This is a genomic window from uncultured Arthrobacter sp. (assembly GCF_964021775.1).
In the GTDB taxonomy this organism is placed as follows: Bacteria; Actinomycetota; Actinomycetes; order Actinomycetales; family Micrococcaceae; genus Arthrobacter.
The window spans coordinates 113,118-168,932 of the sequence record NZ_CAXHZI010000006.1 but is presented as its reverse complement, the minus strand read 5'-3'; the positions used below and the strand labels follow the sequence as shown (position 1 = coordinate 168,932).

The following is a 55,815-nucleotide window of genomic DNA, read 5'->3' as shown; positions in this document are numbered from 1 at the left end:
GTCCTCGGCGCCCCACATCAGGCCCACCACATTGGGCTCCGCGGCGATGGCGGCGGCGTTGACGATGCCGGCGGCCGTCTCGCACAGGGCGATCACGCTGTAGCCCTCAAGCTCCCTGAGCTGGGCGGCGCTCTCTGCCTTGGCGAGCATCACGTGCCGGTACGGGGTGTGCTTCAGGCAGTGCAGGTCCTTTTCGAACTCTTCCGTGCCGGCCGGGTTGATCCGGATGATCGTGCGGCTGGGGTCCAGTTCAGGGACGTCCCCGGCGGAGCCCAGCTGGGCGAGGATCGCGCCGCGGGCGCGCTGCTTGTCCGCCGGGGCGACGGCGTCTTCGAGGTCCACAATCACAGCGTCGGAACGCTCGGCGGCCTTTTGGTAGCGCTCGGGACGGTCGGCAGGGCAAAAAAGCAGGGCGGGGCCCATCAGGAAACTCATGTGTCTATTCTGCCCTTTTGTGGGCGTTCTGGGTCTCGGCATGCGCCTCCCGCATCCACATCAGGCAACTGCGGGTCGCCATCGCCACCACGGTGCCGTCCTGGTTCCGACCGGTGTGCTGCATGGTCACGATGCCCTGGCCCGGCCGGGAGGAGGAGGGCCGTTTACCGGTCACCACGGTCTCCGTGTAGAGCGTGTCCCCGTGGTACAGCGGGTGCGGGAAGGACACGTCCGTCAGCCCCAGCTGCGCGATGATGGTGCCCTGGGTCAGCTGCGCGACGGACTGGCCCACCAAGGTGGCGAGGGTGAACATGGAGTTCATCAGCCGCTGGCCGAACGGCTGCCCGGCACTCCACGCCGCGTCCAGGTGCAGCGCCTGGGTGTTCATGGTCATGGTGGTGAACAGCACGTTATCCGTCTCCGTCACGGTCCGGCCGGGACGGTGCGCGTAAACGACGTCCTCTTCGAGTTCGTCGAAGTAGAGGCCGCGCTGTTCGATGACCCGGCGGCCGGCTCCGGGCCCGGGCGTGGCGTTAGTGGTCATACGGTGAGTTCCTGGTCTTCCTCGAAGAGTTCGGCGCCGGTGGCCGCGGCCACGTCCTCCGCGGTGACGTTGGGCGCCAGTTCCCGCAGCACCAGCCGGGACTTACCGCCGTCGGTCACGACGTCGATCACGGCAAGGTCTGTGATGATCAGGTCCACGCAACCCTTGCCCGTGAGCGGCAGCGTGCAGCGCTCTACGATTTTCGGGTTGCCGTTGCGGTCCACGTGCTCCATCATCACGATGACCTTCTTGGCGCCGAAAACCAGGTCCATCGCCCCGCCCATGCCCTTGACCATCTTGCCGGGGATCATCCAGTTGGCGAGGTCCCCGTTTTGCGCCACCTCCATGGCCCCGAGCACCGCCACATCGACGTGGCCGCCGCGGATCATGCCAAAGGAGGCGGCGGAGTCGAAGAACGCGGCGCCCTTGTTGACCGTGACGGTCTCCTTGCCCGCGTTGATCAGGTCCGGGTCCACCTGGTCCTCGGCCGGGTACGGCCCGACGCCGAGGATGCCGTTCTCCGAGTGCAGCACCACCTCAACGCCGGCCGGAATGTAGTTGGGGATCAGCGTCGGCATCCCGATGCCCAGGTTGACGTACTGGCCGTTGTGCAGCTCCTGCGCCACCCGGGCGGCCAGCTCGTTGCGCGTCCAGCCCTTGCTCTCCACCCCGGCGGGGTGCTCGACGGCGGAACGCCGGTATTCGTGGCGGACCGCTTCGGGCCGGGGCGGGGCTCCCTGCGAGTTGTTCGTCTCCACGGCTAGGCTCCTGGCTGCTGGGTGGTTGTGGATGGCACCGCGACGGTGCGCTTTTCGATCCGTTTTTCCGCCTGGGGCGCGAGGACCACCCGCTGGACGAAGATCCCGGGGACGTGGACGTGCTCCGGGTCCAGCTCGCCCGGCTCCACCAGCTCCTCGACCTCGGCGATCGTGACCCTGCCGGCCATGGCGCAGAGTGGATTGAAGTTCATCGCGGTGGCGTGGAACACCAGGTTGCCGTGCCGGTCGCCCTTCCAGGCGTGCACCAGCCCGAAGTCCGGGGTCAGTGCCTCCTCCAACACATAGTCGGCGCCGTGGAAGCTGCGGACCTCCTTGGCCGCGGAGGCGATCGCGACGTTCCCGTCGGCGTCGTACTTCTGCGGCAGGCCGCCGTCGGAGACCTGGGTGCCGACGCCGGCGGGCGTGTAGAAGGCGGGGATGCCGGCCCCGCCGGCCCGCAGTTTCTCGGCCAGCGTGCCCTGCGGGGTGAGGACCACCTCGAGTTCCCCGGCCAGATACTGGCGGGCGAATTCCTTGTTCTCCCCCACGTAGGAGCTGATGGTGCGGCGGATCCGGCCGTCCTTGAGCAGGATGCCGAGCCCCCAGTCGTCCACGCCGCAGTTGTTGCTCACGGTCTCCAGGTTGGTCGCGCCGCCCTCGTGCAGGGCGTCGATGAGGGCCACCGGGATGCCGCACAGCCCGAAACCGCCGACGGCGAGCGAGGCGCCGTCGTGGATGTCCGCGACGGCCTCGGCGGCGCTGGCAACAACTTTGTTGATCATCGCAGGATCCTTCCGGCCGGCTACAGTCCCAGTTCGCGGGCGATCAGCATCAGCTGGACCTCCGTGGTGCCCTCGCCGACTTCAAGGATCTTGGAGTCGCGGTAGTGGCGCGCCACGGTGAATTCGTTGATGAAGCCATAGCCGCCGAACACCTGGGTGGCGTCCCGCGCGTTGTCCATGGCTGCCTCGCCTGCGACCATCTTAGCGATGGCGGCCTGCGTCTTGAACGGCTTGCCGGCGAGCATCCGGGCGGCCGCGTCGTAGTACGCCAGCCGGGCCGTGTGGGCACGTGCTTCCATCCGGGCGATCTTGAACGCGATGGCCTGGTACTTGCCGATGTTCTGACCGAAGGCGCTGCGCTCCTTGGCATATTTCACGGCCTGGTCCACGCAGCCCTGGGCGGCGCCGACGGCCAGCGCAGCGATCGCAATGCGGCCCTCGTCAAGGATGGAGAGGAAGTTTGCGTAGCCGCGGCCACGGGTGCCGAGCAGGTTCGCTTCCGGAACGCGGACGTCCGCGAGAGTTAGCGGGTGGGTGTCCGAGGCGTTCCAGCCGACCTTGTTGTAGGCCTTCTCCGCCGTGAAGCCGGGCGTGCTGGTGGGCACCAGGATGGTGGAGATTTCCTTCTTGACGCTGCCGTCCGGGCGGTCCTCCTGGCCGGTGACCGCGGTGACGGTGACGAGTTTGGTGATGTTGGTGCCGGAGTTGGTGATGAACTCCTTGTTGCCGTTGATAATCCATTCACCGCCTTCGAGGCGCGCGGCGGTCTTGGTGCCGCCGGCGTCGGAGCCAGCCTCGGGCTCGGTCAGTCCGAAGCCTGCGAGCGCCTTGCCGGAGGCCAGCAGCGGCAGCCATTCCTGCTTCTGCGCGTCGCTGCCGAAGCGGTGGATCGGCATGGCGCCGAGCGAGACGCCGGCCTCCAGGGTGATGGCGACCGACTGGTCCACCCGGCCGAGCTGTTCGAGCGCCAGGGCCAGGGCGAAGTAGTCCCCGCCCATGCCGCCGAACTCTTCCGGGAACGGCAGGCCGAACAGGCCCATGTCCGCCATCTGGGAGACGACCTCGTAGGGGAAGCTGTGCTCTTCGTCGTGCTTGGCGGAAACCGGGGCCACCACCTGGTCGGCGAATTCGCGGACGGTGTCGCTGAGGTCCTGGTAGTCCTCGCTGAGTTCAAAGTCTGGCATGGGGGTGACTCCTGTGTCTGGGGTGGCTGTGGCGTGGTGTGGTGTGGTGTTGAAAGTGTGGCGTGCTAGTCCGCGGCGCCCATGGCGATGACGGCTTCCTCGACGGTGTCCTCCGCCTTCGAAGGTGCCGAGGGTTCGTGCGGGTGGATGGTGGCGAGGACTTGGTCGGCCTTGACGAGGTCTCCGGCGCCGGCGCTGAGATGCACCTTGCCGTCGAGCGGCGCCACGAGCTGGTGCTCCATCTTCATGGCCTCCACCGCGAGCAGGACCTGTCCGGCCTCCACGGGGTCGCCGTTGCCGACCGAGACGGACACCACCGTGCCCGGCATCGGCGAGCGCACCGCGGGGTCGGCGGCACCTTCCTCGCGTTCGACGGCGGCGAGCACCCGGGCGAGCCGGGTCTCCCTGGTGAGCACCTCGAGCCGGCAGGACCAGCCGTCGTGGCCGAGGAAGAGTTCCGTCGGCGCCCCGGGGGCCGGGTTGTCCCAGCTCGGAATGACCGGGCCGGTGTACACCGGCGCGAACGCGAAGGCCGTGCTGTCGCCGTCGAGGTCCAGTTCCCCCTCGCAGCGGCTGGTGGGCCGCCACAGCGCCTTCCGCTGTGGACCACCGTCAACGGACACCCGGACGAACCCTGCCGCCGGGTGGTCTGCAACGGACACCGCAGCGACGCCGCCGTCCGGCGTCCCGAGGCTGATCCGCAGCGGCACCCGGGCACCGAGCCGCCAGCCGTCCCGGCGCTGCCATGGCCCGCCTGCGGGCTCGGACTGATACTGCTGCTCGGTCTGCGCCAGCGCGAAGAGGGCAGCGGCAACCAATTCGGCCTCGCCCACGCGCCGGAAGCTGAAGTCCGGCATCTTGCGCTCGATCAGGCCGGTATCAAGCCGGCCGGCGCGGACGTCGGCGTCGTTGATCAGCAGGCGGAGGTACTCGACGTTGGTGTCGATGCCCAGCGCCGTGTACTCGGCGAGCGCCTCGTTCAGGGTGTCCAGGGCCGCGGTGCGGTCCCGCCCCCAGGCGATCACCTTGGAGATCATCGGGTCGTAGCTCGAAGAGATCTCCAGGCCCTGGACCAGCGCCGAGTCCACCCGGACGCGGCCATGGGCCGTTTCAACGTCGTTGCGGGCAGCCGCACTGGGCCGCTGTGCGGGGCCGGGGATTTCATCGAGCAGCAGCACCGTCCCCGTGGACGGCAGGAAGTTCTTCTCCGGCACCTCGGCGTACACCCGGGCCTCCACCGAGTGGCCGGTGAGCACGACGTCGTCCTGGCGGATGGTGAGTTCTTCGCCGGCGGCGATGCGGACCTGCCATTCGACCAGGTCCACGCCGGTGACCATCTCGGTGACCGGGTGTTCGACCTGCAGCCGGGTGTTCATCTCCATAAAGAAGAACTCGTCCGGGGCGTTGTCCGAGACGAGGAACTCCACGGTGCCGGCGCCGGAGTAGTTGACGCTGCGCGCGGCCTGGCAGGCGGCCTCGCCCAGACGGGCCCGGATGTCCGCGCCATCGGGCAGGGATTCGAGCAGCGGGGACGGGGCTTCCTCGATGACCTTCTGGTGGCGGCGCTGCAGCGAGCACTCGCGCTCGCCGAGGTGGATGACGTTGCCGTGGTTGTCCGCCAGCACCTGGACCTCGATGTGCCGCGGCGTCGTGACGAGCCGTTCCAGGAACAGGGTGTCGTCGCCGAAGGCGCTCGCCGCGACCCGCCGGGCGGTGGCCAGGGTGGCTTCCAGGTCCTCGGGGCGTTCGACGACGTGCATGCCCTTCCCGCCGCCGCCGGCCGAGGGCTTGATCAGCAGCGGGAAACCGACGCCGGCCGCCGCCTCGATCAACTGCTCGTCGCTCATTCCGGGTTCCGCGATGCCAGGGACGACCGGGACGCCGTAGCCGGTAACGTGGTTCTTGGAGCGGATCTTGTCGCCCATGACGTTGAGTGATTCGATGCCGGGGCCGATGAAGGTGATCCCCGCCTTTTCCAGGGCGCGGGCGAAGTCGACGTTTTCGCTCAGGAAGCCGTACCCGGGGTGCACGGCTTCGGCGCCGGTGTCGCGGCAGGCCTGGACGATGGCGTCGATCTTCAGGTAGCTCTCGGTAGCGGCCGCGGGACCGATCCGGACGGCGACGTCGGCTTCACGCACATGGCGGGCGCCGGCGTCGGCGTCGGAATAGACCGCCACCGAACGGATGCCGAGGGCGCGCAGGGTGCGGATCACGCGGCAGGCGATCTCGCCGCGGTTGGCGACCAGGACGGTGCCGAAGAGCGGCTTCGTGGGGGTTGAGGTAACAGTCACAGGTGGCTCACATCCGGAACAGGCCGAAGGAGGTCTCCGGCAGCGGGGTGCGGGAGACGACGTCGAGCGCCAGTCCCAGGACGGTGCGGGTGTCCGCGGGGTCGATCACGCCGTCGTCCCAGAGGCGGGCGGTGGAGTAGTAGGGGCTGCCCTGGTCCTCGTATTGGGCCTTGATGGGGGCCTTGAAGGCTTCCTCGTCCGCGGCGGACCATTCCTCGCCGCGGGCCTCGTACTGGTCCCGTTTGACGGTGGCGAGCACGCTGGAGGCCTGGTTGCCGCCCATCACGGAGATCCGGGACGCCGGCCACATCCAGAGGAAGCGCGGCGAGTACGCGCGGCCGCACATCGAGTAGTTGCCGGCACCGAAGGACCCGCCGATCACCACGGTCAGCTTGGGCACACGGGCGGTGGCGACGGCGGTGACCATCTTGGCGCCGTTCTTGGCGATGCCGCCCTGTTCGTAGTCCTTGCCGACCATGAAGCCGGAGAGGTTCTGCAGGAAGATCAGCGGGATGCCGCGCTGGTCGCAGAGTTCGATGAAGTGCGCGCCCTTGAGCGAGGACTCGCTGAACAGCACGCCGTTGTTCGCCACGATGCCCACCGGGTGGCCGTGCAACTTCGCGAAGCCGGTGACCAGGGTGGTCCCGTAGTTCTTCTTGAATTCGTGGAAGCGGCTGTTGTCCACCAGCCGGGCGATGACCTCGCGGACGTCGTACGGGGCGTTGACGTCGGTGGGCACCGCGCCATAGAGCTCGTCCGGGTCGGCAACGGGTTCGACGGCGGTGTCCACCTCCCAGACGGGGGGCGCCGGCTTCGGCAGGGTGGAAACGATGTCCCGGACAATCTGCAGGGCGTGCTCATCGTTCTCGGCCAGGTGGTCGGTGACGCCGGAAATCTTGGAGTGCACCTCGCCGCCGCCAAGTTCCTCGGCCGTGACAATCTCCCCGATCGCCGCTTTCACCAGGGGCGGACCGCCCAGGAAGATGGTCCCCTGGTTGCGGACGATCACGGTCTCGTCGCTCATCGCCGGGACGTAGGCGCCGCCGGCGGTGCAGGACCCCATCACGGAGGCGATCTGCGGGATCTTCGCCGCGGACATTTTCGCCTGGTTGAAGAAGATCCGGCCGAAATGCTCCTTGTCCGGGAAGACCTCGTCCTGTTTGGGCAGGAACGCACCGCCGGAGTCCACGAGGTAGATGCAGGGCAGCCGGTTCTCCAGCGCGATTTCCTGTGCCCGGAGGTGCTTCTTCACCGTCATCGGGTAATAGGTGCCGCCCTTGACCGTGGCGTCGTTGGAGATGACCAGGACCTGGCGGCCGTGGACCAGGCCGATCCCGGCAATCACGCCGGCACCGGGCGAATCGCCGTCGTACATGCCGTCCGCGGCCAGCGGGGCGATCTCCAGGAAGGGGCTGCCATCGTCGAGCAGCCGGTCGATCCGTTCGCGCGGCAGGAGCTTACCGCGCGCCACGTGGCGTTCCCGGGACTTTTCCGGGCCGCCCAGCGCGGCCGCGGCGAGGCGTTCCTTCAGCTCCCGGGCCAGCCCGAGCTGCGCCTCGCGGTTCGCGGCGAAGCCTGGGCTCCCGGCATCCACCTGGCTGGCGATTGTCTCCATTGACTGCTTCCGTCCTCGGCCGTACGGCGTTCACCCCAGCGGGGCGTCCCGTCTATTTCGGTTAGTAACGCATAACTGAGATTTAGGTTAGTCTCTATTAACTGTGATGTCCAACACAGGACAGTTTCCCGCAGGACAGTCGAGAAGGGGACGCGCCGGTGACCGAGTCCAGCCAGACCACCCAGCGAAGCCAGGCCAAGCAGAACCGCCGGAAGGCGCTGCTTACTGCGGCCGCCGCCCTCTTCGCCGCCGACGGGTTCAACCGTGTCTCACTGGAGGACCTGGGCGCCGCAGCCGGGGTCAGCGGCCCCGCCGTTTACCGCCACTTCGCCGGCAAGCAGGCGGTCCTCGGTGCCTTGCTGCTCAGTGTCAGCCAGGACCTGCTGGAAGGCGGGCGCGCCGTGGTGGCGGGGTCCGACGGCGCGGCCGCGGCCCTCGCCGGCCTGGTCGAGTTCCACGTGGACTTCGCCCTGAGCAACGCGGATGTCATCCGGGTCCAGGATCAGGACTTCAGCAACCTCGAAGACGACGACGAGGCCGAGGTCCGGACACTGCAGCGCAGCTACGTTGAGCTCTGGGTGGACGTCCTGGCCGGCCTGCATCCGGACACGGACCCGGCCGAGCTGCGGATGCGGGCCCACGCCACCTTCGGCCTGATTAACTCCACGCCGCACTCGGTGCGGAACCACGGCCGCCGGATGGCCCTCAAGCGGGCCCGGCCGCTGCTGGAAAGCATGGCCCTGGCCGCCCTGACGGCACCGGCAACTCCCCCGCCCCTCGGCTGACGCCGGCTCTCCCACGGCGCATAAACCGGCCGCGCTCCGGGGGCACTTTGGCGCGGACACGCCGACATCCGGGGCCCCGGCGTCGAAAATTGCCCTCAAAGTGCCCCCGGACGGCAAAAGACCGGGCACCCACGACGTGGATGCCCGGCCTTCTTTTTCGAAACGGCTAGACCATCGCCAGGGCCATGCCGGGGTCGGCGAGGATGGCGCCCAGGTCTTGCAGGAAGCGGGAACCCTGTTCGCCGTCGACCAGCCGGTGGTCGAAGGACAGGCTCAGCGTCATGACCTGGCGCAGTGCCACCTCATCCTGGTACTCCCACGGCATCTTCCGCACCGCGCCGAGCGCCAGGATGGCGGCCTCGCCCGGGTTGAGAATGGGCGTGCCGGCGTCGATGCCGAAGACGCCGATGTTCGTGATGGAGATCGTCCCGCCGGAGAGGTCCGCCGGGGCGGTCTTCCCGGCCCGCGCCGTATCCGTCAGTTCGGTCAGCGCCGTGGAAAGCTCCAACAAGGACATCCGGTCCGCGTCCTTGATGTTCGGCACGGTCAGTCCCCGGGGCGTGGCGGCCGCGATGCCGAGGTTGACGTAGTTGAACTGGACGATCTCCTGGTTGGCCTCGTCCCACCGGGCGTTGAGCGTCGGGTGGTTGCGCAGCGCGATCAGCACGGCCTTGGACACCAACGTCAACGGCGTCAGCTTGTAGCCGGCGAAAGCGCGGCTGGCCTTCAGCCGGCCCAGCAGTTCCATGGTGGGCGTGACGTCGAGCGTGAGGAACTCGGTGACATGCGGGGCCGTGAAGGCGCTGGACACCATGGCCGCAGCGGTGAATTTCCGCACGCCCTTGATCGGCGTCCGGGTTTCCCGCTCGCCCTGCGCGGGCGAGGGCGCAACGGTCTGGTCGCCGGCCAGTTCCCGGGGTGCGACCGGAAGGTCGCCGCCGCCGACGAAGTTCCGTACGTCGTCGCGGGTGATAAGCCCGCGCTCCCCCGTGCCGGTGATGGCCGCGAGGTCGACGCCGAGATCCTTGGCCAGCTTGCGCACCGGCGGCGTGGAGCGCGGACGCTCGGCCGGGTGTGCGCCGGCGGGCTCCGGTGCAGCCGGGGTCTCAGCCGGGACAACCGCCGTGGCCGGGGCCTGGGCCCGCTCGACGGCGGGTGCGACAGCCGTCGCTTCGGCGGCTGCCGGGGCTGCCGCGGCGGCGAAGCTGCGGGCGCGTCGGGCCGGACGGCCGGAGCCTTCCAGCACCGCGCCGTAGCCGACCAGGTTCGGTTCGCGCTTGGCGGGGGCATCGCCGGCATCAGCGGCGCCGCCGTCGCCCTCGATCTCGAAGGAGACGATCGGCTTGCCGACCTCCACCACGGTGCCCGGCTGCTCATGCAGTGCCGTCACGACGCCGGCGAACGGTGAGGGCAATTCCACGACGGCCTTGGCGGTTTCCACCTCGGCGATGATCTGGTTGAGCGTGACGGTGTCCCCGACGCCGACCTTCCAGGCGACGATTTCTGATTCCGTCAGGCCTTCGCCGAGGTCCGGGAGCCGGAATTCCTTAATCATGGTGGCGCTCATCCTTCCAGCCCGCTCAGGGAGTTGGGGCGGCCGAGGGCCCGGTCGACGCCGTCGAGGATCCTGTCCAGGCCCGGCAGGTGGTGCATTTCAAGCTTTGAGTACGGGTACGGGACGTCGAATCCGGTCACCCGCACGGGTGCGGCTTCGAGGTGGTAGAAGCAACGCTCGGTGATGCTGGCGGCCACCTCCGCGCCAAGACCGCCGGTCTGGCTGGCCTCGTGCGTGATGAGGAGCCGGCCGGTTTTGCGGACCGACGCTTCCAGGGTGGCGAAGTCCAGCGGGGCCAGCGAGCGCAGGTCGATCACCTCGATGGAGACGCCTTCATCAGCAGCCGCGAGGGCGGCATCGCGCGCGGTTTTGACCAGCGGGCCGTAGGCGACCAGCGTCACGTCGGTGCCTTCAGTGACAACGCGCGCCTTCTCCATGGACAGGGCGGTGGAGAGGTCGAGCGACTCGTCCACTTCCCCCTTGTCGTGGTACCGGCGCTTCGGTTCAAAGTAGAGCACCGGATCGTCCGAGGCGATGGCCTGCTGGATCATGGTGTGGGCGTCCTGCGGGTTGGACACGCTGACCACCCGCAGGCCCGAGGTGTGGGTGAAGTAGGCCTCGGGCGATTCGGAGTGGTGTTCCGGCGAGCCGATGCCGCCGCCGAAGGGCACGCGGATGGTGATGGGCATCTTGACCGCGCCCTGGGTGCGGTAGTGCATCTTGGCGACCTGGCTGACGATCTGGTCGAACGCTGGGTAGATGAAGCCGTCGAACTGGATCTCCACCACCGGGCGGTAGCCGCGGTAGGCGAGGCCGACGGCGGTGCCGAGGATGCCGGATTCGGCGAGCGGCGTGTCCACCACGCGGTGCTTGCCGAAGTCTTTTTGCAGGCCGTCGGTGACGCGGAAGACGCCGCCGAGGGTACCGATGTCCTCGCCCATCAGGATTACCTTGGGATCGTTTTCGAGGGACTTGCGCAGGCCCGAGTTAATGGCTCGGGCAAAGGTCATCTGCGTCATCAGCGTGCACCTTCTTCGGAAGCGGCTTCTGCGGGATCGCCGAAGGAAGCCAGGTAACGGGTGTAGTGGTCCTGCTGGCGCTCCAGCGAGGAGTTGGGCGTGCTGTAGACGTGCTTGAAGATGTCCAGCGGCTGGGGTTCCGGCATGTTGATGGTGCCGGAGCGCAGTTCCTTGGCCACGGCGTCTGCCTTGGCGGCGACGGCGGCTTCCAGCTCTGCGGTCAGCAGGCCCTTGCGGTCGAGCAGGGTCTTGAGCCTGGCGATCGGGTCCTTGGCGGCCCAATCCTCGAGCTCGTTGGCGTCCCGGTAGCGGGTGGGGTCGTCCGCCGTCGTGTGCGGGCCCATCCGGTAGGTGACGGCCTCGATGAAGGTGGGTCCGCCGCCGTGGCGGGCCCGGTCGAGGGCGATCCGGGTGGCGGCCATGACGGCCAGCACGTCGTTGCCGTCCACGCGCATGCTCGGAATGCCGAAGCCGGAGGCGCGGTCGGCGATCTGGATGTGGGACTGCAGCATCACCGGTTCGGAGATGGCCCAATGGTTGTTCTGGCAGATGAACACCACCGGGGCCTGGAAACTCGCCGCGAAGACCATGGCTTCGTTGACGTCGCCCTCGCTGGTGGCGCCGTCGCCGAAGTAGGCCACGGCCACCGAGTCGGCGCCGTCGTTCTGGATTCCCATTGCGTACCCGGTGGCGTGCAGCGACTGCGCGCCGATAATGATCTGCTGCGTCGCCACGTTCACCGTGTAGGGATCCCAGCCGGCCAGGGCGTTGCCGCGCCAGGCCTTCACGATGTCCGCCGGCCGTACCCCGCGGCAGTAGGCGACGCCGTTGTCCCGGTAGCTGGGGAAAACGAAGTCGTCGTCGCGGAGCGCGCGCGCCGAGCCGATCTGCGACGCTTCCTGGCCGAGCAGCGGGGGCCAGAGTGCCAGTTCGCCCTGGCGCTGCAGGGCGGTGGCCTCGGCGTCGATCCGGCGGATGGCGACCATGTCCTCGTAGAGCGAGGCGAGCTGTTCATCGCTGACGTCCTGGACCCAGGCGTCGAACTCCGGATGGCTTATGCGTTCACCCCCCGGGGTGATGAGCTGGACGAGATCGCCGCCCGAGCGCCTGTTTGATTCTGCACTGTTCCCGGGGCCGCCGGCGGCAATGCCGCCCTTGCCCGCGTCGTCGGTAAACACAGTTTGTCCGCAACCTTCTGACGTCGTCTGACCCTGCCCGCGGAACTCGTGATCCCTACGCGCGACGGCCACCCGGGCGCCGTTGCCCCGGATAATTGTGACCCTACTCACAACTGGCATTGGGTACAACCACCCTCAAAAAAATTGAGCATTCTGCCCTGTGTGGGGATCTGCGACCGTGCTAACCTTGCGCATTATGCAAGCTCTGGATGGCACTGACACCCGCCTGCTTTCGGCCATGGCGCGGGATCCCCGCCGCACCGTCGTGGCGCTGGCCCAGAAGCTGGGCTTGTCCCGGAATACCGTGCAGGCCCGGATGGCCCAGCTGGAGAAAAAGCACGTCTTCCTCTCCTTTGAACGCCGCATCAACCCGGCCGCCCTGGGCTATCCCCTGATGGCCTTCATCTCCGTCCACGTCCAGCAGCAGAAGCTGGGCCAGTTGGCGGTGGAGCTGGCCGGCATCCCGGAAATCCTGGAGGGCTACGGCCTCACCGGTTCGGCGGACCTGCTGCTCCGCGTGGTCGCCCTCGACGCCGAGGACCTGTTCCGGATCAACGGCAAGATCCTCGCCTGCGACGGCGTGGACCGCACCGATACCGCCCTGGCCATGGGCGAACTGATCCCGTTCCGGATCCAGCCGCTGCTGGAACGCGGCGCCGCGGAGTCGTAAGCAGCGGATGCGACGACGCGGCGCCCTGAGCAGCTGACGCGGCAACCCCCGCCACACAAAGAGGAACCCCCGTGCTGATGCACAGGGGTTCCTCTTCGTTAGTTGCGGCCGCCCGGGCCGGCAGGGTTGTCGTTCCCTGCCGGCCCTTGCCCGGCCGGCGTGCGGTTAGTGGTTGGTGGCCTTTTCGGCGCCCACCCCGGTCAGGGAGCGGACCTCCATCTCGGCCTGCTTCGTGGTGTCTTCGAGCTTCTTGTCCAGGACCGTGCCCAGCCAGCCCAGGAAGAAGGCCAGCGGGATGGAGACGATGCCGGGGTTGCTCAGCGGGAAGATCGCGAAGTTGGCTCCCGGGATCATCGACGTCTTGGCGCCGGAGACCACCGGGGAGAGCGCGATCAGGATGATGGCGGAGCCGAGGCCGCCGTACATACTCCAGATGGCGCCTTGCGTGGTGAACTTCCGCCAGAACAGCGAGTAGATGATGGTCGGAAGGTTGGCCGAGGCCGCCACGGCAAAGGCCAGGGCCACGAGGAAGGCCACGTTCTGACCGTTGGCGAAGATACCGCCGATGATGGCGAGCAGACCGATCACGACGACCGTGCGGCGGGCAACCTTCACCTCGGTATCGGCGTCGGCCTTGCCCTTCGCAATGACGCTGGCATAAATGTCATGCGCGAAGGACGCCGCCGCGGTGATCGTGAGACCGGCTACCACGGCGAGGATCGTGGCGAACGCCACCGCGGAGATGAAGCCGAGCAGCAGCGGACCGCCCAGGTGGAAGGCCAGCAGCGGTGCTGCCGAGTTAACCCCGCCCGGGGCGCCCTTGATCGTGTCGGCACCAACCAGCGCCGCGGCGCCGTAGCCCAGGACCAGCGTGAACAGGTAGAAGATGCCGATCAGCCAGATGGACCACACCACGGACTTGCGGGCTTCCTTGGCGGTCGGAACCGTGTAGAAGCGCATCAGCACGTGCGGCAGGGCCGCGGTGCCGAGCACCAGGGCCAGGCCCAGGGACATGAAGTCAAGTTTGGAGGTCTCGGTCTTGCCATACTGCAGGCCGGGGTTGAGCACGGCCGGGTTTTTCGAGGTTTCAACCGCGCCGCCGAGCAGATCGGAGAGGTTGAAGCCGTAGATCGCCAGGACCCAGAAGGTCATAACGGCCGCGCCGGCAATGAGAAGCATGGCCTTGATGATCTGCACCCACGTGGTGCCCTTCATGCCGCCGATCAGCACATACATGATCATCAGGGCGCCGACGACGATGATCACGAGCGCCTGTCCGCCCCAGTCGCTGATGCCCAGCAGCAGCGAGATCAGGCTGCCGGCTCCGGCCATCTGGGCCAGCAGGTAGAAGAAGCAAACAGCCAGAGTCGAGATGGCCGCAGCGATGCGGACAGGTCGCTGCTTGAGCCGGAACGACAGGACGTCGGCCATGGTGAACTTGCCGGTGTTACGGAGCAGTTCAGCCACCAGGAGCAGCGCAACAAGCCAGGCCACCAGGAAGCCGATGGAGTACATAAAGCCGTCGTAGCCGTTAATGGCGATGGCGCCGGTGATGCCGAGGAACGAAGCCGCGGAAAGGTAGTCGCCGGCAATCGCGGTGCCGTTTTGCGGGCCCGTGAAGGACCGGCCCGCAGCGTAGTAGTCCGCCGCGGTCTTATTGTTCCGGCTGGCCCTGATGACGATCACCATGGTGATCGCGACGAACAAGGCGAAAATGCCCATGTTCAGCAGGGTGGTGTCTTTGAGATCCGCAACGTTGACCGCGGGAACCATAAAACTCATTTCGCTTCTCCGCTCACTCGGTTGCCGTGCTTGTCGAACTCGTGGCCTTCGATTCCGTGACGGATCTCGGCGGCGATCGGGTCAAGTTTCCGGTTCGAGTAGCTGACGTACCAGCCGGTGATGGCGAACGTGGAGACGAACTGCAGCAGGCCCAGGATCAAGCCGATGTTGATATTGCCCCAGACCTTGGTGGACATGAAGCCCACCGCGTAGTCGGCCAGCAGGACGTAGGCGAAGTACCACAGCAGGAATGCGATGGCCATCGGGAAGACAAAGCTGCGGTGACGTTTGCGCAGTTCTTGGAACTGCTCCGTGGATTGGACTTCCTTGAAGTCCACGAACGCCGGTGCGTCCGTTTCTTGGGCTTCGTGACCCATCGTTCCTCCTCATTGAGACTGGCGAGCCACCGCCCGTTACCCCGGCGTCCGGTGAATACCCGAGCTCCGGTAGACATACTTCCGGCGCGTGTGACTGCAATCACTGTGCACCGTGATGCGAGTTACATTCCAGCACCGCCGTGTTTCCTGTCGCTCAACGGTCGAAACGCTGCGCCCAACGGCACCTTGCGGCCGTCCGCCGCGGCTGCCCGGCCCGACGGCGGCCTGCCGCGCTACGCTGGCAGCATGCCGGACTCTCCCCTGTTCACCGCCGCGGCGATCGCCGTGATCGCCTTGGCGATCGCCGTCGTCGTGGCCGTTGGCCTCAAGGTTCTGCGTTCCTTCCGCGAGCTGGGCACCGACGTCGAACGCGCCACGTACAAGACGCTGCACGCTGCCTCGCGTGCCGGCCAGTATCTGCGCACCGGCCTCAACCCGGCCGGGGCGGCCAAGGCGAGCCGGCAGCTGCGCAGCCTGCTGGGCTGCGACGCCCTGGCGATCACCGACACCACCGGTGTACTGGCCTGGGACGGTGCTGCGGAAGAGTTGAAGCCGGCCCTCATGGGCCTTGCCGCCAAAGTGCTGGAGGGCGGCCACACCGCCGTAATCCCGGCCGGAGAACTGCAACTGCTCGCCAACGGCAACGCCTCCGCGCCGCTGGCCCCCGGTGTGGAACGGGCCGTGGTGATCGCCCCGATCAAGGCCGGCACCCGGGTGGTGGGCGTGGTGGCGGCCTTCGCCCCGGCGGCCGGGGCGGGGCTGGTCCGGGCCACCAGCGAAGTCGCCGACTGGGTGGCGACGCAGGTGGAACTAGCCGAGCTGGACGCCTCCCGGACACTGCTGATGGAGGCAGAAGTCCGTGCGCTCCGGGCGCAAATCAGCCCGCACTTCATCTACAACTCGCTCAACGCGATCGCCTCGTTCATTAACACCGACCCGGTCCGGGCCCGCGAACTGGTGGTGGAGTTCGCCGACTTCACCCGCTACTCCTTCCGCCGGCACGGGGATTTCACCACGCTGGCCGAGGAACTGCGCTGCATCGACCGGTACCTGCTCCTGGAGCGGGCGCGTTTCGGCGACCGGGTGCAGGTGAGCCTGCGGATCGCGCCGGAGGTGCTCAGCACGGTCATCCCGTTCCTGAGCCTGCAGCCGCTGGTGGAGAACGCGGTCCGGCACGGGCTGGAGGCCAAGGAGGGGCCGGGGCACATCAGCATCACCGCCAACGATTCCGGCGCCTTCGCCGAGGTGACGATCGAGGACGACGGCGTGGGCATGGATCCGGAGAAACTGCGCGCCGTCCTGGCCGGGCACAGCGACGGCGAGCACGTCGGCCTGCATAACGTCGACGCCCGGCTGCGGCAGGTCTACGGCGAGGACAACGGCCTGGTCATCGAGACGGCCCCCGGCGAGGGCACCCTAATCACCATGCGGGTACCCAAGTCCCAGCCGCGGCATGACGCCTGAGACCGGCGCGGCGGCTGGACCCTGCGGCGCCGCAGTACGCTAGAACCATGATTAACGTCCTCGTCGCCGATGACGAGCTGCCCGCTGTCGAGGAGTTGGCCTTCCTGCTCGGCCGGGACGAACGGATCGGGGCCATCCACCGCGCGTCCTCCGGTGCCGAGGCTTTGCGCGCCTTGGAGGCCGAGGAGGTCGACGCCGTCTTCCTGGACATCCACATGCCGGCCCTCTCCGGGCTGGACATCGCCCGGGTCATCTCCCGCAGCGCCAAGCCCCCCGCCGTCGTCTTTGTCACCGCCGACGAGGACTGCGCGCTGGAAGCGTTCGAGCTGGCCGCCGTCGACTACCTGCTCAAGCCCGTCCGCGCCGAGCGACTGGCCCGGTCGATCGGCCGGATCAGCGAGCTGATCCGGGAGGGTGCCCCGGCGCCGGAGATGATCACGGTGGATCTGGGCGGGACCACCAAGATGATCCGGCGCGAGGACGTCACCTACGTCCAGGCCCAGGGCGACTATGCCCGGCTGCACACCGCGGACGCGAGCTACCTCATACGGGTGCCGCTGGCGGACCTGGAGCAGCAGTGGGCCGATGCCGGTTTCCTCCGCATCCACCGTTCCTACCTGATCGCGCTGAACCACGTCAGCCACCTGAAGCTGGCCGCGGCCCGCCCCAGCGTAACCGTGGCGGGCGCCGAACTGCCGATCAGCCGCCGGCACCTGCCGCCGGTCCGGGAGAAACTCGAGGCGACCCGGATCCGGCCGCAGGCATGACCCGGGTCCGTGTCACCGCCCCGCGCAGCGTCAGGGCTGGCAGCGCGGCCGCCGGACGTTCCGCCGCCGACACCCGCGAGGCCGCCGAGGAGTCCGACGCCGGGCAGGTGTTCGTCCGCTCGCTGATCCGGTCCCAGCTGCGGCTCGGCATTGTGGTGGCCGCCGGGTTTCTGCTGATCCTGCTCGCCTTCGCCCTCATGCTCGGGCTGGTGCCGGGCCTGGCCGAGCTGCGGATCGCCGGATTGCCCTTCGACTGGGTGCTGCTGGGCGCCGGGATCTACCCGGTGATCGGTCTGAGTGCCTGGCTGTACGTCCGGACGGCGGCACGGAACGAGTCCCGTTACCGCGACCTGGCCGGGGACAAGTGAGGCGCGGGTGAATCCGGTGGTGGGGGTCGCGGCCTTCGCGGCCGTCTCGCTGGCCACCGCCGTGATCGGTTTCTACGGGCTGCGGGTTTCTCGCACCACCGGGGATTTCTACGTCGCCTCCCGCACGGTGCGGCCCTGGTGGAACGCCTCGGCGATCGGCGGGGAGTACCTCTCGGCCGCCAGTTTCCTGGGCGTCGCCGGGCTGATCCTGCTCTCCGGCACCGACGCCCTGTGGTACCCGGTCGGCTACACGGCCGGGTATTTGATGCTGTTGTTGTTCGTCGCCGCCCCGCTGCGGCGTTCCGGCGCCTATACGATTCCCGATTTCACCGAAGCCCGGCTGGATTCCCGGGCGGTGCGCCGGGTCACGAGCTTCGTGGTGGTGGTGGTCGGCTGGCTCTACATCGTGCCGCAGCTCCACGGCGCGGCGCTGGCGATCCGGATCACCACCGGCCTGCCGGCCTGGGTGGGACAGGTGGCCGTGGTCGCCGTCGTCTGTGTGACTGTGGTGTCCGGCGGGATGCGGTCCATCACCTTCGTCCAGGCCTTCCAGTACTGGCTGAAACTGACCGCCCTGGCCGTGCCCGTCCTGTTCATCCTGTTCGTCCTGGCCGGCACCGGGTCCCCCGCCGTCGCCGAGGCGGCCGTGAACCCGACGGCGCTGGCCCCGGCGGGCCCGTACCAGAACATCTCCCTGCTGGTGGCGCTGTTGTTCGGGACGCTGGGGCTGCCGCATGTGCTGGTGCGCTTCTACACCAACCCGGACGGCCAGTCGGCGCGCCGGACCACACTGATTGTGCTGGGACTGCTCTCGGTGTTCTACCTCTTCCCCACGGCCTACGGCCTGATCGGGCGGACCTTTGCCCCCGGCCTGGCGAAGAGCGGCCAGGCCGACGCCCTGGTGCTGCTGCTGCCGGGGCGGATGATCGGCGGAACCGCCGGGGACCTGCTCTCCGCCCTGGTGGTGGCGGGCGCTTTCGCAGCTTTCCTGTCGACCACCTCAGGGCTGGTGGTGTCTCTGGCGGGCGTGATCAGCCAGGACGTCCTGGGCGGCAGCGTCCGCGGCTTCCGGCTCGCCGCCGTGATTTCGGCGGTGGTGCCGCTGGGGATTGCGACCATGACGGACTCCACGGCGTTGGCCGGGAGCGTGGGCCTGGTGTTTGCCTTTACGGCCTCAACCATCTGCCCGGTCCTGCTGCTGGGCATCTGGTGGCGCGGACTGACTGATGCCGGCGCTATCGCCGGGATGCTCACCGGGGCGGTGTTTTGCGGCGGTTCCATGATGGCCGGCGCGGTGCTCGGCGCCGCCGGCACACCGCCGTGGCTCGCGCAGCCGGCCGCGTGGACGGTCCCGGCCGCCTTCACGGTGATGGTGCTGGTGTCCCGGGCCACCCAAGGCCGCGTTCCGCGGACGATCACCCGGCTGATGACCAGGCTGCACACCCCGGAGCGGCCGCTCGCCACCGAACGGTGACACGTCCGACGCCGAAGGCGTCGCAGGCGTTGGGTACGGGCGTGTGGCGCGTCAGTCGATGGCGGCCATGAGTTCGACAACCCGGTCCAGGAACGCGTCGACCTGGCTTTCCTCGTAGCCGTCGCGCCCGACGGCGGGGCGGAAGACGGCGCGGCGGATGTTGTCCACGCTGAGCGGCTGGTCCTCCTCGAGGTAGCCGATCAGCTCGTGGCACAGATCGTCGACGTCGGCGGTGTTGTAACTGCGCACTTTTGCCTTGGCAGGGCGGCGGAAGCGCTCCCCGTCGGGGCGGTGCAGGCGGCCCCGGAGCAGGCCGGCGAGCCGGCCGATCTCCCGCAGCCAGGCTTCCTCGCCGCGCTCCCCGATCAGTTCGTCGCGTTCCCGCCGGGCCAGGGCGTCCTCGAGGCGGTCCAGGGCCGCGTCCACGCCGGCGGCCGAGTAGCCGCCCTTGACCGGGTCGAAGGAGACGGCCCGGACATCGGCACTCTTGACCGACCGTCCCGCGGCGTCGGGCGACTCGAACGACACCCGCGCACGCTGCAGGAACTGATCCACCTGCTTGGCGTTGTAGCCGTACTGGTTCCGCTCCACGCGGTCAAAGGAGGCCGGAATCTGCCGTTGAATGTCCACTGTAACTATGTTTCCTTCGATGCCGTTCGGCTCTGGTTGCGCCGACTTCAGGCGTAGTTGCCCGGCACCATTCTAGGCACCGAGGGGGCGGGGCGCTGGGTTAGCCGGCAGCGCCGGCGGAGAAGATCATAAAGGCCACCGGGGACGCGAACACGATGGAGTCCAGGCGGTCCATCACTCCCCCGTGGCCGGGCAGGATGCTGCTCATGTCCTTGATGCCAAGTTCCCGTTTGACCATGGATTCGGCCAGGTCGCCGGCGGTGGCCGCGGCGACCATGCCCACAGCGAGGGCGGCGCCGAACCACCAGGGTTCGCCCAGCACGTAGATGCTGGCGAGCACCCCGACCAGCACGGCCCCCGCGATCGACCCGCCGAAGCCCTCCCAGGACTTCTTCGGGCTGATCTTCGGGGCCATCGGATGTTTGCCCAGGGAGGCACCCACGAGGTAGCCGAAGGTGTCATTGGAAACCACCAGCAGCAGCAGGGTGCCGATCTGCCAAGCCCCGATCGGCACGACCCCGCCGGGCCACGGGCCGATCGGGGTGACGCCGCCGGAGGCGTGCAGCGGCAGCACGGCGAAGCTGATCAGGAACGGCACCCAGGCCATGGTGAAGACGCCGGCGAAGATGCTGCGCGCGGATCCGGCCGCGCCTTCCAGGGAGCGCCACAGCAGGACCGCGACGCTGCTCAGCAGCAGGGCGAACAGCAGGCTCTCAGGGCCGCCGAAGTAGGCCGCAAGCGGCATCGCCACGGTGCCCGTCATCGCGGGGATGATCGGCAACCGGGTGCCCGAGGCCTCCAGCGCACGGAAGACCTCCCAGACGCCGAAAACGGCGAAGGCGGTGACGATCAGTACAAAGGCCAGGGGCAGGAACAGCAGGCCGCCCAGCACCGCGAAGAGCATGGCAAGGCCAACCGCCGTGGCGGCAGGAAGGTTCCTGCCGGCTTTGGGCGTCGGGTTTTTCCGCTCTTTCCCCCGCACCCGGACACGCGGTCCGGGGGCCTGCTGTTCGTCCCCCATCAGACCTCGAGCAGCTCGGCTTCCTTGCGCTTGAGAAGCTCGTCGATGCCGTCGACGTGGGCCTTGGTCAGCGCGTCCAGTTCCTTTTCGCCGCGGGTTCCCTCGTCCTCGCCGGCTTCGCCGTCCTTGACCAGCTTGTCCAGGGTTTCCTTGGCCTTGCGGCGGATGTTGCGGATGGACACCTTGGCGTCCTCGCCCTTGGCTTTGACGATCTTGACGTATTCCTTGCGGCGTTCCTTGGTCAGCTCCGGGATGGTGATCCGGATGACGTTGCCGTCGTTGGAGGGGTTCGCACCCACCTCGGAGTCGCTCAGGGCCCGTTCGATATCCCGCAGGGCGGTCTTATCGAAGGGGGTGATGAGGATGGTCCGGGCGTCCGGCACAGCGAAGGAGGCCAGCTGCTGGAGCGGCGTCGGCGAACCGTAGTAGTCCACCAGGACCTTGTTGTACAGGCCCGGGGTGGCGCGTCCGGTACGGATCGAGGCGAAGTCTTCCTTGGCTACCTCAACCGCCTTGTCCATCTTGTCTCCGGCTTCGAGCAAGGTTTCTTCGATCACGTTCTCTCCTCAGAAATTGGTGCGCGCCCCATGACCCGGGGAGCGGAACTGTCCTAAAAAATATCCTAGCCGCAGCTAAGGGGTGACCACGGTGCCGAGGTCCTCGCCGCGGATGGCCCGGGTGACGTTGCCTTCGCCTTCCATGCCGAATACCACCATGGTGAGGTTGTTGTCCTTGCACATGGTCATGGCCGTCTGGTCCATGACGCGGATATCGCGGCGCAGCGCCTCGTCGTAGCTGAGCCGGTGCAGCTTCTCGGCGGAGGGGTCCTTCTTCGGGTCGGCGGTGTAGACGCCGTCGACCCCGCTCTTGGCCATCAGGACGACGTCGGCGTGCACCTCCATGGCGCGCTGGGCGGCGACGGTGTCGGTGGAGAAGTACGGCAGTCCGGCGCCGGCGCCGAAAATCACCACGCGGCCCTTCTCCATGTGGCGGATGGCGCGGCGCGGGATGTAGGCCTCCGCGACCTGGCCCATGGTGATGGCGCTCTGGACCCGCGTCTCCACGCCGGCCTGCTCCAGGAAGTCCTGGAGGGCCAGGCAGTTCATCACGGTGCCGAGCATGCCCATGTAGTCGGCGCGGGAGCGGTCCATGCCGCTCTGCGAGAGTTCAGCACCGCGGAAGAAGTTGCCGCCGCCAACGACGATGGCGACCTCGACGTCGGGGACGGCGGCCGCGATCTGCTTGGCTACCCCGCGGACGGTGTCAGGGTCAACGCCCAGTTTGCCGCCGCCGAAGACCTCGCCGGAGAGTTTCAGGAGTACGCGGCGCCTGGTCTTCTTTGGCTGGGCTGAATTGTTGACGGTATCCATGGTGCCTTCCCGTTGGTGAGCTCTGAAAAAGGGTATCGTGCCGGGGGCGAAAGGATGCATTCCGCCCCGGAGCCCGCGTCCTGCGGGTGCATGCAAAAGGGGTGGCCACCGCAGTGACCACCCCCTCAGCGTGACTTACTTAGGAACCGACGCGGAAACGCGTGAAAGCGGTTGCCTTGACGCCGGCCTCTTCGAGGACCTGCGCCACGGACTTCTTGGCATCCTTGGCGAATGCCTGGTCAACGAGGACCTCGCCCTTGTAGAAGCCGGTAACGCGGCCTTCCACAATCTTGGTCATCGCTGCCTCGGGCTTGCCCTCGGCCTTGGCGGTCTCCTCGGCGATGCGGCGCTCGGACTCGACCAGCTCGGACGGAACGTCCTCGCGGGTCAGGTAGTTCGGGGCCATAGCGGCGATGTGCACGGCGACGTCGTGGGCGGCGGTGGCAGCAGCGTCGCCTTCGCCGTCAACGGCGAACAGCACGCCGACCTGGGCCGGGAGGTCCTTGGAGGTCTTGTGCAGGTACGCGTCGACCGTCGGGGCCTCGATGCGGGCAATGCGGCGGACGACGACCTTCTCGCCCAGGATGGCGCCTTCTTCGACGACAACCTCGGAGAGCGGCTTGCCGTCGACGTCGGTGGCCAGCAGGGTGTCGAGGTCGGCAGCGCCGGACTCAACAGCAACAGCAAGCACCTTGTCGGCGAGCTGGATGAACTTGTCAGCCTTGGCGACGAAGTCGGTCTCGCAGTTGACCTCGATCATCACGCCGACGCCGCCGTCGACCTTGGCAGCGACCAGGCCTTCCGCGGTGGAGCGGCCTTCACGCTTGGTAGCGCCCTTGAGGCCCTTGATGCGGATGATTTCGATGGCCTTCTCGGCGTCACCGTTGGCTTCGTCAAGAGCCTTCTTGACATCCATCATGCCGGCGCCGGTACGCTCGCGCAGAGCCTTGATATCAGCGGCAGTGTAGTTCGCCATGTGAACCCCTCTGTCTAGAAATTTGTGTGGTGTACGGACCGACAGGACGGCTGCTCACTTGCAGTGAGCGGCCATCCTGTCGGTACCCCTTACGCAGCGGACTGCGCGCGGGGAGATCCAGATTTATTTGTCTGACTACTTGGCTTCGTCGGCGGCCGGAGCAGCTTCGGCAGCGTCAGCGGCCGGGGCGGCTTCAGCGGCCGGGGCCTCTGCGGCTTCCGGAGCAGCAGCTTCGGCGGCGGCCGGAGCGGCAGCCTCTTCAGCCTTGCTGCCTTCGAGGAGCTCGCGCTCCCACTCCGCCAGCGGCTCTTCCGGAGCTTCGGTGGTGCCGGTGGCGCGCTGGTTGCGGGCGATCAGGCCCTCAGCAACGGCGTCGGCAACAACGCGGGTCAGCAGGTTGACGGAGCGGATGGCGTCGTCGTTGCCCGGGATCGGGAAGTCGACTTCGTCCGGATCGCAGTTGGTGTCCAGGATGGCCACAACCGGGATGTTCAGCTTCTTGGCCTCGTCAACGGCGAGGTGTTCCTTCTTGGTGTCGACAACCCAGAGGAGCGAAGGCGCCTTGGTCAGGTTGCGGATACCGCCGAGGTTGGTCTCCAGCTTGGTCAGCTCGCGGCGAAGGAGCAGCAGTTCCTTCTTGGTGTAAGCGGAACCGGCGACGTCGTCGAAGTCGATCTCTTCGAGTTCCTTCATGCGCTGAATGCGCTTGGAAACCGTCTGGAAGTTGGTCAGCATGCCGCCGAGCCAACGCTGGTTGACGTAGGGCTGGCCGACGCGGGTGGCCTGCTCGGCAATGGCTTCCTGTGCCTGCTTCTTGGTGCCGACGAAGAGGACGGTGCCGCCGTGTGCAACGGTGGCCTTCACGAACTCGTAGGCACGGTCGATGTAGGACAGCGACTGCTGCAGGTCGATGATGTAGATGCCGTTGCGCTCCGTGAAGATGAAACGCTTCATCTTCGGGTTCCAACGACGGGTCTGGTGTCCAAAGTGGACGCCGCTGTCAAGCAGCTGGCGCATAGTTACGACGGGCATGCCGACGCTCCTTCCGGCAGGTCATTCATGAGAGAGCCCTGGGCTCTCTTACCCTGCCAATAGTTGACGGTTGTTTAGCAACACCCAGGCGGGTGTTCCTCCTGGTATCCACCGCACCCCTCATCCGGACCCTGGGGCCGGACCGTAAGAGGCGCAGTCCTCCGCACCCGGAAGCCGGGCTTCGGACAGGGAGGGCTGGATACGCGTAGTCAGCCACTGCTCCCGCACTCCTGAATGAGACGTGCTGCCTCTCCAAATCAATGGAAGGAGGCATGAGGGCACAGCAAACTGCTCCACCAAGTGTACTACAGCGGACCCGCAGGAATGGACCTGTCCCGGGCAGGCATCCTGACCTTAATCCGAGGGGACTCCGGGCGGAAAGCCGTGCTGGAACCCCGCCTGGAACCCGGGGCGGATATCCACATAGCCGCCCCGGGGACTTCCCCGGCCAGGTAGGCCACGGCAGGCTGGCGGCATGAAGGTTTCCGATGCGCCGGCCGCGCAGTTGATGGCACTGCTGATCACCCTGGCCCCGCTTTCGGGGGCGGCTCCGCCGGCGGCTGCCGGCAGTTGGAGCTGGCCACTCTCCCCCAGGCCGGCCGTGCTGCGCGTTTTCGACCCGCCGGACCGGCCCTGGCTCAGCGGCCACCGCGGTGTGGACCTCCGCGCTGCGTACGACGGCGCGCCGGTCACGGCGCCGGCTGCGGGCAAGGTCAGTTTCGTGGGCTTTGTGGTGGACCGTCCGGTGGTCACCATCGATCACGGCAACGGCCTGCGGAGCAGTTTCGAGCCTGTCGAGAGCACGCTGCGGACCGGCAGTGCCGTCGGTGAGGGGTCGGTGCTGGGACGGGCGCTGCCCGGCCACTGCGGCCGGACGCCGTGCATCCACTGGGGTGTGCGGCGCGGCGATGAGTACCTGAATCCGCTGGCTTTCGTGATGGACCTGCGGCCCTCCATCCTGCTTCCGCCCGTGAATCCCGGTTCGGGACTGGGCGGCTCCGGATGAAGGGCCGCAAGGGTGCTGCGCGGGACGTCCCTGATGTGCAGGGCCTACCCCGGAGCGGCTAGACGATGGCCGAGATCCCGGTGATCGCCCGGCCGGTCACGAGGGTGTTGATCTCGTGGGTGCCTTCGTAGGAGTAGATCGCCTCGGCGTCGGAGAAGATCTTGGCCATCTCGTAGTCCGTGACGATGCCGTTGCCGCCCAGCAGGCTGCGGCCAATGGCGACACTTTCGCGCATCCGGGCCGTAGTGAATGCCTTGGCGAGGGCCGACTGCTCGTCCTTGGCCTCGCCGGCATCCTCGAGCTGGGACAGGCGGACCATCATGCCCATGGAGCTGACAGCGTTGCCGAGGATCTGCACGAGCTGGTGCTGGACCAGCTGGAAGGAGGCGATCGGCCGGCCGAACTGGCTGCGCTCGACCGCATAGCGGCGGGCGACGTCGAACGCGGCCAGCTGCTGGCCGACGGCCTGCCAGGCGACGGCCAGGCGGGTGACCTTAAGGACCTTGTTGGTATCCCGGAAGCTGTTGGCGTTGGCCAGCTTGAAGAAGTCCGGCACCACGACGTTCTCAAGGGTGATGTCTGCGTTCTGAACGGTGCGCAACGAGATTTTGTTCTCGATCTTGGTCGCGGTGTAGCCCTCGGTCTTGGTATCCACGAGGAAGCCCTTGACCTGGTTGTCGGCCAGGTCCCGGGCGTAGATGACAACCCAGTCGGAGAAGGTGGCGTTGCCGATCCAGCGCTTGGCTCCGTTGAGGACCCAGCTGTCGCCCTCGCGCCGGGCTGTGGTGCGCGTGCCGCCGGCGACGTCGGAGCCGCCCAACGGCTCGGTCAGGCCGAAGGCGCCAATCTTCTTCAGTGAGTAGATGTCCGGCAGCCAGGCGTCCTGCTGCTCCTGCGACGCAAGCGCCTCGATCGAGCCGGTGAAAAGCCCGTCGTGCACGCCCAGGAAGGTGGCGATGGAGGTGTCCGCGCGGGTCGCCTCGGCGTGCAGGATGCCGGCGAAGAGGTTGGAGTAGCCCTGGCGCTTGACCGGGCTGACCAGGTCGATCTCCGCCAGTTTGGGGATCAGCTCCATCGGGAATTCGCCGCGGTTCCAGCAATCCACCGCGATCGGCTTGACCTCGCGGGTGAGGAACTCGCGGACCTCCGCCAGCCGGTCCCGCTCCTTGCCGCTGAGCAGCTGCTCAAAGGCGAAGAAGTCACCGTCGGCGTAGGGGAGGTTGTTGATGTCGATTGCAGCTTTGGACATGTTGTTCCTTCACTTGTGATCAGCAGCGACCAAAAGGGCGCGGGCGTCGCGCCGCGGATATGTTACTCACCAGTAACATATCCCAGGATTCGGCCGGGTGGCAAGTGACGCGGCACACGCCCGGCAGTGGATCCGCTCCGCGCGGGCGCTGATGCACGCGGGTGCGCGGGCGCCGATGCGAGCGGGGTGCGGGCCGGGCGGGAACGCTCGCGGGGTGCCGGCCGGCGCGGGAATGCTAGCGGGTGCGCGGGCGCCGATGCAGGCCGGGCGGGAACGCCCGCGGGGTGCGGGGCGGCGCGGGAATGCTCGCGGGTGCGGGCGCCGATGCAGGCGGGGTGCGGGCCGGGCGGGAACGCAAAAGGGGCCGCCGCCGGCGTCGTACGCGCCTGCTGCGGCCCCGGAGACACCGCGGGTGTCCAGGTCATTCCACTTGCGATGTAGGGCTACTCGGACTTGAACCGAGGACCTTAGGATTATGAGTCCCGCGCTCTAACCAGCTGAGCTATAGCCCCAAGGGCCAGGACGACCGGCCCGGGCGGGCCGGACCGTTCCGGGCAAAAACACTCTAACAATAGTAGTCGCCCTGGCCCGGGCAACTCTCGCAGCCGGGGTGCGCCTAGACGACGAGGTCGTCGTAGCTGGCGCCCCGGTAGATGTCCTCAAAGGTCTGGAGCGTGCGCTCAATGCTGTGGCTTTCCACCATGCTCCGGCTGGCCTTGCCCATGGCTGCCCGCTCGTCCGCGGGCAGCGACAGCACGCGTTCGATCTTGGCAGCCAGGTCGCCGCTGTCGTTCGGCGTGAACAGGTAGCCGTTCTCGCCGTCGTGCACCAGGTGCGGCAGGGCCATGGCGTCGGCCAGCACCACCGGGGTGGACGCGGACATCGCTTCCAGCGTTACGAGGGACTGCAATTCGGCCGTGCCGGGCATGCAGAACAGGTCGGCGCTCAAGTAAGCCCGGCGCAGCTCCTCGTCACTGGCCAGGCCAAGGAACTTCACCCGGTCCTGCAGGCCGAGGCGCTGCACCTGCGCCTCCAAAGCGGGCCGCACCTCTCCGCCGCCGACGATTTCCAGGTGGACGTCCAGCGCGGCCGGGGTCTTGGAAACGGCGTCGATCAGCACGTCAATGTGCTTTTCCTCCGCGAGGCGGCCCACGAACAGCACGGTGGGGCTGGCATGGTGTACCGATTCCTCGCCAGGCTTCAGTTCGTAGGCGGCGGCATCAATGCCGTTGGACAGGGGCAGCACCTTGCGCAGGAAGGCGTGCTGGTGCATGGCCTTGGCAGCGAGCGGGGTCGGCGTCGTGACGACGTCGGCCTGGCCCATCACCTTGCCCATGTCGCGCCAGGACACGCGGCCCACGATGTCCTTGAACCACTGCGGGAAGGGCAGGAACGGGTTCAGGTTCTCCGGCATGAAGTGGTTGGTTGCGACGATTCTGATGCCGCGTTTTACCGCCTCGTAGAGGACGTGTTCACCGATCATGTAGTGGCTCTGGATGTGCACCACGTCCGGCTGGATCCGGTCGAACAGCAGGCTTATTTCTTTCTTGATCTCCCACGGGAAGGTGATCCTAAAGTACTCGTGGGTGGGTACCGAGTGTGAGCGCAGGCGGTGCACGGTGGCCTCGTCACGGAACTCGCTGAAGCTCTTGCCCTTCCCTGGCCGGCACGCCAGGACGTGGACGTCGTGGCCGCGCCCCGTCATGCCCTTCGCCAGGCGGTAGCCGAACTGCGCAGCACCGTTGACGTGCGGGGGGTACGTATCCGCCGCGATCAGGATGGTCAGCTTTTTGTCGGGTTGGTCGTTCTGGGGCATGGTCACGGGGATAGCTCCTGGTGGTCACGGTGCGGTCAGCGGGGCTGTGGTGGCCGGCTGGCCGTGGGCGCTGGCGAGGTGCCTGCGCCTGAAGTCTGCGGCGCCGCCCTAGGACAGCCGTCCCGCGGCCTTCCGCGCGGCCTTCTTGCGCTTGGTGACCTCGGGGTGGTGCCGGGAAAGAGCGATCACTCCCACGATAGCAAGGAGTGCCGCCGTGCCCATGGCAATTGCCGTCACGGCGTGGACGTCGGGCCGCAGTTCCCCCAGGATCACGATGCCGATCGCGATGCCGATGATCGGGTCGATGACCGTCAGGCCCGCGATCACGAGGTCAGGCGGCCCCCCGGAGTAGGCGCTCTGGACAAACCAGGAGCCCAGGCCGCCGGCGGCCACGATCGCGACCAGCGTGTACCACTGCACGTTGAGCAGGAACTGCCCGTTCGGGTCGAGCAGGTGCTTGCCAATGATGCGCGTCAGGACGGCCACGAAACCGAACAGCACGCCGGCGCCGAGGATATAGACAAAGGCGCTCATCCGGTGTTTGAAGAGCAGCGCCAGGGTGCCGAAGAGGCCCACGGCCAGGGCCAGCAACAGCACGATGGTCAGTTCGTCCGAGCCGCTGACGTGGTGGTTTTCCTGGGTGACGTTGACGGCGAGCACCACGAAGAGTGCCGATCCGGTGACGCAGGCGGTGATGGCCACGACGGTGGCCCGGTTCATGCTGAGCCCCTGGTCTTTGGCATTGATGATCGTGGTGATAACCAGGGCAATCGCACCGATCGGCTGGACCACGGTGAGGGGCGCCGAGACGAGTGCCACGGCGTTCATCGCCGTGCCGACGCCGAGCAGCAGCAGGCCGAGGACCCAGCGCGGGTTGCGGATCAGGCGGAGCAGCCCATGCGAGCTGAGCGCCAGGCCCCCGGTGTCCGCTTTGACGGCGCTCCCCTGCCGCTGGGCGCCGAAAGCCAGGAAGAAGGCGCCCAGCACCGCCAGGACTACTGCCAACCAGACCATCAGCGCAGGCCGCCGTCGTTAGTGCCGCCGTCGTCGGTGCCGCTTGCGTTACTGCCGCCGTCGCGAGCGGGCTGTCCGCCGGGATTCGCGGTGGCGGCGCTGCGGGACCTGAGTTCTTTGCCCTTGCGGATGATGGCCCAGAAGTAGTTGTAGGCGGCGATCCAGTGCCCCACCAGGCCCAGCCCCAGGAAGATCCAGGCAGCCACGAAGTAGGCATCCGTCCCCGGAATGGGCAGCTTGGACAGCACCAGCAGCGGCGTGCCCACCAGCAGCAGCGCGGTGCGGATTTTGCCGATCCGACTCACGGGCAGGTCGGGGTGGCTGTGGAAATAGAAGAGTGAAATGGAAAGCAGCACCAGGTCCGGAACGAGCAGGGCCGTCAGGTACCACCATTCGACGACGCCGGCGATCACGAGGGTCACGACGACGGCGATGAGGGACAGCCGGTCCGCAATTGGATCCATGATGCGGCCCAGCTTGGACATCTGGTTGAAGCGGCGGGCGATGTAGCCGTCCACCCAGTCTGTGCTGCCCATGATGGCCAGCACCAGCGCTGCGGTGCCGTACTCCTGCTTGGCGAGGACCAGCCAAATAAACAACGGGACGCCAAGGAAACGGACCACGGTCAGCAGGTTGGGAACGGTGAAGACCAGGTCCTGATGGATCTGGGGCTGCCCCGGCCGCGTGCCAGCGCCGATGAACCTCATCCGTTCCCCCTTTCCACAGCCGGCAACGAGTTAGCGTCGGAGTCCAGGGTGCGGCCTAGCCCTTGAGCAGTCGGCGCAGCATAACCACGAGGGCCGCCGTCGAGGCAGCGAGGGCCGCCAGCGGCTTCCAGCGCTTGGCGAGCTCGTCCGCCACGGCGGACACGCCAGTGTTGCCGGCGGTAGCGCCAGCGGAACCGGGGGTGCCGGTGGTGCCGGCGGTGCCGGTCGTACTGCCGGTGGCCTTGGCCTGGCTGCGGAACCCGGCGATCTTGTCGTCTACGAGCTCCTTGCCTTCTTCCAGCTTGTGCTGGGTGGCAGCGAGGAGGAGCTGGGCCTGGGTCTTGACGTCGAGTTCCTGCCCAAGCTCGTCGCGGACGCCGGTAAGGTGCTGGCGGCGCTGGTCGAGGCGGCGGCGCAGCTCTGCCTCGGTGGGGGCGGGGCCGAGGTCGGGCTGTTCGGCTGCTTTCTTGGCTTCCTTCTCGGCCTTGGCCTTGGCCGCGGCTTCATCCTTGGCTGCCTTCGCTGCCTTGGCCTGCGGGGAGTTGGGATCCAGGACGGCGGCGTCGAAGGACGAACCTTCCTTCGCGATGCCGAGATCGTACTTGAGGCCGCGGATGGTCTCCTCGGGGAGCAGCGGCATCGCCTTCTTGAAGCGGCTGTAGCCGATCAGGCCCACGATCAGGGCAATGACCAGGAAGGCGGCGCAGACCAGCAGGGCCGCGAGCCAAGCCGGCATAATCGTGGCCAGGCCCATGATGGCGGCCACGATGAGCCCGATCACCAGGAACACGACGAAGACGAGTGCGACCGCCAGGAAAGCCGCCGCGACGCCGAGCTGGATGCCCTTGCGCTTGAGTTCCGCCTTGGCAAAGGCAATCTCATCATTGAGCTGCCGGGGCGCCAGTTTAAAGATCAGTTTTACGGTCTTGGGCAGCGCGGAAAGGCGCAGTCCCCCGTTTGTCCTGCCGGTGTGCCGTCCGCTCATCGGGTCCGCCTAACTGGTTCCATCTGTGATTCCGCTTCCGCTGGATTGCCGGGGCGGCGCGGTTTCCCGCGCGCCTTGGTGTCAAAACTACCATTCAGGGTCCCGACGGCGCCGCGCGGGCGGCCGCAACGGGGTGTGGCGTGCAGGCGCACCGCGGTTGCACGGACCGGCGGTGCGGACCGCCGTGCCCTGCGGGGGTCTTTCGACCGACTCCGCGGCGCGCTCCGGCGGCGTCCGGCGGTGACCCGCGGCCTTCGCCGCGCGGACCGGGCCGGCTTCGCTTCGCGGACGACGGCGGGTGGGCAGTTTGTCCTGCGCGGCGCGGGCCTAGGATTGACCTCTGTGCATACACCCAGCAATCCCGGCGATTCCCTGACCCGTCGTCGTAAGCTCCTTTACATCCTGATGCTCGGCGCTTTGACGGCGCTTGGGCCGTTCACGGTGGACCTCTACCTCCCGGCGTTTCCCGCCCTGGAGGCGAGCCTTGGCGTCACTGAGGCCGCGGTACAGCTGACGCTGACCGGCACGACCGTCGGCTTCGCCCTGGGCCAGCTGGTGGTGGGGCCGCTGAGCGATAAGTTCGGGCGGCGGTTTCCGCTGATCCTGGCCACGGCGGTTCACATCGGTGCCTCACTCGGCGCCGCCCTGTCCACGGACATCGCCACGCTGGGCCTGTTCCGGGTGCTGATGGGAATCGGAGCCGCCGGCGGAGGCGTGGTGGCGATGGCGATGGTGCGTGACCTCTTCAGCGGCTACGCGATGGTCCGGATGTTTTCCCGGATGGCGCTGGTCAACGGGCTGGCCCCCATTTTGGCGCCGGTGATCGGATCGCAGTTGCTGCTGCTCATGCCGTGGCCGGGCATTTTCTTCTTCCTCGCCGGCTACGGCACCTGCGTGATCATCGCGGCCCTGTTTGTGGTGCGTGAAACCTTGCCGCGGGAACTGCGGGGCACCACCGGCCTGACCGTCCGCCAGCGTTACGGCGTCCTCTTCGCCGACCGGATCTTCGTGGGCATGCTGCTGCTGGGCGGCATGAACTTTGGCGGCCTCTTTACCTACCTCTCGGCCTCGCCGTTCCTCTTCCAGGACGTGTACGGCTTCTCGCCGCAGCAGTATGGCCTGCTGTTCGGTGTTAATTCGCTGGGGATCGTGGCGGGCGTCCAGACCAGTTCCCGGCTGATCAAGCGCGTCCCGCCGCAGTGGATCCTGGCCTGCTCGACGGCGTGGATGTTCCTGATGGCGCTGTTGATCGTGGTCTTCGACCAGCTTGGCTTCGGCCTGTGGGGCGTTATGGTGCCGCTCTGGTTCTACATCCTGGGGGCCGGGTTCACCTTCCCGTGCGTTCAGGTGCTGGCCCTCGCCAACCACGGCGCGCAGGCGGGAACCGCCGCTTCGCTGCTCGGTGCCGCGACCTTCCTGATGGCCGGAATCATCTCCCCGGTGGTCGGCTGGCTGGGCCTTGGCTCGGCGACGCCGATGGGTGCCGTCCAGGCCGGCTGCATCCTGCTGGCCGCAGCCTCCCTCTGGTTCGTGGTCCGGCCGCGGACGGTTCCCTCGATCCACTAACGAGGCCCGCTCCCGGAGGGACATGCCCAGCCTCCGCCGCCAACAATGGACAAAACGGGCATATGCCCACCCTTTGACGCCCGGAAGGGGCATGTCCCCTGGGCCGGAACGTGCACCGGACAGGCTCCCCGCAGGGACATGCCCAGCCTCCGCCGCCAACAATGGACAGAACGGGCGTATGCCCAGCCTTTGACTACCGGAAGGGGCATGTCCCCAGGAACAGGATGCGCGGGACCATGCTGCCCTGTTCGCGGCCGGTGGCTGGGGATAAAGTTGTTGTGTGCCTGACTGGCAGGACCCTCCTCCCCTACCGGCCACGTGGCAGCGGTGCGACGACGGTATTCTGCCCCTGTGGTGGGAGCGGCTGTGCTCGCAGACCAGCCCCCAGTCGGCGGCCCTCTATGCGGCCGGGCTGTTCACCGAGGACCGGCGTCGACCGATCGCCCAGTGGTACAACCCCGCCTATGATTCAGCCCTCCTGGTCGCCCCCGAGACGTCCCCCGAGTGGCCCGTGCAGCGTTTCGGCATCTTCTACGCGCCCCCGCGCGGCGGCTTCACCCGCGTGCATTCCTCCGCCCACGAATGGCATCCGCGGAAACCCCGGCAGTCCCCTACCGAAGACGAGGCCTTCGAGGCGGCGGTCACCGAGGCGGAGCGGTTCCTGCAGGTCGAGATGTTCTTCGTTTGACGTGCCGTGTCCGGCCCTGGAGTGGCGGGAAGGGAAACAACAAGAAAAAAGGCCCCGCAGCCGGTTATCCACCGGCCGCGGGGCCTGTTCGCTCCTCCTGCTGGACTTGAACCAGCAACCCTTCGATTAACAGTCGAATGCTCTGCCAATTGAGCTAAGGAGGAATGAAGCAGGTACGACATTAGCAAAGGTTTTACCGCTAAGGAAATCGGCCGGACCCCCGCACTCCGAACCCGCAGCATACCCCTGCCGGGTATAGAAAAAGTCCCCGTCCCGGTGACCCGGAACGGGGACTGCGCGCTCCTCCTGCTGGACTTGAACCAGCAACCCTTCGATTAACAGTCGAATGCTCTGCCAATTGAGCTAAGGAGGAATGAAGCGGATATAAGCCTAGCAAACACCGTGCCGGGAAGTGAAATTGGCCCCCGGCGGGACGCTGCCTCCAGACTCAGGAGTCCATGCGGAGCGAACGCCGCTGCATCTCCAGCTCCATGAGCTCCCGGTTCAGCCGCTGGAACTCCTCGGGGTCGGCCGAGGCGTCCAGGCGCTGCAACTGGCCCATTTTGTCGGCCTTGACCCGGGTGATCTGCAGTTCGAACAGCCGCGCCAGAATGTCGCGGCAGTACCGCTGGACGGCTTCGGCGGTGCTCGCCGGCAGCGGCACGACGGCGAGCTCGGACACGAGCGGCCGGAGCGGCTCGGGGACTTCCTGCAGCAGCTGCTCCACCCACCGCGCAGGGTCACCGATGGAACCCTGTCCGGTGGCCCGGATGGCCTCGTGGATGGCCAGGTAGGCCGGGGTGGAGAACCGGGCCTCGGAGAAGCGCTGCCAGGTGGCCCCCTCGAGGATTGCCGGCTCCTGCAGCACGACTTCGAGCGCCTGGCGTTCCATCGCCGCCACCGGATCGCGCGGGTCCGGCCGGTTGAAGGCCGGCAGCGTGGCCGACGGCGGTAACGGCGCCACGCCCGGCGCTCCCCCGTGGCCCGGTCCGCCCCCGTGGCCCGTCCCGGCGCTCCGGGGCTGGTTCTGGCCGGCGTTCTGGCCGGGGCCATGGCCGTAGCTCTGCCCGGAGCTTCCTGACGGCCCCTGGGCGGCACGTTTGGCTGCGGCGCCGACGGCCCGGCTGACTTCCTCGACCGGCATGCCGAGCCAGCCGGCCAGTTCGCGCGCATAGGCGGGCCGGATGCCGGCGTCGCGGATCTGCGCGACCACGGGAGCCGATTCCCGCAGTGCAGCGATGCGTCCCTCCACGGTGTCCAGGTTGTGCCGCCTCAAGGTTGCACGGATGGCGAACTCGAACAGGGGCCGCCGGGTGGCGATCAGGTCACGGACGGCGGAATCGCCCTTGGCCTGGCGCAGCTCGCAGGGATCGGACCCGCCGGGTTCCACCGCGACATAGGTCTGGGCAACGAAGCGCTGGTCCTCTTCGAAGGCCCGCAGCGCCGCCTTCTGGCCGGCGGCGTCGCCGTCGAAGGTGAAAATGACTTCTCCTCCGCTGCCGTCGTCGGAGAGCAGCCGGCGGGCGATCTTGATGTGTTCGGTGCCGAACGCCGTGCCGCAGGTGGCGACCGCCGTCGGGATCCCGGCCAGGTGGCAGGCCATCACGTCGGTGTAGCCCTCCACCACCACCAGTTGGCGGTCCTTGGCGATGTTCCGCTTGGCGAGGTCGATCCCGTAGAGGACCTGCGACTTCTTGTAGAGCGCGGTCTCTGGGGTGTTCAGGTACTTGGGGCCCTGGTCGTCCTCGTAGAGTTTGCGCGCTCCAAAGCCGATGGTGTCCCCGGCAATGTCGCGGATGGGCCAGATCAGCCGGCCGCGGAACCGGTCGTAGATCCCCCGGCCGCCTTCGGAAAACATGCCGGTGAGCTTGAGTTCCGCGTCGGTGTAGCCGCGGCCGCGGAGGTGCTTGAGCAGCGAGTCCCAGCCCTGCGGTGCGTAGCCGACGCCGAACTGTTCCGCCGCGGCCCGGTCGAAGCCGCGGCCGTAGAGGAAATTCCGGCCCTCGGTCGCACCGGGGGTCAGCAGTTGGGCGCGGAAGAATTCATCGGCGATCTTGTGCGCGTCGAGGAGGCGCTGGCGGCGGCCGATTTCCTCGCGGTTCGGGCCCGAGCCGCCGTCCTCGTAGCGCAGTTCGTAGCCGATGCGGGCCGCGAGCTTCTCCACTGCCTCGTGGAAGGTGGTGTGGTCCAGTTTCTGCACGAAGGAGATGACATCGCCGTCTTCGCCGCAGCCGAAGCAGTGGTAGCGGCCCACCTGGGGACGCACGGTGAACGAGGGCGAGCGCTCATCGTGGAAGGGACAGAGGCCCTTGTAGGAGCCCAGGCCGGCGCCCTTGAGGGTCACGTAGCCGTCGACGACTTCCTTGATGTCGGTGCGCTGGCGTACTTCGTCGATATCTTCACGTTTGATCAGGCCGGCCACAATGCCATCCTAGTCCCGGGGTACGACGCCGGGCGGCGGCTTATGGCGCCGGTCACCACAGCGACGGCAGGCTGCCGACGAGACGCTCGTACATGGCCAGCGCGGAGCCGTCCGTCAGCGAGGCCACCTGGTCGATGACGACGCGCAGCCGGGCGCCGTCGTCTTCCGCGGCGCGCCAGTCGGCGGCGAACATCGGCTCCAGATGGCGGTCAGCGCTGGCGCTGAGCGCGGTCACCAGTGCGTGCAGGACCTCGCGCTGGCGTTCGTAGATGGGCTGCCGGTGCTCGGTGGTCATCACAAAGGTGGTGGCCAGACCCTTCATCACGGCGATCTCCATGACGGTCTCGTCCGGGACGATCAGTTCGGCGTTGTAGCGGGTCAGGTTCTCCGGGCCGTAGACGGCGCGGGTGGTCTCGAGTGCGCTTTGGCAGAACCGGCCGATCAGCTGGCTGGTCATGTCCTTCAGCGCGGCCATGGACTTGCGGCTGCCGTCGGCCTCGCGGACCCACACGCTGGTGGCCTCCAGCCGAGCCAAGGCGGCGTCGATGGCGGCGGGGTCGTTGTGCGGCAGGTACCACTGCTTGGCGTAGCCCACCACCCGGGCCCGGTGGTCCGGGTTGTCCATCCAGCGCAGCTGGAAGTGCCCGGCGACGATCGCGTCCTCGACGTCGTGCACCGAGTAGGAGATGTCGTCCGCGAGGTCCATGACCTGGGCCTCGAGGCAGGAACGGCGCTCGGGCGCGCCCTCGCGGATCCAGTCGAAAATCGGCAGGTCGTCCTCGTAGGCGCCGAACTTGCTGGTCCGCTGGCCGTGGATCACCGGGGCGTTCTCCGCCGACCACGGGTACTTCGCGGCCGCGTCGAGGCTGGCTCGGGTCAAGTTGAGGCCGGCGGGGCGGCCATCCGGGGCCAGGACCTTGGGTTCCAGCCGGGTCAGCAGGCGCAGGGTCTGGGCGTTGCCTTCAAAACCGCCGATCGCGTGCGCGACCTCGTTCAGGGCCGACTCGCCGTTGTGGCCGAACGGCGGGTGGCCGAGGTCGTGGCTCAAGCAGGCCGTGTCCACCACGTCGGGGTCGCAGCCCAGGGCGCGGCCGAGTTCACGGCCCACCTGCGCTACCTCGAGGCTGTGGGTGAGCCGGGTGCGGACGAAGTCGTCCGTGTCCGGGGCGACCACCTGGGTTTTAGCGCCCAGCCGGCGCAGCGCCGAGGAGTGCAGCACCCGGGCGCGGTCCCGTTCGAAGTCAGACCGGTAGGTGCTCTTGGGTGGTTCCTCCACCCAGCGGGCACAGTCTCGGTCCACGTAGCCGTCCAGTACGGGCGCGGAGGTCCTGGTTTCAGCCACCGGAGACGTCCAGTTCGGCGAAGGAGATGTCCCGGGACTGCTCCGAGTCCAGGCTGCGGTTGAGCAGCCAGTCCTTGGGCAGTGCGGGCTTCTTGGGTGAACCGGCGCGGCCGCGGGGGCCCTCGGCGTCGGCGCCCGGGTAGGGCGAATCGAGGTCCAGCTCGTCGAGGGTGCCGCGCAGCACTTCGAGGCTGGTCACGAGCGCCAGCCGGTTGCGCAGTTCGCTGCCCACCACGTAGCCCTTGAGGTACCAGGCCATGTGCTTGCGGATCTCGCGGAGGGCCTTGCCCTCGTCGCCGAATGTCTCCACCATCAGCTCGGCGTGGCGGTAGATGCTTTCCGCCACCTGGCGCAGCGCCGGCGTGTGCCGGGCGTCGCTGCCCTCGAAGGCAGCCATGAGGTCCCCGAACAGCCATGGCCGGCCCTGGCAGCCGCGGCCCACCACAACGCCGTCCACGCCGGTTTCGCGCACCATCCGCACCGCGTCTTCGGCGGACCAGATGTCCCCGTTGCCGAGCACCGGGATGTCCGGGAGCGCTTCTCGCAGCCGGGCGATGGCGGACCAGTCGGCCTTGCCGGAGTAGAACTGCGCCGCGGTGCGGCCGTGCAGGGCGACGGCGGCGACGCCGGAATCGCGGGCGATGCGGCCGGCGTCGAGGTAGGTGAGGTGGTCGTCGTCGATGCCCTTGCGCATCTTGATGGTCAGCGGGATGTTGCCCTTTGACGCTTCCTTGACCGCGGTCTGGACGATCGAGGTGAACAAGTCGGTCTTCCAGGGCAGCGCCGAGCCGCCGCCGCGGCGGGTCACCTTGGGTACCGGGCAGCCGAAGTTGAGGTCGATGTGGTCGGCGCGGTCTTCCTCGACCAGCATCCGGACGGCCGCCCCGACCGTCACGGGGTCCACGCCGTAGAGCTGGACGGAGCGGACTTTCTCATCCTCGTCGTGCGAAATGATGCGCAGTGATTCGGGGGTGCGCTCCACGAGCGCCCGGGAAGTGACCATCTCCGCCACGTACAGGCCGCCGCCGTATTCACGGCAGAGCCTGCGGAAGGCGGAGTTGGTGATGCCCGCCATCGGGGCCAGGATCACGGGGGTGTCCACCGTGAGGGGGCCCAGCTTCAGGGGCGGCAGTTCCAGCTTGGGGGCAGGAGGCGTTGCTACAACAGTCACCCGTCCATTGTCTCAAAGCCGGGCAAATCGGCGGGATCCCGGCCCGGCCATGTGGAAAACGCGGCGTGCACAGTACAGCGCGGAGCAGCCCGGTCAGCTGGGAATAGCGGCCCGCCGGCCGCGGCGGGTCGCCGTCGCCGGCCCGGCCCCGCCGTCGGGTGAGCCGACGGCGTCCGCAACGCCGCCGTCGTCGGTCGACGCGCCGCCGTCGTCCGCCGCGCTCCCGGTGCCCGCGAGTGCACTGCCCGCGCCGCCCTTGAATCCGGTGGCTTTCACGACGAGGACAGCAATCAGCGTGGTGACCGGAATCGCCAGGACCAGCCCGATGGAGCCGACGAGTGTGCGGATGACTTCCTCGGAGAGTTCGGCGCTGGTGAGCGTGTCGCCCAGCGGCCGCTCGTAGAGCATCACGATGATCAGGATCGGCAGGGCCGCGCCGGCGTAGGCGAACGCGATGGTGTACACGGTGGAAGCGATGTGGTCCCGGCCGATCCGCATGGCCGCGGCGAACAGCTTCCGCGCCGGCGTCCCGGGGGCGAGTTCCCAGAGCTCCCACACCGCGGAGGACTGGGTGATCGTGACGTCGTTGAGCACGCCGAGGCCGGAGATGATCAGCCCGCACAGGATGATCCCGGAGATGGAGATGTGGTCCGAGACGTTCGCAAGCGTGGCGGCGTCGTGGCTGCCCACCCCGGCGAGGTTCGCCGCGTCGGTGGCCCAGGCCGCGAGCGCGGCGGTGATGCCCAGGCCGAACATGGTGCCCAGCAGCGCGGTCGACGTGCGGGCGGTGAAGCCGTGGGCAAAGTACAGCACGCCGATCATGATCACCGTGGACCCGACGAGCGCCAGCAGCAGCGGCGGTTTGCCCTCGACCAGGCCCGGAAGCATAAAGGAGACCAGCACGGCGTAGGCGCCGACGAGGCCGATGAGGGCGCGCAGCCCCCGCCAGCGCGCCACCGCGATCACGACGACGGCGTAGAGCGCGGCGAGCAGGATGATCGGGAGCGTCCGGACGAAGTCGACGAAGACGTAGGCGGGTGTGCCCTGCGCGGCGGCGCCCTGGGCCTTGGAGAGGTTCAGATAACGGATGTTGTCGCCGACCTTGACGCCGTGGGACTTGGCGACGTCGGGGTTGATCACCACCTTGACCGGGTTTCCGCCTTTGTCCGGTTCGGTGTAGGCGAAAGTGCACTGCGAACCCTGCCCGGCACCGGCCGGTGCGTCCGGCTGGGCGCCCGTACAGCCTTCGACGACGACGCGCTGGATCCTGCCGGTGTCGAAGCTGACGCCCGGGGCTGCCGCGTAGGGGCTGGAGAGCTTGATGCCCTCCTTGCTGCCGGACGGCCAGAGTGACACCATTGCGGCGAGCGTCAGCAGAGTCAGCGGAACCAGGATGGCGGCAAGGATCCAGTTGGCCTTCTTCCGTGCCGCGGCCGCCCGGGGCGAGGTGTCGAGGTGCCCGCCGGTGGTGTGTGAATGTCCGGCGCCCATCAGCAGTTCAACCTCATGCCGAAAACTCTACGGTGTCGGCGGCGTCGGGTGCGTCGGCGGTGTCGGTTAGGCCGGCGCGATGTTTTGGTTGACGTGGAACAGGTTCTGCGGATCGTACGTGGCCTTGACCTCCCGCAGCCTGGCGTAATTTGGGCCGTAGTTGTCCGGGACCCGGCCCTGGTCATCGCCGTCCATGAAGTTGATGTAGCCGGCGGTCTCGGAGAAGGGCTGCAGCGCCGCTGCGTAGTCACGCACCCAGGCGATGTTCGCTTCGCTGTCCGCCGGGTCCTCCCAATGGCAGGCGATCACCGGGGAGAACCTGGCTGTCCGGTTCGGAAACGCCGTGTCCGTGACACCCACCCGGTGCACTGCCCCGTCGATCGGGTAAATGTGCACGGCGGTCTGAAGGCTGGGCACCCGGCGGCCGTAGTCCAGGTGGGCGTCGATGGCTCCGTCGTTGAGCTCGGATAGGAACGCCGCTTTCCAGTAGGCCAGGAGCCCCTTGGGGTACATCCCGTCGAACGCCGAGTTCAGGGCCGGATACGGCATAGGGCCCACCATCGACCCGGCCACTGGCGCCGCGTCCAGGAACGGCTGCCACCGGGCTGGCCCCTCGGCGGGGTCACCGGTCCACATGCCGACCACTATGCAGACCGGCTTTCCGTGCCACTGCTCAGGGAGGAACGGGACGGGCGGACCCTGGTGGAAGGCGAGGAAGGCGCCGAACTCCTCCGGGGCTGCCGCGAGTTGTTCCCGGTAGAACTTCGCGACGGTTTCGGCGTGCTCCCCCGGGAAGATGATGATCCCGGCGTGGACCATGTCCACGGGATGCAGGCGGAATTCCAGCGAGGTCACGACGCCGAAGTTCCCCCCGCCGCCGCGCAACGCCCAGAAGAGATCGTCATGCTCGCTCTCGCTCGCCGTGACGAATTTGCCGTCCGCGGTGACGACGTCGGCCGAGATGAGGTTGTCGCAGCTGAGCCCGTATTTCCGGTCGAGGTACCCGATGCCTCCGCCGAGGGTCAACCCCGACACCCCGGTGGAGCCGACGACGCCGCCGGTGGTCGCCAGCCCGAAGGCATGGGTGGCGTGATTAAAGTCCGCCCAGGTTGCGCCGGCCTCGGTCCGGGCCGTCTTGGCGGCCGGATCAACCCGGACGCCTCGGGTGTTGGCAAAGTCGATGACCAGCGCGTCATCCGCCGTGCCAAAGCCCGGTCCGCTGTGGCCCCCGCCGCGGACGGCCAGCGCCAGGCTGTTCTCCCGGGCGAAGTTGACGGCGGCGATCACGTCCGCCACCTGGGACACGCGGACCACCGCTGCGGGCCGCTTGTTGATCATGCCGTTGTGCACTGCCCGCGCCTCGTCATAGCCCGCGTCGCCGGCCGTGATGACGTGCCCGCGGACTTGCCCGCGCAGGCTGTCGAAGTCGGTTCCATCCATTTTCTGTACCGTCGATTTCGTCGTGGTTTCCGACCCGGACGGTGAATTGTGCTCCCAGCCGGCATGGCGCCCGGAGGTTTACGAGCACAGGCCTACTCCTCCGCCCGGTCCGCGTCAAGGTGTCCGGACAGTTGCGCCTTGGGTTTGCCGCAGGAGGCCGGGCCACGCCCCGAGGGCCACGCCCATCCCGCGGGGGCACCGCTGCGAATGTCCTGAGGGAAGACCTGCGCAAACCAGCGGGTAGAGGCTGACGGGAACGCCTGCGGGCAACTTATTGTTGGTAATTGCAGGGACCAGACGAGGTGGAGGACGCGAACGTGGCCAGACGCATGACAGACGACCGGGAGCACCAGGCGGCCGGAGCCGGCCCGGCGGCCCGGGCCGAGCTCAGCATCGCCGACGCATCCGGGGAAACCCGTGGCGTCGCCCTGGTGCTGCACGGCGGCCGCGCGGACAGCTTCGAGGCGGTCCGTGCACGGCACCTCAGCCCCGCCAGGATGCTGCCCTTCGCGCAGGCTCTCCGGAACGAGGGCGGCCCGCACGGACTGGCCGTCTGGACCCTGCGGAACCGGTACCGGGGCTGGAACGGGCCGGACATGTCACCTGTCCAGGACGCCCGCTGGGCACTCGCCCAGATCAGCCGCGAGCACCCCGGCGTCCCTGTCTACCTGCTGGGTCACTCGATGGGTGGCCTCACGGCACTCTGTGTCGCGGACCACCCGCAGGTGCAAGCCGTGGTTGCACTGGCCCCCTGGCTGGACCGGTCCACCCCGGTGGAACCCGTCGCCGGGCGCCGCGTGCTGATCGTGCACGGCAGCGAGGACCGCTGGACCAGCCCCAAAAACTCGTTGGCTTTTGCCCGGCGCGCGGAGGGTGTGGCCGCCTCGATCGACTACATCTCGCTCACGGGCGCCGGCCACTTCATGTTCCGCCGGGTCCGGCTCTGGAACTCGCTGGCCAACGGTTTTATCCTGGACTCCTTCGCCAGCCGCGCCGGCACCGAACTCCGCGGCACGGATACGCTCCGCCAGGTTCTGCCCGCCGCGGCCGGCCTCCCCGTGGTGCTCTGATGCCGGCCTTCCCGCTGGACGCTTTTCTGGCCAGCCTGCCCTGGGTGACGCTCGGTCTGGTGGCCCTGCTGGCGGTGACGTTCGCCGTCGCCGTCCGCCAAAGCCGCCACTCGGTGATTGACACGGTGTGGGGACTGGGCTTCGTGGTGGCGGCCGCGGTCTCCTGGCTGCTGTCCGCGGGCCACGGCGACGCCGGACGCCGCCTGCTGCTGCTGGCCCTCGTGGCTGTCTGGGGCATCCGGCTGGCCGTCCACATCGGCCTCCGGGCCCGCGGCGGCCATGAAGACCCGCGCTACGTGGACATGCTCTCCTCGGCGCCGGGCTCCCGCAACACCTACGCGCTGCGCCGGGTGTACCTGCCGCAGGGCATCGTGATGTTCTTTGTCTCGCTCACCATCCAGGTGGGCATGTTCAGCACCGGCGCCCTGGGCTGGCTGGCGCTGCTGGGCGTCCTGCTGTGGATTGTCGGCTTCGTCTTTGAGACGGTCGGCGACTGGCAGCTGGCACAGTTCAAGGCGGATCCTGCCAGGCGCGGCACCGTCCTGGACACCGGGCTTTGGCGCTACACCCGGCACCCGAACTACTTCGGGGATGCCGCCGTGTGGGCCGGGCTGTTCCTCGTCGCCGCGGATTCCTGGCCCGGTGTGCTGACCATCCTCTCCCCCGCCCTGATGATCTGGACACTGGCCGGCAAGACCGGCAAGCCGCTGACCGAGAAGGCCATGTCCGCCCGGCCCGGCTACAAGGAGTACGTCGAATCGACCTCCGGCTTCCTGCCCTGGCCGCCGCGCCGCCAGCCGCGGGCGCAGCAGCCGGGCCGGCAGCAGCCCGGCGGCCGCTGACTTGCCCGCGGCCGGACGCGGCCGGCGGCCGCAGCCGAACGACCGCTTTTACCGGATGATAGTCCGCACCGGCCAGGCGCTGCGTTGGCTGTTCCGGATCCGGGTCATCGTCACCGGCGCCGAACACCTCCCCCCGGCGCAACCGGACATGCAGCCTCGCGCGGCCTCGCGGCGGGCCACGCCTGGGACGGGCGCCGTCGTCGCGATCACCCATTTCGGCTACCTCGATTTCGCCGTCGCCGAGCTGCTGCTGTGGCGGCACAACAAAGCCCAGATGCGCTTCCTGATCACCCAAGGCGCGGCCGACCACTGGTTCGCCGGGCCGGCCGTCAGCGCCGCCGGGCACGTCGTCGTCGGCTATGACACCGGAGCGCACGCCTACGACGCCGCCGTGCAAAAGCTCCGCGAGGGGGAATACATCGCGATCCTGCCCGAGGCCGGGGTCAGCCGCAGCTTTACGGTGCGCGAGTGCAAAACCGGCGCGGTGCGGATGGCCGCCGAGGCCGGGGTGCCCGTCATCCCCGTCTCGGTCTGGGGCGCGCACCGGGTCATGACCCGGCACCACGGCTTCTCCCCGCTGCGCGCCTGGCGCGCACCGGTCCGGGTCCACGTCGGCGAGCCCTTCACCCCGGACCCCGGGCTGGACGTCCCGGCCGCCACGGAGGCCTTGCGCGACGCGCTCCAGCGCGGGATTGACGCCGGCATCGCCGACTTCCCGCTCACGCCCGAACCGGGCGCCTGGTGGATGCCCGCAGCGCTCGGCGGCGGCGCCCCCACCGAGGAGGAACGCCGGCGGCTGGACCAGGCCGAAGGTCCGCGGCGCGCGCGCAGCCGGCGCCGATAAGCCCGGTTCACCCCAGCGGCTTGGCTACACTCCATCGGGTACAAAAACGCACTCAATGGAGAGGTACCCCTCTGTGGCAAACACAGTCCTGACCAAACACGGGATCGGCGAAGAACGCGGTCTCGCCCGGATAGCCCAACGGATGGCGGCGTGGACCGAGAAGTGGTTCCCGGACGCCTACATCTTCGCCCTGGCCGGCGTGATCATCATCGCCCTGGCCGCGCTGGCTATCGGCGCTTCACCCCAGTCCATCGCGGATTCCTTCGGCAACGGCTTCTGGGACCTGACCGCCTTCACCCTGCAGATGGCCATGGTGGTGCTCACCGGCTACGTCGTGGCGACGTCCCCGCCGGTGGCGCGCCTGATCAACCGCCTGGCCCTCGTCCCGGCCACTGCCCGCACCGCCGTGAGCTTCGTGGCCCTGATGTCGATGTCCGTCTCCTTCCTGAACTGGGGCCTGAGCCTGATTTTCGGCGGCCTGCTGGCCCGCGCCATCGCCCGTCGCAGGGACCTCACCGTGGACTACCGGGCCCTCGGCGCGGCGGCCTTTATGGGCCTCGGCGCCGTCTGGGCCCTCGGCCTGTCCTCCTCCGCCGCGCAGCTGCAGGCGACGGCGGCCTCCTTGCCGCCGGCCCTGCTGAAAATTACCGGGATCCTGGACTTCGGCACCACGATCTTCACCTGGCAGTCCCTGCTGACCCTGGTCATCCTGATGGCGCTCACCACGGTGATCGCGCACTTCTCGGCGCCGCAGGGCGGGGCGATCCGCACCGCCGAGGACCTCGGCGTCGACCTTGACGACGAACCGAGCGAGCCGGCACCGCGGTCCCGGCCGGGCGAGTGGCTTGAATACAGCAGGATCCTGCCGGTCCTCGCCGGGATCCTGACCCTGGGCTGGCTGGTCTCCCAGTTCCTGACCAAGCCGTTCCTGAGCGTCGTCAGCAGCCTCAACGGCTACCTGCTGGTCTTCCTCATCCTGGGCCTGGTGCTGCACGGCACCCCGCGGAACTTCCTGCAGGCCGTGACCAAGGCTGTCCCGGCGACCGCCGGCATCCTGGTGCAGTTCCCGCTCTACGCGGCGATGGCCGCGATCCTCACCAAGGCCACCGGAAACGGCGGAATGACCATCTCCGCGCACCTGGCCGGTTTCTTCTCGGAGATCGGCAGCGGCGGCGGCTTCGCCGTCGTCATCGCGCTGTACACGGCGGTGCTGGGCCTGCTGGTGCCCTCCGGCGGCGGCAAATGGCTCGTCGAGGCGCCCTACGTGATGCAGTCCGCCACAGATGTGCAGATGAACCTCGGCTGGACCGTGCAGATCTACAACATCGCCGAGGCGCTGCCGAACCTGGTGAACCCGTTCTTTATGCTGCCGTTGCTCGCGGTGCTGAGGCTCCGCGCCCGGGACCTGGTCGGGTTCACGTTCCTGCAGTTCGTGTTCCACCTGCCGGTGGTCCTGTTGCTCGTCTGGCTGCTCGGGATGACGTTCCAGTTCGTCCCGCCGGTGCTCCCCTAGCCGCCGGTTCACCAAACTGACCCGCAGTTGTTGTCGCGTCAAGGCGACAACAACTGCGGGTCAGTTGCGTTTCAGGGCCTAGGCGAGGTCCGAGACGATCAGCGTGTCCGCGCCGGCCTGCCGGGCCTTGCCGGTCTCCAGCAGCGGCTCGACGACGGCGCGCAGGGCCGTCATCGAATCGTCCAGTTCCAGCAGCACCGGGTACTGGTACGCAATCAGCGCCAGCAGGTCCCGGACCGCGGCCTGCGCCTCGTCGTCGGACAGCTCCGGGTCGTGGCCCAGGAACACGTCCGAGGGATCGCCGGCCTTCGTGGCGTGGCCCTCTTCGGGGCCGCCCATCTCGGGGCCGCCTTGCGCGTAGCTGACCGCGAACGCCTGGAGCCGGCCCTTCTTGCTGGCCGGCACGCCCGCGCCGAACGCACTGGCTTTGGGCGCGCGCAGTACGATCGCGCCGTGCGCGCCGCTCAAATCGTCCAGGAAGAGCCGCTGCACGGTGGCGATGCTGAGCTCACCGGGGCTGTCCCAATGGTGCACGGCGGTGTAGTACCGGCCCACGACGTCGCTCAGCTCCACCGAGCCGGTGGCCAGATCCTCCACCTGCTCCGACGCCGCGGCCTCGGAGCCGTCGCCGAAGACCGGGAGCTTCAGGGCACCGGGCTCCACAACCACCAGGCGGGAACGCTGGATCGGGGCCAGGCCGGCCGCCTCGGCGAAGGCGGCGCCGGGCGTGCCCGGCTCCACCTTGGTCCGGAGCCGGGAAACGCCCGACGGCGCACGCCCGGCCTCGTGCCGGAGCATGGCCAGCAGCGTGGAGCCGATGCCGGTCCGGCGGTGGTCGCGGGCGACTTCCACGTACACCCAGAGGCGCTCCGGGTGCAGCGAGGCCTCGTGGACCACGCCGGCCGCGACGGGGATGGCGACGCCGTCAACGACGTCCTCGGCCACGATGCAGCGGCGCCAGGGGGCGTTGCCCGAGGGCGCGAGGGTGCCGCGGAACTGCCGCGCCTGGTCCGTTTCCGGGCCGCCCCAGATCTCCAGGAGTGCCAGGTCGTCGCCCTCGCGCCATTCGCGGTATCCGATCGCCATGCTCAGGCGCCGATCAGCCGTGCGGCCAGGTAGCCCTCCACCTTGTCCAGGGAGACGCGTTCCTGGCTCATGGTGTCGCGTTCACGGATGGTGACGGCCTGGTCCTCGAGCGTGTCGAAGTCCACCGTGATGCAGAACGGCGTGCCGATCTCGTCCTGCCGGCGGTAGCGGCGGCCGATTGCGCCGGCGTCGTCGAACTCGATGTTCCAGTTCTTGCGCAGCTGCGCGGCGAGGTCCTTGGCCTTCGGGGACAGGTCCTCGTTGCGGCTCAGCGGGAGCACCGCCGCCTTGACCGGCGCCAGCCGCGGGTCCAGCTTGAGCACGGTGCGGACGTCGACGCCGCCCTTGGCGTTGGGTGCCTCATCCTCGGTGTAGGCGTCGATCATGAACGCCATGAAGGAGCGGGTGAGGCCGGCGGCGGGTTCGATCACGTACGGGGTGTAGCGCTCGTTGGTGGCCTGGTTGAAGTAGCTCAGGTCCTGGCCGGAGGCCTTCGAGTGCGTGGAGAGGTCGAAGTCGGTGCGGTTGGCGATGCCCTCGAGCTCGCCCCATTCGGAGCCCTGGAAACCGAAGCGGTACTCGATGTCCGTGGTGCCCTTGGAGTAGTGGCTGAGCTTCTCCAGCGGGTGCTCGAAGAAGCGCAGGTTCTCCTCGCGGATGCCCAGGCCGGTGTACCAGGCCATGCGCTCCTTCATCCAGTACTCGTGCCACTGCTCGTCGGTGCCGGGCTCGACGAAGAATTCCATCTCCATCTGCTCGAACTCGCGGGTGCGGAAGATGAAGTTGCCCGGCGTGATCTCGTTGCGGAAGGACTTGCCGATCTGGCCGATGCCGAACGGCGGCTTCTTCCGGGAGGTGGTGAGCACGTTGTTGAAGTTCACGAAGATGCCCTGCGCGGTTTCGGGGCGCAGGTAGTGCAGGCCCTCTTCGCTGGCCACCGGGCCCAGGTAGGTCTTGAGCAGGCCGGAGAATTCCTGCGGCTCGGTCCATTCGCCGCGGGTGCCGCAGTTGGCACAGACGATGTCCTTGAGGCCGTTCTCGGCGGGGCGGCCCTTCTTCTCCTCGTACTCTTCCTCGAGGTGGTCGGCGCGGTAGCGCTTGTGGCAGGAGAGGCACTCGACCAGCGGGTCGGAGAAGACCTCGACGTGGCCGGAGGCTTCCCAGACCTGGCGGGGCAGGATCACCGAGGAGTCGAGGCCGACGACGTCTTCGCGGCCGCGGACCACGGACTGCCACCACTGGCGCTTGATGTTTTCCTTCAGCTCGGCACCGAGGGGGCCGTAGTCCCAGGCAGAACGGGAGCCACCATAGATTTCACCGGCCTGGAAGACGAAACCCCGTCGCTTCGCGAGGGAAATGATCTGGTCGAGTACGGATTTTGCTGCCATGGGAACTCCAATTTCTACAGGGCCGCTGGGTGCGGTCCGTGCTGTCAGCCCCGGGTCACCGGCTGGTTGCCGGGCGGGGTAGTGCGGACGGTGTGATGCAAACTCCTAGCCTACCCGCGCTGCTACCGCTTCAGGGCCCCGCGGGACCAGGGCAGGCTGGCCAGGACAATGGCTGCCAGCGTCAGCAGGGTGCCCAGCACGGTGGGCAGCGCGACGACGGTCCCGGGCGCGGGCAGCACCAGGTCAAGCCCGAGTGAGCCCAGCAGTTGCCCGGCGATCATGCCCAGCCCGGTGATCAGGACCCCCAGGCTGCGGACCAGGAGGGCAGCGACGCCGATGAAGATACAGCCCATGGGGCCGCCAAGGTAGTACCACCACTCTGTAGGAAGAGCGTGGCCGGGCCCGGCGATGGCCAGTTTGATCAGCCAGGCGAGCCACAGCACCACGCTGCCGGCGATGAAGTTCACCAGGGTGGCGGTGATGGGCGTGCGGTAGCTCACGGTGGCCGTGCCGTTCATCGCCTGCTGGAAACTCATCAGGAACCCGGCGAGGACCGGCAGCAGCACCGGCAGCAGCAGTTGCAGCGGGCCGGCCTCCGCTCCGGAAGACGCCCCCGCGCCGGCCGCCGCACTGCCGTCGAAGCGCGGCGACACGGCCCAGGCGACGGCGGCGACGGTCAGCACGCTGCCCAGCACGCGGATGCCGGTGACCGGCCTCTTGCCCGCCGGGCCGATCCCCATCCGGTCCACCAGCAGTCCGCTGAGCGTCTGCCCGGTAACCGCGGCGACCGTGAACAAGGCGACGCCGAGCAGCCCGACCGTGAAGGACTGGGCGAAGACGAAGAACGCCCCGATGCCCCCGGCCAGCACGTAGTAGCGCGGGAAGCGGCGCTCCCGCAGCGCCGGCAGGACTTCGGCGAACCCGGCACGGCCCTTCGGCAGGACCAGCGAGACGACGATCATCAGCGCCAGGCCGACGCTGAAGCTGACCACCGCGGCGGCGAGGCCGTCGGCCAGGACGGTTCCGAGGGCGCCGTTGATCCGGCCCTGGACGGGGACGAAGAGTCCGGCCGCAACGGCAAGGAGCAGTCCGACGGGCAGAGGGATCCGCGGTGCGTGGGTCATTGGTGCCACCTTTGGTCAGGCATTATTGCTTGTATGAGCAACCCGGAAATTGAAGACATTCCCATCCGCGACGACATGATCCGGCTGGGCCAGCTGCTGAAGCTGGCCAACCTGGTCGAGGACGGGGTGGAGGCTGCCGAGCTGGTCAAGAACGGCCTGGTCAAGGTCAACGGGGAGATTGACGACCGCCGCGGACGCCAGCTCCACCACGGCGACACGGTCACGGTGAACGGGCAGACCATCCGGATCGTCACCCCCAGCGGAGCCTAACAGCCACTGGCAGCGCCCGACAGCGCGCAGTCGCTCCCGGCAGCGCCGGTCCCTCCGGGCTTATTTGTTGAGTACCTCGTGGGTGAGGAACTCGCCGACGTGGCCGACCTCCTGCTGGTTAATGCCGTGCCACATGCCGGTGTAGAGCACCTTGGTGAGCTTGACGTGCTTGCGCACCCAGCCCATGGTGAACTCGATCTTGTCCGGCGTGATGACGGGGTCCTGCTGGTCGCGGCCCCAGAACATCGGCACGGTTCCGTCCAGTTCCGCGTCGCGGAAGCTGGGGTCCCCGCCGGCGTCGACCGCGAACCCGGAGAGGCCGACGACGGCGGCGTAGCCGTCCGGACGCTGCCGCAGCAACGTGGTGGCCATGGCCATGCCCATCGAGAAGCCGAGCAGGGTGACCGAGGGGTGGTTCGCCCTGGCCGAGTCGATCCAGTCCTGCGCGTAGGCGGCGGCGTGCTTGACGGCGTCGAGCGAATACTCAATGGATGCGGTCAGCGGGAACCAGGTGAAGCCCGGTCCGGAGACCAGCGGGGCACGCAGCGAGGCCACCACAAACTCCTCGGGCAGCATGTCCGCCAGGCTGAGCAGATCCTGTTCGTTGGCTCCGTAGCCGTGCAGCAGCACCAGCAGCGGCTTGCCAGCGCGCTCCTCCTCGGGCCGGGACCACAGGATAACGGGGGCGGGAAAGGCAGCGGGAAAGGACGGGGCTTCAGTCATGGCTCCATTCTTACAGTTACCTAGGAGTAACAAGCTACGGTGGCGCCGCTTTGCGGGAACAGTGCAGGATATGAAGGTGAGCGAAACAGAAGCGATGGAGAATTTCCCGGACCGGACTGTCAACCACCCCTGGACCCGCTACGTCGCGATGGGCGACTCCTTTACGGAAGGCATCGGCGATCCCGAGCCGGCCAGCCCGGGCGGGCACCGCGGCTGGGCGGACCGGGTGGCAGAGGAACTGAGCCGCGGCCACGACGATTTCGCCTACGCCAACCTGGCCGTCCGGGGCCGGCTGCTACAACAGATCGTGGACCAGCAACTGGCCCATTGCCTGTCCCTGAAGCCGGACCTGGTGACCCTCTCCGCGGGCGGGAACGACTTGATCCGGCCCGGCGGGGACCCCGATGTCCTCGCCGAACGGCTGGACTCCGTGGTGCAGATCCTGAGTATGGGCGGCGCCACCGTGGTCCTGTTCAACGGCCCGGACACGGGCTCCTCGGTGCTGGGCCGGATCCGCAGCAAGGTGGCCATCTACAACGAGAACCTGCGCACCGTGGCGGCCCGGCACGACGCCGTCATCGCGGACATGTGGTCACTGCGTCAGCTCAACGATCCGCAAATGTGGGACGCGGACCGGCTGCACTTCTCGCCACTGGGCCACCACACGATCGCGGCCATGGTGCTGGATTCGCTGAATGTGCAGCACACCCTGGAGCCCCTCTCCCCCAAGCCGCTGCCGCAGCGCAGCTGGCGGGAGGCCCGCACCGGGGACCTGATCTGGGCCCGGGAGCACTTTGTCCCGTGGGTGGTCCGCCGGCTCCGGCACCGCTCCTCCGGCGACGGGATCACGGCCAAGCGTCCGCTGGCCGGACCGGTGTTCGGCCCCGGCGTGCCGCTCGGTTCAGGTGAGGGCCCGCCCGGCGCCGAGGACGCGTTGCGGTCCTGAACGGCCCGGGCGAAGCCGGCCAGGCATACGACCCGGCAACCCTCCCAGCCTTCCCCGGCACCAGGGGCGGGGCGTGCACGTTAAGCTGGAAAGACACCTTTTGAGAGGCCCGGTACCGTGAGTATTTTCTTTTGGATCATCCTGTTGTCCTTCCTGGTTCCGGCGGCGATGCGCCTGTACCGGAAATCCGTCCGCGGACGAAACCAGGACCCGGGCCTGCCGGGCCAGTTCCCGGGGCAGTTTCCCGGCCAGTACCCCGGCCAGCAGAGCAACCAGCCCCGGGACGGATTCACCCAGCGGGACTACTTCGGCGGCTTCGGCCAGCTGGGCGCCCCGCGGCCCCCGGCCAACCAGCCGCCCGCGAACCAGCAGTACCCCGTCCCGTATGAGGACAGCCCGGAATACCTGAACAACCCGCCGCAGCCCACCGGACAGCAGTGGCAGCAGCCCTGGCAGCCCCCGGCCCAGTCCCAGGCGCCCGCTCCTTCGCCGGCCCTCGTCCCAGAGGTTCCGCCTGCGCCGTCGGGGCCGCAGGGCTACCGCGCACGCAAGCTCGCCGAGCTGGACCAGAAGTACAGCAACGGCGAGCTTGCTATGGAGGATTACATGGCCCAGCGCGCGGAGATCATGAAGGGCTAGGCGCCGGCAGCCCTAGTCGACCTGCGGGAAACCGAGGTCGATCACCGAGGTGGACGGATCCGGCCAGCGGGTGGTGACCACCTTGCCGCGGGTGTAGAAGCGGATGCTTTCCGGGCCGTACATGTGGGTGTCGCCGAAGAGCGAGTTCTTCCACCCGCCGAAGGAGAAGGTCCCCACCGGGACCGGGATGGGCACGTTGACGCCCACCATGCCGGCCTCGACGTCGAACTCGAACTGCCGGGCAGCGCCGCCGTCGCGGGTGAAGATCGCCACGCCGTTGCCGAACTCGTTGTCGTTGACCAGCTTCACGGCATCGGCGTAGCTCTCGACGCGAACCACCGAGAGCACGGGGCCGAAGATCTCATCGTCGTAGACCTTCATGCCGGGCTTGACGTGGTCGATCAGGCTGACGCCGATGAAGAAGCCGTTGGAGTCGAACTCCTGTTCGCGGCCGTCCACCACCACGGAGGCTCCCTCGTCCGCGGCGCCGGCCACATAGGAGGCCACCTTGTCGCGGTGGTCGGCGGTGATCAGCGGGCCCATCTGGGAGGCGGGGTCGGTGCCGGGGCCGATCTTGAGGGTGGCCATCCGGGTCTTGATCGCGTCCACAAGCTCGTCCGCGATGTTCCCGACTGCCACCAGAACGCTGACGGCCATGCAACGCTCGCCAGCGGAGCCGTAGGCGGCGGAGACGGCGGCGTCGGCGGCCATGTCCAGGTCCGCGTCCGGAAGCACCACCATGTGGTTCTTGGCGCCGCCGAGTGCCTGGACGCGCTTGCCGTGGTCCGCGGCGCGCTTGTAGATCGACTGCGCGATCGGCGTCGAGCCAACAAAGCTGACGGCCTTCACGTCCGGGTGCTCAAGCAGCACGTCCACGGCTTCCTTGTCGCCGTGGACGACGTTGAGGACGCCGTCGGGCAGGCCAGCCTCGGCGAAGACCTGGGCGATGAAGACGGCGGAGGAGGGGTCCTTTTCGCTCGGCTTGAGCAGCACGGTGTTGCCGCAGGCCAGGGCGCTGCCGATCATCCAGAGCGGCACCATGGCCGGGAAATTGAACGGCGTAATGCAGGCGACAACACCGACCGGCTGCCGGACGGAGTGGACGTCGACGCCGCCGGAGACCTGCTCGGAGCGTTCGCCCTTGAGCGCGTGGGACAGGCCGGTGGCGAATTCGATGTTTTCCAGGCCGCGGGTGATCTCGCCCTCGGCGTCGGAGAGGACCTTGCCGTGTTCGCTGGTCAGCAGGGCGGCCAGTTCGGGCCGGCGCTGCATCAGAAGCTCGCGGACCTTGAAGAAGATGCTGGTGCGCTTGGCCAGGCTGGTGGCGCGCCAGCCGGGCAGCGCGGCGCGGGCGGCGGCGATGGCTTCCTCGACCCGGGCGGCGGAGGCGAGCGCCACTTCCTTTTCCTGCTCGCCGGTGGCGGGGTTGAAGACGGGGCCGTAGCGCTCGGCGTCGGACACGAGGGCGCCGTTGATGAGGTGCGGAATGCGTTCCATGGGGAGGATCTCTTTCTAGAAGTTTGGGGGCTACTTGGCGGACTCGAACGAGCCATCGACCAGTTTGACGATGGCCGAGCAGTCCGTGCCGGACTGGCCACCATCGATGAGGCGCTGGAAAAGCTGCTGGACGTGCTCGCCGATCTCCAGCGGTGTGTTGGTATCGCGGGCGGCGCTGATGGCCAGGCCGATGTCCTTGTTGGCCAGCTCGGCGGTGAACGTCGGCGCGAAGTCGTTGTTCGAGGCGGCGGTGGGCACGACGCCGGCCACCGGGTACCAGGTGCGCAGCGCCCAGCTGTCGCCGGAGGAGACGGAGGCGATGTCCCAGAAGACCTGCTTGTCCAGGCCCAGGCGGTCCGCGAGGACTGCGCCCTCGGCGGTGGAGGCGAGGTTGATGAAGAGCATCAGGTTGTTGCAGATCTTGGCGGCCTGGCCGGTGGTGGCGCCGCCGGTGGGGATGATGTTGGCGGCCATCGGGCGGATGTATTCGGTGGCGTCGGCGACGGCGCCGGCTTCCCCGCCGACCATGAAGGTCAGGGTGGCGGCCTTGGCGCCGCTCATGCCGCCCGAGACGGGCGCGTCCACAAAGCGGAATCCGGCCTCCGCGGCGGCGTCGTGCAGGGCCTGGGCCGACGCGATGTCGATGGTGGAGGAGTCCACCAGCAGGGTGCTGGTGTCGGCGTGGGCCAGCACGCCGTCTTTGCCCAGGTAGACGGCCCGGGCGTGCTCGCCCTTGGGAAGCATGGTGAAGACGACGTCGGCGCCTTTCACTGCCTCGGCGATGCTGCCGGCGGGCTTGACTCCCCCGGCCTCGGCTGCCGCGACGGCCTCGGGGTTGAGGTCGAAGCCGCGGACCTCGTTTCCGGCTCTGGCGAGGTTCACTGACATGGACCCGCCCATGTTTCCCAGTCCAATCCAGGCGACAACTGCCATGGCATAAGCTCCTTTGCTTTGCATTGTGTCCGGCGCAGTTGCCGGACCTTTCCGTGTCAACCATCACACCCTGTTACAGTGCAATCAAGGGGAAAAACTGAAGATGCCATGTGCAGTGATGCACATTGGTCCGACGACGTGCGCTGCTAGGAAAGGCCAAGGGTGGACTTGAAACGGCTTCCCAGTCCGGACGACCTGCTGATCCTGCTGACCGTGGCCCGGCTGGGCCGGTTCAACGCGGTCGCGGAGACCCTGGGCACCACGCACACCACAATCTCGCGCCGGATCCTGGCGTTGGACAAGCAGCTGGGCGGCCGGACGCTGGAGCGCAGCCCGCACGGCTGGGAGCTCACCGAGCTCGGGTCCCAGGCGGTGGCGGCCGCCGAGGCGATCGAAGCCACCCTGGGCGCCCTGTCCGGCCGGATCGCCCGGACCGAGGACGTGCTCTCCGGTCTGGTCCGGATCAGCACCCCGGACGGCTTCGGCGCGGAATTCGTCGCCCCGGCCCTGGTCCGGCTGCAGCAGCAGCATCCGTTGCTGAACGTGGAGATGCTCAGCGCCACCCGCAAGGTCAGCCAGAACCGCTCCGGGGTGGACCTTGAGGTGGTGGTCGGCAACATGGAGGTCAGCAACGCGCAGACCATTTTCCTGTCCAACTATTTCCTGCGGCTGTACGCGAGCCCGGAGTACGCGCGTGAGCACGGGCTGCCCGGGACGCTCGACGACGTCCGGCAGCACGGCTTCGTCTCCTACGTGGAGTCTGCACTGCAAGTCGCCGAACTCGGCCACCGCTCCACCCAGCTGCCGATGCCGCGGTCCAGCTTCCAGGCCACCAGCATCTTCGCACAGCTGGAGGCCGTCCGCCGGGCCGCCGGGATCGGGCTGCTGCCCAACTTCCTCGTCGTCGGCAAACCCGGGTTCGTGCCCGTGCTGCCGGACGATTTCCAGCGGCAGCTGCCGATCTGGGCAGTGGCGCGGGCCGAATCACTGCGTTCGGCGCCGGTGCAGGCCGTGCTGGCGGCGGTCCGCGCCGAGGTCGCCGAACGCCAGGACGTGCTGGCGGGCTGAGCCGGGCATGCTGCGACGGCGGCTGCTCACGGCCGGGCGCCTCAGCGGTAGTCAGCGGTAACTGTTTGGGCGATTCCGTCGAGTCGGATCAGTCCGCCGTGGGGAAGGATCCATTGGGGTCGGGTGTGGCCGAAGGGAACTCCGACGCAGACGACGGCGTTCGGGTTGTACGCGCTGACCTGTTCGATGATCGCCTCCCGCTGTTCTGCCCTGAGCCGGGCTCGTTCTTCCGCCGCCGGGACCGGTTCCCCGAGGCAGCTTACCGGCGGGCGGGCGGCCAGCACGCCGGCGGCGGTCTCAAGGATTCCCCTTTCGCCCAGCGCCCGCACCCATCTCCGCACTTCGTCTGCGGCTGGCAGCTCCTCGCTGGTTTCGAAGAGCAGGATCGCCCCTTCGAGGTCGGCCACAGCCGGCATCCGGTCAGCCATCGCAATCTGGTCAATGACCTCCAGGCAACCGCCCCACGACCGTCCTTCCACAACCTTCTTGGGACCCGACCAGGACCAAGGCTCCGTCGCTTCACGGTCACCGAACCGGGTCAGAGCGCGGGGGTCCGTCCAAGGGATGCCGTAGTCTTCCGACTCGCCAGGATCGGCTAACTCTATGGTTCCGCCCTCGATGAGTGCGGCGCGAAGCGAGGCCAGGTGCACGTCATCCACGCGTGGGCCTGCGCCCAGGTGTACCTGCGTGGAACCGCCGTAGAAGCTGGAAATCCCGAGGCCCCACAAGAAGTTGTGCAGGTTCATGTTGTCGCTGTAGCCGAGGAACGGCTTCGGGTTGTCGGCGATGACAGCGGCGTCGAGGTGTTTGATGACGGTGATCTGGTCGTCACCGCCGATGGTCGCAAGTACGGCCCGGATCGTTGGATCGGCGAACGCCGCAGTGATGTCAGCGGCCC

General features: G+C 68.1%; 52 protein-coding genes and 3 tRNA genes (2 of these 55 running past the window's edge). 17 read left to right on the top strand and 38 right to left on the bottom strand.

The genetic code is table 11. The features are described 5' to 3' along the window. The 7 genes from ABIN76_RS08565 to ABIN76_RS08535 all read right to left on the bottom strand — a co-directional run. Positions 1 to 435, bottom strand: the 5' portion of a protein-coding gene (locus tag ABIN76_RS08565; protein WP_346959280.1) for a CoA ester lyase. Its footprint begins 402 nt before the window's first position; the window shows 435 of its 837 coding nt (coding positions 1–435); the start codon lies at positions 433 to 435; its stop codon lies off the left edge, out of view. Positions 436 to 439: 4 nt separating this feature from the next. Next, positions 440 to 979 (bottom strand): MaoC family dehydratase, encoded by a 540-nt coding sequence (locus ABIN76_RS08560; RefSeq protein ID WP_346959279.1) that lies wholly within the window; start codon positions 977 to 979, stop codon positions 440 to 442. Beyond that, positions 976 to 1,737: a CoA transferase subunit B gene (locus ABIN76_RS08555; protein ID WP_346959278.1), complete on the bottom strand. Its 762-nt coding sequence runs from the start codon at positions 1,735 to 1,737 to the stop codon at positions 976 to 978. The genes ABIN76_RS08560 and ABIN76_RS08555 overlap by 4 nt, the downstream gene beginning before the upstream one ends. 2 nt (positions 1,738 to 1,739) lie before the next feature. Continuing rightward, positions 1,740 to 2,519 (bottom strand): CoA transferase subunit A, encoded by a 780-nt coding sequence (locus tag ABIN76_RS08550; RefSeq protein WP_346959277.1) that lies wholly within the window; start codon positions 2,517 to 2,519, stop codon positions 1,740 to 1,742. A 20-nt stretch (positions 2,520 to 2,539) separates the two neighbouring features. Continuing rightward, positions 2,540 to 3,703: an acyl-CoA dehydrogenase family protein gene (locus ABIN76_RS08545; RefSeq protein WP_346959276.1), complete on the bottom strand. Its 1,164-nt coding sequence runs from the start codon at positions 3,701 to 3,703 to the stop codon at positions 2,540 to 2,542. Positions 3,704 to 3,768: 65 nt separating this feature from the next. Beyond that, the gene (locus ABIN76_RS08540) at positions 3,769 to 5,994 is read right to left on the bottom strand and encodes a biotin carboxylase N-terminal domain-containing protein (RefSeq protein WP_346959275.1); all 2,226 of its coding nucleotides are present in this window, start codon (positions 5,992 to 5,994) and stop codon (positions 3,769 to 3,771) included. A gap of 7 nt (positions 5,995 to 6,001) precedes the next feature. Continuing rightward, on the bottom strand, positions 6,002 to 7,609 hold the full coding sequence (locus ABIN76_RS08535; protein ID WP_346959274.1) for a carboxyl transferase domain-containing protein: 1,608 nt from the start codon (positions 7,607 to 7,609) through the stop codon (positions 6,002 to 6,004). A gap of 158 nt (positions 7,610 to 7,767) precedes the next feature. Here ABIN76_RS08535 and ABIN76_RS08530 point away from each other — a divergent pair, with 158 nt between their 5' ends. Then, a complete protein-coding gene (locus ABIN76_RS08530; protein ID WP_346959273.1) occupies positions 7,768 to 8,394 on the top strand; it encodes a TetR/AcrR family transcriptional regulator in 627 nt (208 codons plus the stop codon). Positions 8,395 to 8,560: 166 nt separating this feature from the next. Here the strand turns inward: ABIN76_RS08530 and ABIN76_RS08525 are convergent, their stop codons facing one another. From ABIN76_RS08525 to pdhA, 3 genes are read right to left on the bottom strand one after another with little or no spacing between them, the layout of a single operon-like run. After that, complete coding sequence (locus ABIN76_RS08525) at positions 8,561 to 9,961, bottom strand: dihydrolipoamide acetyltransferase family protein (protein WP_346959272.1); 1,401 nt, start codon at positions 9,959 to 9,961, stop codon at positions 8,561 to 8,563. After that, positions 9,958 to 10,968, bottom strand: coding sequence for an alpha-ketoacid dehydrogenase subunit beta (locus ABIN76_RS08520; RefSeq protein WP_346959271.1), 1,011 nt, complete (start codon positions 10,966 to 10,968; stop codon positions 9,958 to 9,960). The genes ABIN76_RS08525 and ABIN76_RS08520 overlap by 4 nt, the downstream gene beginning before the upstream one ends. Further along, positions 10,968 to 12,146 carry a pyruvate dehydrogenase (acetyl-transferring) E1 component subunit alpha gene (gene pdhA / locus ABIN76_RS08515; RefSeq protein WP_346959270.1) on the bottom strand — a complete coding sequence of 393 codons (1,179 nt, stop codon included), beginning with the start codon at positions 12,144 to 12,146 and terminating at the stop codon, positions 10,968 to 10,970. Before pdhA ends, ABIN76_RS08520 begins: the two co-directional genes overlap by 1 nt. 196 nt (positions 12,147 to 12,342) lie before the next feature. Between pdhA and ABIN76_RS08510 the strand changes: the two genes are divergently transcribed. After that, the gene (locus ABIN76_RS08510; protein WP_346959269.1) at positions 12,343 to 12,816 is read left to right on the top strand and encodes an Lrp/AsnC family transcriptional regulator; all 474 of its coding nucleotides are present in this window, start codon (positions 12,343 to 12,345) and stop codon (positions 12,814 to 12,816) included. Positions 12,817 to 12,981: 165 nt separating this feature from the next. On the opposite strand, the gene ABIN76_RS08505 is transcribed toward ABIN76_RS08510, so the two are convergent. Then, entirely contained in the window at positions 12,982 to 14,598 is a 1,617-nt protein-coding gene (locus ABIN76_RS08505; protein ID WP_346959268.1) for a cation acetate symporter, read from the bottom strand. Continuing rightward, positions 14,595 to 14,975, bottom strand: coding sequence for a DUF485 domain-containing protein (locus ABIN76_RS08500; protein ID WP_346959267.1), 381 nt, complete (start codon positions 14,973 to 14,975; stop codon positions 14,595 to 14,597). Before ABIN76_RS08500 ends, ABIN76_RS08505 begins: the two co-directional genes overlap by 4 nt. Positions 14,976 to 15,221: 246 nt before the next feature. Between ABIN76_RS08500 and ABIN76_RS08495 the strand changes: the two genes are divergently transcribed. Genes ABIN76_RS08495 through ABIN76_RS08480 form a run of 4 tightly spaced genes read left to right on the top strand, consistent with a single transcriptional unit; the run spans position 15,222 to position 19,048 of the window. Next, positions 15,222 to 16,439 (top strand): histidine kinase, encoded by a 1,218-nt coding sequence (locus ABIN76_RS08495; RefSeq protein ID WP_346959266.1) that lies wholly within the window; start codon positions 15,222 to 15,224, stop codon positions 16,437 to 16,439. A gap of 47 nt (positions 16,440 to 16,486) precedes the next feature. Further along, entirely contained in the window at positions 16,487 to 17,206 is a 720-nt protein-coding gene (locus tag ABIN76_RS08490; RefSeq protein ID WP_346959265.1) for a LytTR family DNA-binding domain-containing protein, read from the top strand. Then, the gene (locus tag ABIN76_RS08485; protein WP_346959264.1) at positions 17,203 to 17,574 is read left to right on the top strand and encodes a hypothetical protein; all 372 of its coding nucleotides are present in this window, start codon (positions 17,203 to 17,205) and stop codon (positions 17,572 to 17,574) included. Before ABIN76_RS08490 ends, ABIN76_RS08485 begins: the two co-directional genes overlap by 4 nt. A gap of 7 nt (positions 17,575 to 17,581) precedes the next feature. Then, positions 17,582 to 19,048 carry a cation acetate symporter gene (locus ABIN76_RS08480; protein ID WP_346959263.1) on the top strand — a complete coding sequence of 489 codons (1,467 nt, stop codon included), beginning with the start codon at positions 17,582 to 17,584 and terminating at the stop codon, positions 19,046 to 19,048. A 51-nt stretch (positions 19,049 to 19,099) separates the two neighbouring features. Here the strand turns inward: ABIN76_RS08480 and ABIN76_RS08475 are convergent, their stop codons facing one another. From ABIN76_RS08475 to rpsB, 6 genes are all read right to left on the bottom strand, one after another. Continuing rightward, entirely contained in the window at positions 19,100 to 19,678 is a 579-nt protein-coding gene (locus tag ABIN76_RS08475; RefSeq protein WP_346959262.1) for a DivIVA domain-containing protein, read from the bottom strand. 100 nt (positions 19,679 to 19,778) lie between these two features. Continuing rightward, positions 19,779 to 20,699 carry a phosphatidate cytidylyltransferase gene (locus ABIN76_RS08470; RefSeq protein WP_346959261.1) on the bottom strand — a complete coding sequence of 307 codons (921 nt, stop codon included), beginning with the start codon at positions 20,697 to 20,699 and terminating at the stop codon, positions 19,779 to 19,781. Further along, positions 20,699 to 21,256 (bottom strand): ribosome recycling factor, encoded by a 558-nt coding sequence (gene frr / locus ABIN76_RS08465; protein ID WP_346959260.1) that lies wholly within the window; start codon positions 21,254 to 21,256, stop codon positions 20,699 to 20,701. Before frr ends, ABIN76_RS08470 begins: the two co-directional genes overlap by 1 nt. A 75-nt stretch (positions 21,257 to 21,331) precedes the next feature. Next, positions 21,332 to 22,069, bottom strand: a complete 738-nt coding sequence (pyrH, locus tag ABIN76_RS08460; RefSeq protein ID WP_146335261.1) for a UMP kinase — start codon at positions 22,067 to 22,069, stop codon at positions 21,332 to 21,334. Between the two features lie 139 nt (positions 22,070 to 22,208). Beyond that, the gene (gene tsf / locus ABIN76_RS08455) at positions 22,209 to 23,045 is read right to left on the bottom strand and encodes a translation elongation factor Ts (RefSeq protein WP_346959259.1); all 837 of its coding nucleotides are present in this window, start codon (positions 23,043 to 23,045) and stop codon (positions 22,209 to 22,211) included. Positions 23,046 to 23,180: 135 nt separating this feature from the next. Beyond that, entirely contained in the window at positions 23,181 to 24,077 is an 897-nt protein-coding gene (gene rpsB, locus ABIN76_RS08450) for a 30S ribosomal protein S2 (RefSeq protein ID WP_346959258.1), read from the bottom strand. Between the two features lie 508 nt (positions 24,078 to 24,585). On the opposite strand from rpsB, the gene ABIN76_RS08445 reads away from it, so the two are divergent. Further along, complete coding sequence (locus tag ABIN76_RS08445) at positions 24,586 to 25,083, top strand: M23 family metallopeptidase (RefSeq protein WP_346959321.1); 498 nt, start codon at positions 24,586 to 24,588, stop codon at positions 25,081 to 25,083. A 58-nt stretch (positions 25,084 to 25,141) separates the two neighbouring features. Here the strand turns inward: ABIN76_RS08445 and ABIN76_RS08440 are convergent, their stop codons facing one another. From ABIN76_RS08440 to ABIN76_RS08415, 6 genes are all read right to left on the bottom strand, one after another. After that, on the bottom strand, positions 25,142 to 26,332 hold the full coding sequence (locus ABIN76_RS08440) for an acyl-CoA dehydrogenase family protein (protein ID WP_346959257.1): 1,191 nt from the start codon (positions 26,330 to 26,332) through the stop codon (positions 25,142 to 25,144). Between the two features lie 438 nt (positions 26,333 to 26,770). Continuing rightward, positions 26,771 to 26,844: transfer RNA gene (locus ABIN76_RS08435), tRNA-Ile, on the bottom strand. A gap of 104 nt (positions 26,845 to 26,948) precedes the next feature. Beyond that, positions 26,949 to 28,154, bottom strand: a complete 1,206-nt coding sequence (locus tag ABIN76_RS08430) for a glycosyltransferase (RefSeq protein ID WP_346959256.1) — start codon at positions 28,152 to 28,154, stop codon at positions 26,949 to 26,951. A gap of 102 nt (positions 28,155 to 28,256) precedes the next feature. Beyond that, positions 28,257 to 29,162, bottom strand: a complete 906-nt coding sequence (locus ABIN76_RS08425) for a DMT family transporter (RefSeq protein WP_346959255.1) — start codon at positions 29,160 to 29,162, stop codon at positions 28,257 to 28,259. Then, the gene (locus tag ABIN76_RS08420) at positions 29,162 to 29,869 is read right to left on the bottom strand and encodes a CDP-alcohol phosphatidyltransferase family protein (RefSeq protein ID WP_346959254.1); all 708 of its coding nucleotides are present in this window, start codon (positions 29,867 to 29,869) and stop codon (positions 29,162 to 29,164) included. Before ABIN76_RS08420 ends, ABIN76_RS08425 begins: the two co-directional genes overlap by 1 nt. 55 nt (positions 29,870 to 29,924) lie before the next feature. Further along, positions 29,925 to 30,854, bottom strand: coding sequence for a phage holin family protein (locus tag ABIN76_RS08415; protein ID WP_346959253.1), 930 nt, complete (start codon positions 30,852 to 30,854; stop codon positions 29,925 to 29,927). 342 nt (positions 30,855 to 31,196) lie between these two features. Here ABIN76_RS08415 and ABIN76_RS08410 point away from each other — a divergent pair, with 342 nt between their 5' ends. Together ABIN76_RS08410 and ABIN76_RS08405 are read left to right on the top strand one after the other, a co-directional pair. Then, complete coding sequence (locus ABIN76_RS08410; protein ID WP_346959252.1) at positions 31,197 to 32,420, top strand: multidrug effflux MFS transporter; 1,224 nt, start codon at positions 31,197 to 31,199, stop codon at positions 32,418 to 32,420. Between the two features lie 280 nt (positions 32,421 to 32,700). Continuing rightward, positions 32,701 to 33,108 (top strand): hypothetical protein, encoded by a 408-nt coding sequence (locus ABIN76_RS08405; protein ID WP_346959251.1) that lies wholly within the window; start codon positions 32,701 to 32,703, stop codon positions 33,106 to 33,108. A gap of 91 nt (positions 33,109 to 33,199) precedes the next feature. Here ABIN76_RS08405 and ABIN76_RS08400 read toward each other — a convergent pair. From ABIN76_RS08400 to ABIN76_RS08370, 7 genes are all read right to left on the bottom strand, one after another. Beyond that, a tRNA-Asn gene (locus ABIN76_RS08400) sits at positions 33,200 to 33,272 on the bottom strand. Positions 33,273 to 33,408: 136 nt separating this feature from the next. After that, positions 33,409 to 33,481: transfer RNA gene (locus ABIN76_RS08395), tRNA-Asn, on the bottom strand. A 75-nt stretch (positions 33,482 to 33,556) separates the two neighbouring features. Further along, positions 33,557 to 35,530, bottom strand: a complete 1,974-nt coding sequence (gene dnaG / locus ABIN76_RS08390) for a DNA primase (RefSeq protein ID WP_346959250.1) — start codon at positions 35,528 to 35,530, stop codon at positions 33,557 to 33,559. A 52-nt stretch (positions 35,531 to 35,582) separates the two neighbouring features. Continuing rightward, positions 35,583 to 36,872, bottom strand: a complete 1,290-nt coding sequence (locus ABIN76_RS08385; RefSeq protein ID WP_346959249.1) for a deoxyguanosinetriphosphate triphosphohydrolase — start codon at positions 36,870 to 36,872, stop codon at positions 35,583 to 35,585. Beyond that, positions 36,865 to 38,043, bottom strand: a complete 1,179-nt coding sequence (dusB, locus tag ABIN76_RS08380; RefSeq protein WP_346959248.1) for a tRNA dihydrouridine synthase DusB — start codon at positions 38,041 to 38,043, stop codon at positions 36,865 to 36,867. The genes ABIN76_RS08385 and dusB overlap by 8 nt, the downstream gene beginning before the upstream one ends. A gap of 93 nt (positions 38,044 to 38,136) precedes the next feature. Continuing rightward, entirely contained in the window at positions 38,137 to 39,534 is a 1,398-nt protein-coding gene (locus ABIN76_RS08375; protein ID WP_346959247.1) for a YibE/F family protein, read from the bottom strand. A 66-nt stretch (positions 39,535 to 39,600) separates the two neighbouring features. After that, complete coding sequence (locus ABIN76_RS08370) at positions 39,601 to 40,974, bottom strand: FAD-binding oxidoreductase (RefSeq protein ID WP_346959246.1); 1,374 nt, start codon at positions 40,972 to 40,974, stop codon at positions 39,601 to 39,603. Between the two features lie 329 nt (positions 40,975 to 41,303). On the opposite strand from ABIN76_RS08370, the gene ABIN76_RS08365 reads away from it, so the two are divergent. The 4 genes from ABIN76_RS08365 to ABIN76_RS08350 all read left to right on the top strand — a co-directional run bounded on the left by ABIN76_RS08365 (position 41,304) and on the right by ABIN76_RS08350 (position 45,243). After that, positions 41,304 to 42,044: an alpha/beta fold hydrolase gene (locus tag ABIN76_RS08365; protein WP_346959320.1), complete on the top strand. Its 741-nt coding sequence runs from the start codon at positions 41,304 to 41,306 to the stop codon at positions 42,042 to 42,044. Next, complete coding sequence (locus ABIN76_RS08360; protein ID WP_346959245.1) at positions 42,044 to 42,886, top strand: DUF1295 domain-containing protein; 843 nt, start codon at positions 42,044 to 42,046, stop codon at positions 42,884 to 42,886. Before ABIN76_RS08365 ends, ABIN76_RS08360 begins: the two co-directional genes overlap by 1 nt. A 55-nt stretch (positions 42,887 to 42,941) precedes the next feature. Further along, the gene (locus tag ABIN76_RS08355; RefSeq protein ID WP_346959244.1) at positions 42,942 to 43,730 is read left to right on the top strand and encodes a lysophospholipid acyltransferase family protein; all 789 of its coding nucleotides are present in this window, start codon (positions 42,942 to 42,944) and stop codon (positions 43,728 to 43,730) included. Between the two features lie 73 nt (positions 43,731 to 43,803). Next, positions 43,804 to 45,243: a TIGR00366 family protein gene (locus ABIN76_RS08350; protein WP_346959243.1), complete on the top strand. Its 1,440-nt coding sequence runs from the start codon at positions 43,804 to 43,806 to the stop codon at positions 45,241 to 45,243. A gap of 78 nt (positions 45,244 to 45,321) precedes the next feature. Here the strand turns inward: ABIN76_RS08350 and ABIN76_RS08345 are convergent, their stop codons facing one another. The 3 genes from ABIN76_RS08345 to ABIN76_RS08335 all read right to left on the bottom strand — a co-directional run bounded on the left by ABIN76_RS08345 (position 45,322) and on the right by ABIN76_RS08335 (position 48,841). Continuing rightward, positions 45,322 to 46,329 carry a GNAT family N-acetyltransferase gene (locus ABIN76_RS08345; protein ID WP_346959242.1) on the bottom strand — a complete coding sequence of 336 codons (1,008 nt, stop codon included), beginning with the start codon at positions 46,327 to 46,329 and terminating at the stop codon, positions 45,322 to 45,324. Positions 46,330 to 46,331: 2 nt separating this feature from the next. After that, positions 46,332 to 47,717, bottom strand: coding sequence for a glycine--tRNA ligase (locus ABIN76_RS08340; RefSeq protein ID WP_346959241.1), 1,386 nt, complete (start codon positions 47,715 to 47,717; stop codon positions 46,332 to 46,334). 122 nt (positions 47,718 to 47,839) lie between these two features. Next, the gene (locus ABIN76_RS08335) at positions 47,840 to 48,841 is read right to left on the bottom strand and encodes a DMT family transporter (RefSeq protein WP_346959240.1); all 1,002 of its coding nucleotides are present in this window, start codon (positions 48,839 to 48,841) and stop codon (positions 47,840 to 47,842) included. Positions 48,842 to 48,874: 33 nt separating this feature from the next. On the opposite strand from ABIN76_RS08335, the gene ABIN76_RS08330 reads away from it, so the two are divergent. After that, a complete protein-coding gene (locus tag ABIN76_RS08330) occupies positions 48,875 to 49,111 on the top strand; it encodes an RNA-binding S4 domain-containing protein (RefSeq protein ID WP_346959239.1) in 237 nt (78 codons plus the stop codon). A gap of 60 nt (positions 49,112 to 49,171) precedes the next feature. Here ABIN76_RS08330 and ABIN76_RS08325 read toward each other — a convergent pair whose 3' ends face one another. Further along, on the bottom strand, positions 49,172 to 49,834 hold the full coding sequence (locus tag ABIN76_RS08325) for a phospholipase (protein WP_346959238.1): 663 nt from the start codon (positions 49,832 to 49,834) through the stop codon (positions 49,172 to 49,174). A 94-nt stretch (positions 49,835 to 49,928) separates the two neighbouring features. Between ABIN76_RS08325 and ABIN76_RS08320 the strand changes: the two genes are divergently transcribed. Continuing rightward, the gene (locus ABIN76_RS08320; RefSeq protein WP_346959319.1) at positions 49,929 to 50,780 is read left to right on the top strand and encodes an SGNH/GDSL hydrolase family protein; all 852 of its coding nucleotides are present in this window, start codon (positions 49,929 to 49,931) and stop codon (positions 50,778 to 50,780) included. 117 nt (positions 50,781 to 50,897) lie between these two features. After that, positions 50,898 to 51,419, top strand: a complete 522-nt coding sequence (locus tag ABIN76_RS08315) for a hypothetical protein (protein WP_346959237.1) — start codon at positions 50,898 to 50,900, stop codon at positions 51,417 to 51,419. 12 nt (positions 51,420 to 51,431) lie between these two features. Here ABIN76_RS08315 and ABIN76_RS08310 read toward each other — a convergent pair whose 3' ends face one another. Beyond that, a complete protein-coding gene (locus tag ABIN76_RS08310; protein WP_346959236.1) occupies positions 51,432 to 52,916 on the bottom strand; it encodes a CoA-acylating methylmalonate-semialdehyde dehydrogenase in 1,485 nt (494 codons plus the stop codon). A 30-nt stretch (positions 52,917 to 52,946) separates the two neighbouring features. Further along, positions 52,947 to 53,849, bottom strand: a complete 903-nt coding sequence (gene mmsB / locus ABIN76_RS08305) for a 3-hydroxyisobutyrate dehydrogenase (RefSeq protein ID WP_346959235.1) — start codon at positions 53,847 to 53,849, stop codon at positions 52,947 to 52,949. A gap of 162 nt (positions 53,850 to 54,011) precedes the next feature. On the opposite strand from mmsB, the gene ABIN76_RS08300 reads away from it, so the two are divergent. Beyond that, positions 54,012 to 54,917 carry a LysR family transcriptional regulator gene (locus tag ABIN76_RS08300; protein WP_346959234.1) on the top strand — a complete coding sequence of 302 codons (906 nt, stop codon included), beginning with the start codon at positions 54,012 to 54,014 and terminating at the stop codon, positions 54,915 to 54,917. Positions 54,918 to 54,958: 41 nt separating this feature from the next. Here the strand turns inward: ABIN76_RS08300 and ABIN76_RS08295 are convergent, their stop codons facing one another. Continuing rightward, positions 54,959 to 55,815 carry the 3' portion of a S66 peptidase family protein gene (locus ABIN76_RS08295; RefSeq protein WP_346959233.1) on the bottom strand. Its footprint extends 196 nt past the window's final position, so only the last 857 of its 1,053 coding nucleotides appear in the window; its start codon lies beyond the right edge, outside the window; the stop codon is at positions 54,959 to 54,961.

Bases quoted from the DNA above. Each gene is read 5' to 3' on its own strand.
- tsf (WP_346959259.1), bottom strand. From the start codon at position 23,045: ATGGCGAACTACACTGCCGCTGATATCAAGGCTCTGCGCGAGCGTACC.
- ABIN76_RS08440 (WP_346959257.1), bottom strand. From the start codon at position 26,332: ATGTCCAAAGCTGCAATCGACATCAACAACCTCCCCTACGCCGACGGT.
- ABIN76_RS08505 (WP_346959268.1), bottom strand. From the start codon at position 14,598: ATGAGTTTTATGGTTCCCGCGGTCAACGTTGCGGATCTCAAAGACACC.
- ABIN76_RS08310 (WP_346959236.1), bottom strand. From the start codon at position 52,916: ATGGAACGCATTCCGCACCTCATCAACGGCGCCCTCGTGTCCGACGCC.
- ABIN76_RS08415 (WP_346959253.1), bottom strand. From the start codon at position 30,854: ATGAGCGGACGGCACACCGGCAGGACAAACGGGGGACTGCGCCTTTCC.
- ABIN76_RS08510 (WP_346959269.1), top strand. From the start codon at position 12,343: ATGCAAGCTCTGGATGGCACTGACACCCGCCTGCTTTCGGCCATGGCG.
- rpsB (WP_346959258.1), bottom strand. From the start codon at position 24,077: ATGCCCGTCGTAACTATGCGCCAGCTGCTTGACAGCGGCGTCCACTTT.
- ABIN76_RS08535 (WP_346959274.1), bottom strand. From the start codon at position 7,609: ATGGAGACAATCGCCAGCCAGGTGGATGCCGGGAGCCCAGGCTTCGCC.
- ABIN76_RS08520 (WP_346959271.1), bottom strand. From the start codon at position 10,968: ATGACGCAGATGACCTTTGCCCGAGCCATTAACTCGGGCCTGCGCAAG.
- ABIN76_RS08550 (WP_346959277.1), bottom strand. From the start codon at position 2,519: ATGATCAACAAAGTTGTTGCCAGCGCCGCCGAGGCCGTCGCGGACATC.
- ABIN76_RS08330 (WP_346959239.1), top strand. From the start codon at position 48,875: ATGAGCAACCCGGAAATTGAAGACATTCCCATCCGCGACGACATGATC.
- ABIN76_RS08355 (WP_346959244.1), top strand. From the start codon at position 42,942: ATGATAGTCCGCACCGGCCAGGCGCTGCGTTGGCTGTTCCGGATCCGG.
- ABIN76_RS08545 (WP_346959276.1), bottom strand. From the start codon at position 3,703: ATGCCAGACTTTGAACTCAGCGAGGACTACCAGGACCTCAGCGACACC.
- ABIN76_RS08445 (WP_346959321.1), top strand. From the start codon at position 24,586: ATGGCACTGCTGATCACCCTGGCCCCGCTTTCGGGGGCGGCTCCGCCG.
- ABIN76_RS08495 (WP_346959266.1), top strand. From the start codon at position 15,222: ATGCCGGACTCTCCCCTGTTCACCGCCGCGGCGATCGCCGTGATCGCC.
- ABIN76_RS08320 (WP_346959319.1), top strand. From the start codon at position 49,929: ATGGAGAATTTCCCGGACCGGACTGTCAACCACCCCTGGACCCGCTAC.
- ABIN76_RS08340 (WP_346959241.1), bottom strand. From the start codon at position 47,717: ATGGCAGCAAAATCCGTACTCGACCAGATCATTTCCCTCGCGAAGCGA.
- ABIN76_RS08470 (WP_346959261.1), bottom strand. From the start codon at position 20,699: ATGGGGGACGAACAGCAGGCCCCCGGACCGCGTGTCCGGGTGCGGGGG.
- ABIN76_RS08425 (WP_346959255.1), bottom strand. From the start codon at position 29,162: ATGGTCTGGTTGGCAGTAGTCCTGGCGGTGCTGGGCGCCTTCTTCCTG.
- ABIN76_RS08375 (WP_346959247.1), bottom strand. From the start codon at position 39,534: ATGGGCGCCGGACATTCACACACCACCGGCGGGCACCTCGACACCTCG.
- ABIN76_RS08560 (WP_346959279.1), bottom strand. From the start codon at position 979: ATGACCACTAACGCCACGCCCGGGCCCGGAGCCGGCCGCCGGGTCATC.
- ABIN76_RS08500 (WP_346959267.1), bottom strand. From the start codon at position 14,975: ATGGGTCACGAAGCCCAAGAAACGGACGCACCGGCGTTCGTGGACTTC.
- ABIN76_RS08335 (WP_346959240.1), bottom strand. From the start codon at position 48,841: ATGACCCACGCACCGCGGATCCCTCTGCCCGTCGGACTGCTCCTTGCC.
- ABIN76_RS08365 (WP_346959320.1), top strand. From the start codon at position 41,304: ATGACAGACGACCGGGAGCACCAGGCGGCCGGAGCCGGCCCGGCGGCC.
- mmsB (WP_346959235.1), bottom strand. From the start codon at position 53,849: ATGGCAGTTGTCGCCTGGATTGGACTGGGAAACATGGGCGGGTCCATG.
- ABIN76_RS08490 (WP_346959265.1), top strand. From the start codon at position 16,487: ATGATTAACGTCCTCGTCGCCGATGACGAGCTGCCCGCTGTCGAGGAG.
- pyrH (WP_146335261.1), bottom strand. From the start codon at position 22,069: ATGGATACCGTCAACAATTCAGCCCAGCCAAAGAAGACCAGGCGCCGC.
- ABIN76_RS08420 (WP_346959254.1), bottom strand. From the start codon at position 29,869: ATGAGGTTCATCGGCGCTGGCACGCGGCCGGGGCAGCCCCAGATCCAT.
- ABIN76_RS08360 (WP_346959245.1), top strand. From the start codon at position 42,044: ATGCCGGCCTTCCCGCTGGACGCTTTTCTGGCCAGCCTGCCCTGGGTG.
- ABIN76_RS08485 (WP_346959264.1), top strand. From the start codon at position 17,203: ATGACCCGGGTCCGTGTCACCGCCCCGCGCAGCGTCAGGGCTGGCAGC.
- ABIN76_RS08325 (WP_346959238.1), bottom strand. From the start codon at position 49,834: ATGACTGAAGCCCCGTCCTTTCCCGCTGCCTTTCCCGCCCCCGTTATC.
- ABIN76_RS08525 (WP_346959272.1), bottom strand. From the start codon at position 9,961: ATGAGCGCCACCATGATTAAGGAATTCCGGCTCCCGGACCTCGGCGAA.
- ABIN76_RS08345 (WP_346959242.1), bottom strand. From the start codon at position 46,329: ATGGCGATCGGATACCGCGAATGGCGCGAGGGCGACGACCTGGCACTC.
- ABIN76_RS08370 (WP_346959246.1), bottom strand. From the start codon at position 40,974: ATGGATGGAACCGACTTCGACAGCCTGCGCGGGCAAGTCCGCGGGCAC.